Source organism: Pseudomonas sp. Larv2_ips (assembly GCF_963879675.1).
GTDB lineage: Bacteria > Pseudomonadota > Gammaproteobacteria > Pseudomonadales > Pseudomonadaceae > Aquipseudomonas.
The window spans coordinates 495,734-551,434 of sequence record NZ_CAWOAW010000027.1; the positions used below are offsets into that span (position 1 = coordinate 495,734).

The following is a 55,701-nucleotide window of genomic DNA, read 5'->3' on the forward strand; positions in this document are numbered from 1 at the left end:
CGAGCAGGTACGAAAGTAGGTCTTAGTGATCCGGTGGTTCTGTATGGAAGGGCCATCGCTCAACGGATAAAAGGTACTCCGGGGATAACAGGCTGATACCGCCCAAGAGTTCATATCGACGGCGGTGTTTGGCACCTCGATGTCGGCTCATCACATCCTGGGGCTGAAGCCGGTCCCAAGGGTATGGCTGTTCGCCATTTAAAGTGGTACGCGAGCTGGGTTTAGAACGTCGTGAGACAGTTCGGTCCCTATCTGCCGTGGACGTTTGAGATTTGAGAGGGGCTGCTCCTAGTACGAGAGGACCGGAGTGGACGAACCTCTGGTGTTCCGGTTGTCACGCCAGTGGCATTGCCGGGTAGCTATGTTCGGAATAGATAACCGCTGAAAGCATCTAAGCGGGAAACTAGCCTCAAGATGAGATCTCACTGGAACCTTGAGTTCCCTGAAGGGCCGTCGAAGACTACGACGTTGATAGGTTGGGTGTGTAAGCGCTGTGAGGCGTTGAGCTAACCAATACTAATTGCCCGTGAGGCTTGACCATATAACACCCAAGCAATTTGCATGCTCTGCGCTGAAAGGCAAAGAGACCAGATTGCGGTGTGTGAAGACGAAATGAACCGAAAGTTCGAATCTCACAAAACACCGAAAGCTGTCACATACCCAATTTGCTGAAGCGAGGCCATCAGGTCACGACTCAGTACCCGAATTTCTTGACGACCATAGAGCATTGGAACCACCTGATCCCATCCCGAACTCAGCAGTGAAACGATGCATCGCCGATGGTAGTGTGGGGTTTCCCCATGTGAGAGTAGGTCATCGTCAAGATTAAATTCCAGAGCCCCTGTTTGCTAACGCAAACAGGGGTTTTGTTTTGGGCGGTCGAAAAGTGCAGGTATGAAGGCATCGCGATGCGCCAACGATAATGTGTGCTTTCCTGATAGGCCCAGCTCCCAAACTTCCCGCTACCTCCGGGCCATGGGCGCTAAATCCCGGCCTTTCTATGCAATGGCCTTGCGCATGGCTATCATGCGTGCCTCATTGTGAGGCGATACTTGCATGCTGACGTTGTTAGAACTTCTGAAAGATGGCCGATTTCATTCCGGAGAAGCGCTGGGTGCCGCCCTGGGTGTCAGCCGCAGTGCTGTTTGGAAGCAGCTCCAGCACCTTGAGGCAGAGCTGAATTTGCCCATTCATAAAATTCGCGGCAAGGGGTACCAGTTGGCTTCGCCGCTGGTGTTTCTGAGCAAGGAAGAGATTGCGGTGAATGCCGCTTCTTTGGCATGGCCCGTCCACATCTCTGACTCTATCGACTCCACTAATGCTGAAGCCTTGCGTTTTGTCGACGCAGGTGTTGCTGCGCCATTTCTGGTGCTTGCTGAGCAGCAGACGGCCGGCAGGGGGAGGCGGGGCCGCACGTGGGTGAGTCCATTCGCTCAGAATGTCTACTACAGCCTTGTATTGCGCATCGAGGGTGGGCTGCGTCAGCTGGAGGGTCTTAGTCTTGTAGTGGGATTGGCGGTCATGCAAGCGCTGCGTGATTTGGGTGTGCAGGGCGCGGCCCTGAAGTGGCCAAACGACGTCCTCGTAGGACGCAAGAAAATTGCCGGCATCTTGCTTGAGTTGGTGGGTGACCCTGCAGACATCTGCCACGTGGTGCTCGGGATAGGCATTAATGTGAACATGCAGCAAGCTGCCGAGGTAGATCAGCAGTGGACCTCAGTGCAATTGGAAACGGGTGCGCCCGTCGATCGTAATTACTTGGTTGCGCAGCTAAGCCTGCAGCTGCAAAGCCACTTGGAGCGCCACAAGGCCTTTGGCTTTAGTGCGTTGCAGGAGGAGTGGGAGCGAAATCATTTGTGGCAGGGTAGGGCTGTGACTCTCATTGCAGGCGTCAATCAGATTGATGGGGTTGTGCTGGGGATTGATCACCAGGGCGCGCTGCGTCTGAATGTCGATGGTGTCGAGAAAATATATAGCGGTGGTGAGTTAAGCCTGAGGCTGCGCGATGATTCTTGAGCTCGACTGTGGAAATAGCTTTATCAAGTGGCGGGTGCTCGATGCGCAGAGTGTTGGCGCCTGCGCAGAGGGTGTTGTCGGTTCAGATCTCGCATTAATAGAAAGTCTGACCGCAATTCAGGGTCTGCTGCTGACGCGATGCCGTCTGGTAAGCGTTCGTGCTTCAGAGGAAACGGGAAAGTTGGTTGAGGCATTGCAGGAGGCATTTGGTGTCACAGTGGCTTGCGCTGCCTCAGCGAGAGAAATGGCGGGAGTGCGCAACGGTTATGAAGAGTACGAGCGCCTCGGGCTTGATCGCTGGTTAGCAATGCTTGGCGGTTTCAAGTTGGCGCCGGGTGCTTGCTTGGTGCTCGACTTCGGTACCGCCGCGACTGCGGACTTTATCGCTGCTGATGGTGAGCATCTAGGAGGCTTTATATGCCCTGGAATGCCCCTGATGCGCAGTCAGCTGCGAACACACACACGCAAGATTCGCTACGACGATGCCGCAGCAGAGCAGGCCATGGAGCATCTTTCCCCAGGTCGAACCACCGTTGAGGCCGTTGAGCGTGGCTGCACGCTCATGCTTCGGGGGTTTGTATTGACCCAGCTTGAGTTGGCTCGGCGCTATTGGGGGGAGGATTTCACCGTCTTCCTGACGGGCGGGGATGCTGACCTGGTCTCGGATGCCGTACCGCAGGCTCGCTTTGTTCCGGATCTGGTTTTTGTGGGACTGGCGATGGCGTGCCCTTTGTTCTGAGGTTTTTTATGCGTTGGCTGTTTTTGCTCTTGCTCGTTCTCAATGCCTTCTATTACATCTGGCATCAACAAGAGGCGCCGTTGCGCGCCAAGGACGTTACGCCTCTGAGCCTCTATCGCGGCTCTCAGCAGGACATCCGGCTGTTGAGTGAGTCTTCTGATTCGGTTGTCCGCCGTGACCGGGCAAACGCCCCTGAGCCGCAAAATACATGCTTATACATAGGTGGCTTTGCTGATCAGCGACAAGCGCAGTTGCTTGAGCAGCGTCTCATGAGCCTGGATATAAAGGTCAAGGTGCAACTGCTCAATGTACCTGGCACTACTGGCTATTGGCTGCGTGTGTCCCCTGAAAGCAGGCGACTGGCCGATGATCTGCCCTTTGAAAACCTTGCTAAGGAATTCAATGAGTTAAAACATAAAATAATGTTGTGCGAAGGCGTTGCAAGTGTCGAATAGTTTGCATAGAATGGCGCCCGCTTCGCAGTGAAGACCTTTACGGTCTACAGCGTGAAGCGAAGGTCAACGCAGCTAACCTCATATTTTTAATGAGAAAATGCTTGACAGAAGGTCGGCGTGATGTAGAATGCCGGCTCGCTTAGGAGGGGTTCCCGAGCGGCCAAAGGGATCAGACTGTAAATCTGACGTCTACGACTTCGAAGGTTCGAATCCTTCCCCCTCCACCATTTTTAGCGTGAGCTGCAAGCTCCGCGGGTATAGTTTAGTGGTAGAACCTCAGCCTTCCAAGCTGATGATGCGGGTTCGATTCCCGCTACCCGCTCCAAGTTTGCAGGTTGTGCAAGGTGTTTTGCTCTTGTAGCTCAGTTGGTAGAGCACACCCTTGGTAAGGGTGAGGTCAGCGGTTCAAATCCGCTCAAGAGCTCCATATAACAAGGCAGATATGAAAATATCTGCCTTTGTTTTAACAGCTAACTCGGCTTGATAGTGTTCTGCCTGGCGTGAATGTCGGGTGATTTCAAGTCTCTAGGGGTTGGTTGTTGTAAAGTCTTTTTCAGGCCTGCATAATGGTCGGCCTGATTTTGTTTTAGGTCAGTAGCTCAATTGGCAGAGCGACGGTCTCCAAAACCGTAGGTTGGGGGTTCGATTCCCTCCTGACCTGCCAGATTCACGTGGTGTGTCTGGCTTTCTTTTCACAGGATCTTCATAGATGACTCCTAAGGCTGAAGCTCAAAGCTCTCGTTTCGATCTGGTCAAGTGGCTTGCTGTAGTCGCATTGGTGGTCGTAGGCGTTGTTGGTAATCAGTACTATTCTGCTTCGCCGATCCTGTACCGCGTACTCGCTTTGCTCGCCCTTGCTGCTGTAGCTGCCTTTGTAGGCCTGCAGACTGCCAAAGGCAAGTCTTTCGCAGTCCTGGTAAAGGAAGCTCGCACAGAAATCCGTAAAGTCGTTTGGCCGACTCGCCAAGAAACCACGCAGACCACGTTGATTGTTGTGGCTGTTGTTCTGGTTATGGCGTTGCTGTTGTGGGGGCTTGATTCCCTGCTCGGCTGGCTTGTTTCCTTGATTGTTGGCTAAGGGTGTCCCGTGGCTAAGCGTTGGTACGTTGTGCATGCTTACTCGGGTTACGAGAAGCATGTCATGCGCTCTTTGCTAGAGCGCGTAAAGCTGGCAGGCATGGAAGATGGCTTCGGCGAAATTCTGGTTCCCACTGAAGAAGTGGTTGAAATGCGGAATGGCCAAAAGCGTAAAAGCGAACGTAAGTTCTTCCCTGGCTACGTGCTGGTTCAGATGGACATGAATGAAGGTACTTGGCACTTGGTCAAGGACACTCCTCGTGTCATGGGTTTCATCGGCGGTACTGCTGATAAGCCTGCTCCGATCACTGACAAAGAGGCAGAAGCGATTCTGCGTCGTGTTGCTGACGGTAGCGACAAGCCTAAGCCGAAGACGTTGTTCGAGCCGGGTGAGGTTGTTCGTGTCACAGATGGTCCGTTTGCTGATTTCAACGGCACTGTCGAAGAAGTTAACTACGAAAAGAGCCGGATCCAAGTGGCGGTGCTCATTTTCGGTCGCTCTACTCCGGTAGAGCTGGAGTTCAGCCAGGTCGAAAAGGTCTAGCTGAGCAAGCATCCCAACCCCGCAGCCCTAGGCTGTGGGGTTTTGTCGTCACTGGGATAAACGCGCAAGTAACCGGGGAGCCTTTCGAGGCGTTTGAACCCGTAATTGGAGTGCCTCATGGCCAAGAAGATTACCGCTTACATCAAGCTGCAAGTGAAGGCCGCTCAGGCCAACCCAAGTCCACCTGTCGGCCCAGCTCTGGGTCAGCACGGCGTGAACATCATGGAATTCTGCAAGGCCTTCAACGCCCGTACTCAGGGTCTTGAGCCAGGTCTGCCGACTCCAGTGATCATCACTGTATACAGCGACCGTAGCTTCACTTTCGAAACCAAGTCGACCCCGGCTTCGGTTTTGCTGAAGAAGGCTGCAGGTCTGACTAGCGGTTCCGCTCGTCCTAACACCGTTAAGGTTGGCACCGTAACTCGTGCTCAGCTGGAAGAAATCGCGAAAACCAAAAACGCGGATCTGACTGCAGCTGATATGGATGCAGCCGTGCGTACCATCGCCGGTTCTGCTCGTAGCATGGGCCTTAACGTGGAGGGTGTGTAATGGCTAAGCTGACCAAGCGCCAAAAGGCTATCGCCGGCAAAATCGAAGCAGGCAAGGCCTACAACTTTGTAGACGCTGCTGCCCTGCTGACCGAGCTGTCGACTGTCAAGTTCAGCGAGTCCGTTGACGTTGCTGTAAACCTGGGTGTTGACCCACGTAAATCCGACCAGGTCGTTCGTAGCGCTACTGTGCTGCCACACGGTACTGGCAAGACTGTACGTGTTGCTGTCTTCACCCAAGGCCCGGCAGCTGAAGCTGCTCTGGCCGCCGGCGCCGACCGCGTTGGCATGGACGACCTGGCTGCCGAAATGAAAGGCGGCGACCTGAACTACGACGTAGTTATTGCCTCCCCGGATGCAATGCGCGTTGTAGGTCAGTTAGGTCAGATCCTCGGTCCACGTGGTCTGATGCCTAACCCTAAAGTCGGCACCGTAACCCCAGACGTAGCTACCGCGGTTAAAAACGCCAAGGCTGGTCAGGTTCGTTATCGCACCGACAAAAACGGCATCATTCACACCTCCGTTGGCAAAGTCGGCTTTGATGCCGTCAAGCTGAAGGAAAACGTTGAAGCCCTGATCGCTGATCTGAAGCGTATCAAGCCAGCTTCCTCGAAAGGTATCTACGTTAAGCGCGTTACCCTGAGCACCACTATGGGCCCAGGTCTGGTCATCGACCAAGGCTCGCTGGACGTATAAGACACAAGTTGGCGCGAGCGATCGCGCTGATTGAAAAAATTGGGGTCCCTGCCTGGCGGGGGCTATCCAAGACCGTAGGCGGCGCAAGTCTTAAACCACAAGCCTACGCAGATGGTGCTCCCGGTTCCTTACCGAATCAGACACCAAAACGACATCCGGCTTCGGCCAGATGAAACGGTAACAAGCAGGAGTTAAACCCGTGGCAATTAATCTCGAAGACAAGAAGGCCATCGTCGCTGAAGTCAACGAGGCTGCCAAAGCTGCTCTGTCCGCTGTCGTGGCTGATGCCCGTGGTGTGACAGTAGGCGCTATGACCGGACTCCGTAAAGAGGCTCGTGAAGCTGGCGTATACGTACGTGTTGTACGTAACACCCTGCTCAAGCGCGCTGTTGCTGACACTGAATACAGTGTCCTCAACGACGTGTTCACCGGCCCGACTCTGATCGCGTTCTCCAAAGAACATCCAGGCGCTGCTGCCCGTTTGTTCAAGGAATTCGCCAAGAGTCAGGATAAGTTCGAGATCAAGGCAGCTGCGTTCGAGGGCAAGTTCCTCGCAGCTAACCAAATCGACGTACTGGCAACACTGCCGACCCGTAACGAAGCTATTTCGCAGCTGATGAGCGTGATTCAAGGCGCTACCAGCAAGCTGGCTCGTACTCTGGCTGCAGTTCGCGAGCAAAAAGAAGCTGCCGCAGCCTAAGGCTGAGCACCTCCTTTCGCGTATTTTTGTTTATTTCGATGGCCGCGTAGGCCGTCCCCCAATTCAGGAAATACAGTAATGTCTATCTCCCAAGAAGATATCCTCAACGCCGTAGCTGAAATGTCGGTTCTGCAGGTTGTTGAGCTGATCAAAGCTTTCGAAGAAAAATTCGGCGTTTCCGCTGCCGCTGCTTCCGCTGGCCCAGCTGTTGCTGCTGTTGCTGCTGAAGAGCAAACCGAATTCAACGTCATGCTGCTGGAAGCTGGCGAGAAGAAAGTAAACGTGATCAAGGCAGTTCGTGAACTGACCGGTCTGGGCCTGAAAGAAGCCAAGGCTGTAGTTGACGGCGCTCCTGCCCAGGTTCTGGAAGCAGTGTCCAAAGACGCAGCTGACAAAGCCAAAGCAGTGCTGGAAGAAGCAGGCGCTAAAGTCGAGCTGAAGTAAGCATCGACCTTGCGTCTCCAGCCCAAGCGTTAAGCTGAAGGCTGATGGCTGGTGGCTCTTGCCACCGGCCTTTTTCCGTTCTTGGCTGTCGACTCGGTCGCCGCCACTAACGCGCTGTAGCCACCCGATGCGGTGGTGCAAACCATGGGGTTTGCGAGATTTTCTGGCTGCTCCCGTCGGGAGGGGCCAAACAAGCAGGTGACCAAGCTGGGGAACGCTGATGGCTTACTCATATACTGAGAAAAAACGTATCCGCAAGGACTTTAGCAAGTTGCCGGACGTCATGGATGTCCCGTACCTTCTGGCTATCCAGCTGGATTCGTATCGTGAATTCTTGCAAGCGGGAGCGACTAAAGATCAGTTCCGCGACGTGGGCCTGCATGCGGCCTTCAAATCCGTTTTCCCGATCATCAGCTACTCCGGCAATGCTGCGCTGGAGTACGTCGGTTATCGCCTGGGCGAACCGGCATTTGATGTCAAAGAATGCGTGTTGCGCGGTGTTACGTACGCCGTACCTTTGCGGGTAAAAGTCCGTCTGATCATTTTCGACAAAGAATCGTCGAACAAAGCGATCAAGGACATCAAAGAGCAAGAAGTCTACATGGGCGAAATCCCATTGATGACTGAAAACGGTACCTTCGTTATTAACGGTACCGAGCGCGTTATCGTTTCCCAGCTGCACCGTTCCCCGGGCGTGTTCTTTGACCACGACCGCGGCAAGACGCACAGCTCCGGTAAGCTCCTGTACTCCGCGCGGATCATTCCGTACCGCGGTTCGTGGTTGGACTTCGAGTTCGACCCGAAAGACTGCGTGTTCGTGCGTATCGACCGTCGTCGCAAGCTGCCGGCCTCGGTACTGCTGCGCGCGCTCGGCTATACCACCGAGCAAGTGCTGGATGCCTTCTACACCACCAACGTGTTCAGCCTGAAGGATGAAACCCTCAGCCTGGAACTGATTGCTTCGCGTCTGCGTGGTGAAATTGCTGTCCTAGATATCCAGGATGAAAACGGCAAGGTCATCGTTGAAGCCGGCCGCCGTATTACTGCGCGCCACATCAACCAGATCGAAAAAGCCGGTATCAAGTCGCTGGATGTGCCTTTGGACTACGTCCTGGGTCGCACCACCGCCAAGGTCATCGTTCACCCGGCGACAGGTGAAATCCTGGCTGAGTGCAACACCGAGCTGAACACCGAGATCCTGGCAAAAATCGCCAAGGCCCAGGTTGTTCGCATCGAGACGCTGTACACCAACGACATCGACTGCGGTCCGTTCATCTCCGACACACTGAAGATCGACTCCACCAGCAACCAATTGGAAGCGCTGGTCGAGATCTATCGCATGATGCGTCCTGGTGAGCCACCAACCAAAGACGCTGCCGAGACCCTGTTCAACAACCTGTTCTTCAGCCCTGAGCGCTATGACCTGTCTGCGGTCGGCCGGATGAAGTTCAATCGTCGTATCGGTCGTACCGAGATCGAAGGTTCGGGCGTGTTGTGCAAGGAAGACATCGTCGCGGTACTGAAGACTCTTGTCGACATCCGTAACGGTAAAGGCATCGTCGATGACATCGACCACCTGGGTAACCGTCGTGTTCGCTGCGTAGGCGAAATGGCTGAGAACCAGTTCCGCGTTGGCCTGGTACGTGTAGAGCGTGCGGTCAAAGAGCGTCTGTCGATGGCTGAAAGCGAAGGCCTGATGCCGCAAGACCTGATCAACGCCAAGCCAGTGGCTGCGGCGGTGAAAGAGTTCTTCGGTTCCAGCCAGCTCTCGCAGTTCATGGACCAGAACAACCCGCTCTCCGAAATCACCCACAAGCGCCGTGTTTCCGCACTGGGCCCAGGCGGTTTGACGCGTGAGCGTGCAGGCTTTGAAGTTCGTGACGTTCACCCGACGCACTACGGTCGTGTTTGCCCGATCGAAACGCCGGAAGGTCCGAACATCGGTCTGATCAACTCCCTGGCCGCTTATGCGCGCACTAACCAGTACGGTTTCCTCGAGAGCCCGTACCGCGTAGTGAAAGACGCTCTGGTCACCGACGAGATCGTGTTCCTGTCCGCCATCGAAGAAGCTGATCACGTGATCGCTCAGGCTTCGGCCACGATGAACGACAAGAAAGTCCTGATCGACGAGCTGGTAGCTGTTCGTCACTTGAACGAGTTCACCGTTAAGGCGCCGGAAGACGTCACCTTGATGGACGTTTCGCCCAAGCAGGTAGTTTCTGTTGCAGCGTCGCTGATCCCGTTCCTGGAACACGATGACGCCAACCGTGCGTTGATGGGTTCCAACATGCAGCGTCAAGCTGTACCGACTCTGCGTGCTGACAAGCCGCTGGTAGGTACCGGCATGGAGCGTAACGTAGCGCGTGACTCCGGCGTTTGCGTCGTGGCTCGTCGTGGCGGCGTGATTGACTCTGTTGATGCCAGCCGTATCGTGGTTCGTGTTGCCGATGACGAAGTTGAAACTGGCGAAGCCGGTGTCGACATCTACAACCTGACCAAATACACCCGCTCGAACCAGAACACCTGCATCAACCAGCGTCCGTTGGTGAGCAAGGGTGATCGCGTTCAGCGTAGCGACATCATGGCCGACGGCCCGTCCACCGACATGGGTGAACTGGCTCTGGGTCAGAACATGCGCATCGCGTTCATGGCATGGAACGGCTTCAACTTCGAAGACTCCATCTGCCTGTCCGAGCGTGTTGTTCAAGAAGACCGTTTCACCACGATCCACATTCAGGAACTGACCTGTGTGGCACGTGACACCAAGCTTGGGCCAGAGGAAATCACTGCAGACATCCCGAACGTGGGTGAAGCTGCACTGAACAAACTGGACGAGGCCGGTATCGTTTACGTAGGTGCTGAAGTTGGCGCAGGCGACATCCTGGTCGGTAAGGTCACTCCGAAAGGCGAGACCCAACTGACGCCGGAAGAGAAGCTGTTGCGTGCCATCTTCGGTGAGAAAGCCAGCGACGTTAAAGACACCTCCCTGCGTGTACCTACCGGTACCAAGGGTACTGTCATCGACGTACAGGTCTTCACCCGTGACGGCGTCGAGCGTGATGCTCGTGCACTGTCCATCGAGAAGACTCAACTCGACGAGATCCGCAAGGACCTGAACGAAGAGTTCCGTATCGTTGAAGGCGCGACCTTCGAACGTCTGCGTTCCGCTCTGGTAGGCCACAAGGCCGAAGGCGGCGCAGGTCTGAAGAAAGGTCAGGACATCACCGACGAAATCCTCGACGGTCTTGAGCACGGCCAGTGGTTCAAACTGCGCATGGCTGAAGATGCTCTGAACGAGCAGCTCGAGAAGGCTCAGGCCTACATCGTTGATCGTCGCCGTCTGCTGGACGACAAGTTCGAAGACAAGAAGCGCAAACTGCAGCAGGGCGATGACCTGGCTCCAGGCGTGCTGAAAATCGTCAAGGTTTATCTGGCAATCCGTCGCCGCATCCAGCCGGGCGACAAGATGGCCGGTCGTCACGGTAACAAAGGTGTGGTCTCCGTGATCATGCCGGTTGAAGACATGCCGCACGATGCCAATGGCACCCCGGTCGACGTCGTCCTCAACCCGTTGGGCGTACCTTCGCGTATGAACGTTGGTCAGATCCTTGAAACCCACCTGGGCCTCGCGGCCAAAGGTCTGGGCGAGAAGATCAACCGTATGATCGAAGAGCAGCGCAAGGTCGCAGACCTGCGTAAGTTCCTGCACGAGATCTACAACGAGATCGGCGGTCGCAACGAAGAGCTGGACACCTTCTCCGACCAGGAAATCCTGGACCTGGCGAAGAACCTGCGCGGCGGCGTTCCAATGGCTACCCCGGTGTTCGACGGTGCCAAGGAAAGCGAAATCAAGGCCATGCTGAAACTGGCAGACCTGCCAGAAAGCGGCCAGATGCAGCTGTTCGACGGCCGTACCGGCAACAAGTTTGAGCGCCCGGTTACTGTTGGCTACATGTACATGCTGAAGCTGAACCACTTGGTAGACGACAAGATGCACGCTCGTTCTACCGGTTCGTACAGCCTGGTTACCCAGCAGCCGCTGGGTGGTAAGGCTCAGTTCGGTGGTCAGCGTTTCGGGGAGATGGAGGTCTGGGCACTGGAAGCATACGGTGCTGCTTACACTCTGCAAGAAATGCTCACAGTGAAGTCGGACGATGTGAACGGTCGGACCAAGATGTACAAAAACATCGTGGACGGCGATCACCGTATGGAGCCGGGCATGCCCGAGTCCTTCAACGTGTTGATCAAAGAAATTCGTTCCCTCGGCATCGATATCGATCTGGAAACCGAATAACACGTGACGCGAATCGAGAGCGGGGCTGTTTAGCCCGCTCTCTGCTCCGCCAGGAGGAAAGGCCTTGAAAGACCTACTGAATTTGCTGAAAAACCAGGGTCAAGTCGAAGAGTTCGACGCCATCCGTATTGGATTGGCATCGCCTGAGATGATCCGTTCGTGGTCGTTCGGTGAAGTTAAAAAGCCGGAAACCATTAACTACCGTACGTTCAAACCTGAGCGTGACGGCCTGTTCTGCGCCAAGATCTTTGGCCCGGTAAAGGATTACGAGTGCCTGTGCGGTAAGTACAAGCGCTTGAAGCACCGCGGTGTGATCTGCGAGAAGTGCGGCGTTGAAGTTGCGCTGGCTAAAGTTCGTCGTGAGCGCATGGCGCACATCGAGCTGGCGTCGCCGGTTGCCCACATCTGGTTCCTGAAATCGCTGCCGTCCCGTATCGGCTTGCTGATGGACATGACCCTGCGTGATATCGAACGCGTTCTCTATTTCGAGAGCTATGTCGTTATCGATCCAGGCATGACCACCCTTGAAAAAGGTCAGCTGCTGAACGACGAGCAGTACTTCGAAGCGTTGGAAGAGTTCGGTGACGATTTCGATGCCCGCATGGGTGCCGAAGCTGTCCGTGAACTGCTGCACGCGATCGACCTGGAACACGAGATTGGCCGTCTGCGTGAGGAAATTCCGCAAACCAACTCCGAAACCAAAATCAAGAAACTGTCCAAGCGTCTGAAGTTGATGGAAGCCTTCCAGGGTTCCGGCAACTTGCCAGAATGGATGGTGCTGACCGTTCTGCCGGTTCTGCCGCCAGACCTGCGTCCGCTGGTACCGTTGGATGGCGGTCGCTTCGCGACTTCCGACCTCAACGACCTGTACCGCCGTGTGATCAACCGTAACAACCGCTTGAAGCGTTTGCTCGATCTGTCCGCTCCGGACATCATCGTGCGCAACGAAAAGCGTATGTTGCAAGAAGCTGTCGATGCCTTGCTCGACAACGGTCGTCGTGGCCGCGCTATCACCGGTTCGAACAAGCGTCCTCTGAAATCCTTGGCTGACATGATCAAGGGTAAGCAAGGTCGTTTCCGTCAGAACTTGCTCGGTAAGCGTGTTGACTACTCCGGTCGTTCGGTAATTACCGTAGGCCCGACCCTGCGTCTGCACCAGTGCGGTCTGCCTAAGAAGATGGCACTTGAACTGTTCAAGCCATTCATCTTCGGCAAGCTGGAAATGCGCGGTCTCGCTACCACCATCAAAGCGGCCAAGAAAATGGTCGAGCGCGAACTGCCAGAGGTTTGGGACGTTCTCGCTGAAGTGATCCGCGAACACCCGGTTCTCCTCAACCGTGCACCGACCCTTCACCGTCTGGGTATCCAGGCGTTTGAACCGGTACTGATCGAAGGTAAGGCTATCCAGCTGCACCCTCTGGTCTGTGCTGCGTACAACGCCGACTTCGACGGCGACCAAATGGCCGTGCACGTACCGCTGACACTGGAAGCTCAGTTGGAAGCGCGTGCGTTGATGATGTCGACCAACAACATTCTGTCGCCAGCCAACGGTGAGCCAATCATCGTTCCGTCGCAGGACGTTGTATTGGGCCTGTACTACATGACCCGTGAAGCGATCAACGCCAAAGGCGAAGGTCGTGTGTTCGCTGACCTGCAGGAAGTTGACCGTGTGTTCCGTGCCGGCGAAGCCGCACTGCACGCCAAGGTCAAAGTGCGGATCAACGAAACCGTCAACGACCGTGACGGCGGCAGCGTGACCAACACCCGTATCGTCGACACCACTGTCGGCCGTGCGCTGTTGTATCAAGTTGTGCCAAAAGGTCTGTCGTACGACGTCGTCAACCTGCCAATGAAGAAAAAGGCGATCTCCAAGCTGATCAACCAGTGCTACCGCGTGGTTGGTTTGAAAGAGACCGTGATCTTCGCTGACCAGTTGATGTACACCGGTTTTGCTTACTCGACTATTTCCGGCGTTTCCATCGGTGTTAACGACTTCGTTATCCCGGATGAAAAAGCTCAGATCATCGGTGCTGCTACCGATGAAGTGAAAGAGATCGAGAGCCAGTACGCCTCCGGCCTGGTAACTCAGGGCGAGAAGTACAACAAAGTGATCGACCTTTGGTCCAAGGCCAACGACGAAGTGTCGAAGGCGATGATGGCAAACCTCTCGAAAGAGAAGGTTATCGACCGTCATGGCGTAGAAGTCGATCAAGAGTCGTTCAACTCGATGTACATGATGGCCGACTCGGGCGCACGGGGTTCTGCTGCGCAGATCCGTCAGCTCGCCGGTATGCGTGGCCTGATGGCCAAGCCGGACGGTTCCATCATCGAGACGCCGATTACTGCGAACTTCCGTGAAGGTTTGAGCGTACTTCAGTACTTCATCTCCACTCACGGTGCTCGTAAGGGTCTTGCGGATACCGCGTTGAAAACCGCTAACTCCGGTTACCTGACGCGTCGTCTGGTCGACGTTGCACAAGACTTGGTTGTGACTGAAGTTGACTGCGGCACCGAACACGGTCTGCTGATGACTCCGCACATCGAAGGCGGCGACGTTGTAGAGCCGTTGGGTGAGCGCGTACTGGGTCGAGTAATCGCCCGTGACGTATTCAAGCCAGGTACCGAGGAAATTATCGTTCCTGCCGGCACTCTGGTAGACGAGAAGTGGGTCGAGTTCATCGAACTCAACAGCATCGACGAAGTAATTGTTCGCTCGCCGATCAGCTGCGAAACCCGCTACGGCATTTGCGCCAAGTGCTACGGCCGTGATTTGGCTCGTGGCCACCAGGTGAACATCGGTGAAGCGGTCGGCGTTATCGCTGCCCAGTCCATCGGTGAGCCGGGTACCCAGCTGACCATGCGTACGTTCCACATCGGTGGTGCGGCAAGCCGGACCTCCGCAGCCGACAGCGTTCAGGTGAAAAATGGCGGTACCGTCCGTCTGCACAACCTGAAACACGTTGAGCGAGTGGATGGCCACCTGGTTGCTGTATCCCGTTCCGGTGAGCTGGCAATCGCTGATGACTACGGTCGTGAGCGTGAGCGTTACAAGCTGCCGTACGGTGCTGTGATCTCGGTTAAAGAAGGTGACAAGGTCGACGCTGGCGCAATCGTGGCCAAGTGGGATCCGCACACTCACCCAATCGTTACCGAAATGAAAGGTACCGTGACCTACGTGGGCATGGAAGAAGGCATCACGATCAAGCGTCAGACTGACGAATTGACCGGTATGACCAACATTGAAGTACTCGACGCGAAAGATCGTCCAGCTGCCGGTAAGGACATCCGTCCTGCCGTGAAGATGGTCGATGACAACGGCAAGGACTTGTTGCTGCCAGGCACTGACGTAATCGCTCAGTACTTCCTGCCAGCCAACGCCCTGGTCGGTGTAGCGGATGGTGCGAAGATCGCGATCGGTGATGTTATCGCGCGTATCCCGCAAGAAACTTCGAAGACCCGCGACATCACCGGTGGTCTGCCGCGTGTTGCCGACTTGTTCGAAGCTCGTCGTCCGAAAGAAGCGTCGATTCTGGCTGAAGTCAGCGGCACCATCGCGTTCGGTAAAGAGACCAAGGGCAAGCGCCGTCTGGTTATTACTCCGAACGACGGTAGCGATCCGTATGAAGAGCTGATTCCGAAGTGGCGTCACCTGAACGTCTTCGAAGGCGAACAGGTAAACCGCGGCGAAGTTATCTCCGACGGCCCGAGCGATCCACACGACATCCTGCGTTTGCTGGGTGTGAGTGCGCTGGCCAAGTACATCGTTAACGAGATCCAGGACGTTTACCGTCTGCAAGGCGTGAAGATCAACGATAAGCACATCGAGACCATCCTGCGTCAGATGCTGCGTAAAGTTGAAATCGCTGAATCCGGCGATTCCAGTTTCATCAAGGGCGACCAGATGGAACTGACTCACGTATTGGTAGAAAACGAACGTCTGGGCGCGGAAGACAAATTTGTCTCCAAGTTCACTCGTGTGTTGCTGGGTATCACCAAGGCGTCGTTGTCCACTGAGTCGTTCATCTCGGCGGCCTCCTTCCAGGAGACCACTCGCGTACTGACCGAAGCAGCGGTAACCGGCAAGCGCGATTACCTGCGCGGCCTGAAAGAGAACGTGGTCGTGGGTCGTTTGATCCCGGCAGGTACCGGTTTGGCTTACCACAGCGAGCGCAAGCGTCGCCGTGATGCTGACAAACCGCTGCGCGTAAGCGCCAGTGAAGTGGAAGCTGCACTGACCGAAGCGCTGAACTCAAGCGGTAACTGAGTTCTGCGGTAAATAAGTCTGGGCCCTGGCAGCCCCCATTCGTCGGATCGAGGCAATTTTGCCCCGGTTCGATGAGAGGGGAGGTCGGGGCCTTGCCTTGACTGGGGGCAAGATCCTCTTTAGACTCTTGTACCCCTAAATTTGGCGGGAATTCGTTCCTGCCATTTTGCTTTTCTTGCAAGACAATAGCGTCGCAAGACAACAGTGGAGCTAGTAGATGGCAACTATCAACCAGCTGGTACGTCAGCCGCGTAAGCGTATCGTCGAGAAATCCGACGTACCTGCGCTGCAGAACTGCCCGCAACGTCGTGGCGTATGCACTCGCGTGTATACCACTACGCCGAAAAAACCTAACTCGGCACTGCGTAAAGTATGCCGTGTGCGCCTGACCAACGGTTTCGAGGTTTCCTCGTACATCGGCGGTGAAGGCCACAACCTGCAAGAGCACAGCGTGGTACTGATCCGCGGCGGTCGTGTAAAAGACTTGCCAGGTGTTCGTTACCACACCGTACGCGGCTCCTTGGATACTTCCGGCGTTAAAGGTCGTAACCAGGGTCGTTCGAAGTACGGTACCAAGAAGCCTAAGTAGTAGCGGCTTTTTGTAAAACTGAATCATCTTATTTTCTGAGTCGATAAGAGTAAGGTCGGAGGCGTCCCGAAAGGGCACTGATTCCGAGCGAACCTGAAGACCGTTTGAGGGCTTATCCATGCCAAGAAGACGCGTAGCAGCCAAGCGCGAAGTGCTTGACGATCCAAAATACGGAAGCCAAATTCTGGCCAAGTTCATGAACCACGTGATGGAAAGCGGCAAGAAAGCCGTTGCCGAGCGTATCGTTTATGGCGCGCTGGAAAAGGTTAAAGAACGCAAGAACAGCGACCCCCTGGAAATCTTCGAGAAAGCTCTCGACGCCATCGCTCCGCTGGTCGAAGTGAAGTCGCGCCGTGTAGGCGGTGCTACTTACCAGGTTCCGGTCGAAGTTCGTCCGTCCCGTCGTAACGCTCTGGCAATGCGCTGGTTGGTAGACTTCGCCCGTAAGCGCGGCGAGAAGTCTATGGCTCTGCGTTTGGCTGGCGAACTGTTGGACGCTGCTGAAGGTAAAGGTGCTGCTGTTAAGAAGCGTGAAGACGTGCACCGTATGGCTGAAGCTAACAAAGCTTTCTCGCACTACCGCTTCTAATCTTAGCTTCACTAATTTTGCGAGGGCTTTATGGCTCGTACTACTCCGATTAGCCGCTACCGTAACATCGGTATCGTTGCTCACGTGGATGCTGGTAAAACCACCACCACCGAGCGCGTACTGTTTTACACCGGCAAAAGTCACAAAATGGGCGAGGTGCATGACGGCGCCGCGACCACAGACTGGATGGTTCAGGAGCAGGAGCGTGGTATTACCATTACTTCTGCTGCTATTACCGCCTTCTGGAAAGGTTCCGAGAAGCAGTACAAAGACGAGCACCGCTTCAACGTAATCGATACCCCGGGCCACGTAGACTTCACCATTGAAGTTGAGCGTTCCCTGCGTGTACTCGACGGCGCTGTCGTTGTGTTCTGCGGTACCTCGGGTGTTGAGCCTCAGTCGGAAACCGTATGGCGTCAAGCCAACAAATACGGCGTTCCACGTCTTGTTTACGTAAACAAGATGGACCGTGCTGGCGCTAACTTCCTGCGCGTGATCGGTCAGATCAAGCAGCGTCTGGGTCATACTCCGGTGCCAATCCAATTGGCTATCGGTTCCGAAGACAACTTCCAAGGTCAGATCGACCTGATCAACATGGAAGCTGTTTACTGGAATGATTCCGACAAAGGTATGGTTCCTGTTCGTAAGCCTATCCCTGCAGAACTGCAGGAGCTGGCTGACGAGTGGCGCAACAACATGGTTGAGGCTGCTGCCGAAGCCAGCGAAGAGCTGATGAACAAGTACCTCGAAGGTGAAGAACTCACCAACGCGGAAATCAAGGCCGCTCTGCGTCAGCGTACTATCGCTGGTGAAATCGTCCTGGCTGTTTGCGGTTCCTCGTTCAAGAACAAGGGTGTTCCCCTGGTTCTCGATGCTGTGATCGACTACCTGCCTGCTCCAACCGACATTCCTGCTATCAAGGGTACCAACCCTGATAACGAGGAAGAAGAAATGGAGCGTCATGCAGACGACAGCGAGCCGTTCTCGGCCCTGGCGTTCAAGATCGCTACCGACCCATTCGTGGGTACCTTGACCTTCGTCCGCGTTTACTCGGGCGTGTTGGCATCCGGCGACGGCGTGATCAACTCGGTTAAAGGTAAGAAAGAGCGCGTGGGTCGTATGGTGCAAATGCACGCAAACGCCCGTGAAGAGATCAAGGAAGTACGCGCTGGTGACATCGCGGCCCTGATCGGCATGAAGGACGTCACCACGGGTGAGACTTTGTGCGACGCTGCTAAGCCAATCATCCTGGTTCGCATGGACTTCCCGGAGCCGGTTATTTCGGTTGCCGTAGAGCCTAAGACCAAGGATGACCAGGAAAAAATGGGTATCGCTCTGGGCAAACTTGCTCAGGAAGATCCATCTTTCCGCGTCAAGACTGATGAAGAGACTGGTCAAACGATCATCTCCGGCATGGGCGAGCTGCACCTGGACATCCTGGTTGACCGGATGCGCCGTGAGTTCAACGTCGAAGCCAACATCGGTAAGCCTCAGGTTTCCTATCGTGAGCGCATCACGAAGAACTGTGAAATCGAAGGCAAGTTCGTTCGTCAGTCCGGCGGTCGTGGTCAGTTCGGTCACTGCTGGATCCGTTTTGCTCCTGCTGACGAAGGTCAGGAAGGTCTGCAATTCGTGAACGAAGTAGTTGGTGGTGTTGTTCCTAAGGAATACATCCCGGCTATCCAGAAGGGTATCGAAGAGCAGATGAAGAACGGTGTTGTTGCCGGCTATCCGCTGATCGGCCTGAAAGCAACCGTTTTTGACGGTTCTTACCACGACGTCGACTCCAACGAGATGGCGTTTAAGGTGGCTGCTTCCATGGCAACCAAGCAACTGGCCCAGAAGGGCGGTGGTGAGTTGCTTGAGCCAATCATGGCGGTAGAAGTTGTTACACCTGAAGACTATATGGGTGATGTCATGGGCGACCTTAACCGTCGTCGCGGCATGATCTTGGGTATGGAAGACACGGTTTCCGGCAAAGTGATTCGCGCCGAGGTTCCGTTGGGTGAGATGTTCGGTTATGCGACCGACGTTCGCTCCATGTCTCAGGGTCGCGCAAGCTACTCTATGGAATTCAAAAAATACAACACAGCTCCGGCGCACATCGCTGAAACTGTATCCAAAAAACAAGGCTGATTCAGTCCTTTAGGCAAGGAGTTAATTGTCGTGGCTAAAGAAAAATTTGATCGTTCCCTACCGCACGTCAACGTTGGCACCATCGGTCACGTTGACCACGGTAAAACCACTCTGACTGCTGCTCTGACTCGCGTTTGCTCCGAAGTATTCGGTTCCGCAATCGTTGATTTCGATAAAATCGACAGCGCACCAGAAGAGAAAGCTCGTGGTATCACCATCAACACCGCGCACGTTGAATACAACTCGCTGATCCGTCACTACGCTCACGTTGACTGCCCAGGTCACGCCGACTATGTGAAGAACATGATCACCGGTGCTGCCCAGATGGACGGCGCAATCCTGGTTTGCTCTGCCGCTGATGGTCCGATGCCACAAACCCGTGAGCACATCCTGCTGTCCCGTCAGGTAGGCGTTCCGTACATCGTGGTTTACCTGAACAAGGCTGACCTGGTAGACGACGCTGAGCTGCTGGAACTGGTTGAGATGGAAGTGCGCGATCTGCTGAGCACTTACGACTTCCCAGGCGACGACACTCCGATCATCATCGGTTCTGCTCGTATGGCTCTGGAAGGCAAAGACGATAACGAAATGGGCACCACGTCCGTTCGTAAACTGGTTGAAACTCTGGACAGCTACATCCCAGACCCAGTTCGTGTTATCGACAAGCCGTTCCTGATGCCAATCGAAGACGTATTCTCGATCTCCGGTCGCGGTACTGTCGTAACTGGTCGTATCGAGCGCGGTATCGTTAAGGTTCAAGATCCACTGGAAATCGTTGGTCTGCGTGACACTACCGTCACCACCTGCACCGGTGTTGAAATGTTCCGTAAGCTGCTCGACGAAGGTCGTGCTGGCGAGAACTGCGGCGTTCTGCTGCGTGGTACCAAGCGTGACGACGTTGAGCGTGGCCAGGTTCTGGTTAAGCCAGGTTCGGTTAAGCCGCACACCAAGTTCGAAGCTGAAGTGTACGTGCTGAGCAAAGAAGAAGGCGGTCGTCACACTCCGTTCTTCAAAGGCTACCGTCCACAGTTCTACTTCCGTACTACTGACGTGACTGGTAACTGCGAACTGCCGGAAGGCGTTGAAATGGTTATGCCAGGCGACAACATCAAAATGGTTGTTACCCTGATCAAAACCATCGCAATGGAAGACGGTCTGCGCTTCGCTATCCGTGAAGGCGGCCGTACCGTTGGTGCTGGCGTTGTAGCTAAAATCATCGAGTAATTATCTCTTCCGAGATAGCCTTGATGTTTTGAAGAGGCCCCCGCTCAGCGGGGGCCTTTTTTATTGGGTTGACACCTATCTGGGCCGTCTATAGAATTGCGCCTCCTTTTAACGGGCGTATTGCGCTCGCTGGGAATAGCAGCCGGAGTCTGAAATCCAATGCAAAATCAGCAAATCCGTATCAGGTTGAAGGCTTTTGACCATCGCCTGATCGACCAATCCACCCAGGAAATCGTGGAAACCGCGAAACGTACTGGTGCTCAAGTGCGTGGTCCAATTCCACTGCCTACCCGTAAAGAGCGGTTCACCGTTCTGGTCTCCCCGCACGTCAACAAAGACGCGCGTGACCAGTACGAGATCCGTACTCATAAGCGCGTACTGGACATCGTCCAGCCAACGGATAAAACCGTTGATGCACTTATGAAGCTCGATCTGGCGGCCGGTGTGGAAGTACAGATCAGCCTCGGCTAAGACTTGGGTCTTAGTCGTGTAACGCTCTGAAATGGGCGGCCATAGCGGGTGAAAGCCCCGTACACTCATGAGGTTTACAACATGACTATTGGTGTAGTCGGTCGTAAATGCGGTATGACCCGTATTTTCACCGAAGAAGGTGTCTCCATTCCGGTCACGGTCATTGAGATCGAACCGAATCGCGTCACCCAGTTCAAAACTGAAGAAACCGATGGCTATCGTGCAGTGCAAGTCACTGTCGGCGAGCGTCGTGCTTCGCGCGTGACTGCTGCTCAAGCAGGTCACTTCGCTAAAGCAAACGTTGCAGCTGGTCGCACTGTTATGGAGTTCCGTCTCGAAGACGGCGACTACCAGGCTGGCGATCTGATCAACGCTGAAATCTTCGCCGCTGGTCAACTGGTTGATGTAACCGGTCAGTCCAAAGGTAAAGGCTTCCAGGGTACGATCAAGCGTTGGAATTTCCGTGGTCAAGACAACACTCACGGTAACTCCGTTTCCCACCGCGTCCCGGGCTCTATTGGCCAGTGCCAGACTCCTGGTCGTGTATTCAAGGGCAAAAAAATGTCCGGTCATATGGGCGCTGAGCGCGTGACCGTGCAGTCCCTCGAAGTAGTGCGCGTCGACGCTGAACGCAATCTGTTGTTGGTCAAGGGTGCTGTTCCTGGCGCTACTGGCGGCAACCTGGTTGTACGTCCAGCGGCCAAGGCTCGCGGTTAAGGGGAAGCTGACATGCAATTAAATGTAAATGACGCTCAAGCGATCGAAGTTTCCGAACTGACATTTGGCGGCGAATTCAACGAGACGCTGGTTCACCAAGCAGTCGTGGCCTACATGGCCGGCGGCCGTCAAGGTAGCAAGCAGCAAAAGACCCGTTCCGACGTACGTGGTGGCGGTAAGCGCCCTTGGCGTCAGAAAGGTACTGGCCGTGCTCGTGCCGGTACTATCCGTAGCCCAATCTGGCGTGGCGGCGGTACCACTTTCGCAGCTCGTCCTCAGGATCACACTCAGAAGCTCAACAAGAAGATGTATCGCGCAGCACTGCGCTCCATCCTTGCTGAACTCGTGCGTACTGATCGTCTGGTCGTGGTTCAGGACTTCGCTGTTGAAAGTCCAAAAACCAAAGATCTGCTGGGCAAACTGAACAACATGAGCCTGACCGACGTTTTGATCGTGTCCGAAGCTGTTGATCAGAACCTGTACCTGGCTGCTCGTAACCTGCCACACGTTGATGTACGTGACGTGCAAGGTTCCGATCCAGTTAGTCTGATCGCATACGACAAGGTGTTGATCACCGTGTCGGCCGTGAAGAAATTCGAGGAGCTGCTGGGATGAACCAGGAACGCGTATTTAAAGTTCTGCTTGGCCCGCACGTTTCCGAAAAGGCTACGGTTCTGGCTGACAAGAAAGGCCAGTTCGTTTTCAAGGTTGCAACTGACGCAACCAAGCTGGAAATCAAGAAGGCCGTCGAAAGCCTGTTCAGCGTGAAAGTTGAGCGTGTTACTACCCTGAATGTTCTGGGTAAGAGCAAGCGCACTGCTCGCGGTCTGGGCAAGCGTAATGACTGGAAGAAGGCAGTTATCTCCCTTCAGCCAGGCCAAGATCTCGATTTCAGCAGCAGTGCTGAGTAAGGAAGGGGTGCATCATGGCAATCGTTAAATGCAAACCGACTTCCCCTGGCCGCCGTTTTGTGGTCAAGGTGGTCAACCAGGAGCTGCATAAAGGCGCTCCTCACGCACCGCTGCTCGAGAAGAAATCGAAGACTGGTGGTCGTAACAACAATGGTCGTATTACCACTCGTCACATCGGTGGTGGCCATAAGCAGCATTATCGTCTGGTCGACTTCCGTCGCAACGACAAAGATGGCATCGCTGCCACTGTCGAGCGTATCGAATACGATCCAAACCGTACTGCTCACATCGCTCTGCTGCTGTACGCAGATGGCGAGCGTCGCTACATCATCGCCCCTAAAGGCGTGAGCGCTGGCGACCAGCTGATCGCAGGTGCTCTGGCACCGATCAAGCCGGGCAACGCTCTGCAACTGCGCAACATTCCAGTTGGTAGCACCGTACACGGCATCGAATTGAAGCCAGGTAAAGGCGCGCAAATCGCTCGTTCCGCTGGTGCTTCGGCTCAGCTGATCGCTCGTGAAGGTGTCTACGTGACCCTGCGTCTGCGTTCTGGTGAGATGCGTAAAGTGCTGGCTGAATGCCGCGCGACCCTGGGTGAAGTCTCGAACTCCGAGCACAGCCTGCGTTCGCTGGGTAAAGCTGGTGCCAAACGCTGGCGTGGCGTTCGCCCAACCGTTCGTGGTGTTGCCATGAACCCGGTTGACCACCCACACGGTGGTGGTGAAGGTCGTACCTCTGGTGGTCGTCATCCGGTATCGCCATGGGGCTTCCCGACTAAGGGCGCGAAGACTCGTGGTAATAAGCGTACCGACAAAATGATCGTCCGTCGTCGCAAGTAAATAGAGGGATACGACAGTGCCACGTTCTCTGAAAAAAGGTCCTTTTATTGATCTTCACCTACTGAAGAAGATCGAAGTGGCGGCGGAAAAGAACGATCGCAAACCAGTTAAAACCTGGTCGCGTCGTTCGATGATCCTGCCACAAATGGTCGGTCTGACCATCGCAGTACACAACGGTCGCCAACACGTCCCAGTTCTCGTTAACGAAGACATGGTCGGCCACAAACTAGGCGAGTTTGCCGGTACCCGCACTTATCGTGGGCACGTGGCAGACAAGAAAGCCAAGCGTTAAGGGGTAAGGAAATGGAAGTAGCCGCTAAGTTGTCGGGCGCTCGAATCTCCGCCCAGAAAGCCCGCTTGGTCGCCGACCAGATCCGCGGGAAGAAGGTGGGCGAAGCGCTCAACCTGTTGGCTTTCAGCAGTAAGAAAGCCGCCGAGATCATGAAGAAAGTGCTGGAGTCGGCCGTAGCCAACGCCGAGCATAACGAAGGCGCAGACGTTGATGACCTGAAGGTCAGCACCGTTTTCGTCAACGAAGGGCGTTCGCTGAAGCGCATCATGCCACGTGCCAAAGGCCGTGCTGATCGCATCGTCAAGCGGTCTTGCCATATCACTGTCAAGGTTGCTGACAAGTAACGGAGTCGAAGAGATGGGTCAGAAAGTACATCCCATTGGCATTCGCCTGGGAATCGTCAAGGAGCACACCTCCGTCTGGTACGCAGACGGTCGGACTTATGCGGACTATTTGTTCGCTGATCTGAAGGTGCGTGAGTATCTCCAAGACAAACTAAAAAGCGCGTCCGTAAGCCGTATCGATATCCATCGTCCGGCACAAACTGCACGTATCACCATCCACACCGCTCGTCCAGGTATCGTTATCGGGAAGAAAGGTGAAGATGTTGAGAAACTGCGTCAGGACCTGACCAAGCAAATGGGTGTGCCTGTGCACATCAATATCGAAGAGATCCGCAAGCCGGAGCTCGACGGTATGCTGGTTGCGCAGAGCGTAGCTCAGCAGCTGGAGCGTCGCGTAATGTTCCGTCGCGCTATGAAGCGCGCCGTGCAGAACGCCATGCGCATTGGTGCCAAAGGCATCAAAATCCAAGTGAGCGGTCGTCTCGGCGGTGCTGAAATCGCACGTACTGAATGGTATCGCGAAGGTCGTGTGCCACTGCACACCCTGCGTGCCGACATCGACTATGCCAACTACGAAGCTCACACCACTTACGGTGTGATCGGTGTAAAGGTTTGGATCTTCAAAGGCGAAGTAATTGGTGGTCGCCAAGAAGAACTGAAACCACAAGCACCAGCGCCTCGTAAAAAAGCTGCTAAGTAAGGGGTACGCCAAATGTTGCAACCTAAGCGTACGAAGTTCCGCAAGCAGATGACAGGCCACAACCGTGGTCTGGCACAGCGCGGTAGCAAAGTCAGCTTCGGCGAGTTCGCGCTGAAGTCTGTAGCTCGTGGTCGTCTCACCGCTCGTCAGATCGAGTCAGCGCGTCGTGCTCTGACCCGTCACGTAAAACGTGGCGGCAAGATCTGGATCCGTGTATTCCCGGACAAGCCGATCTCCAAAAAGCCTCTCGAGGTTCGGATGGGTAAAGGTAAGGGTAACGTGGAATACTGGGTAGCCCAGATTCAGCCAGGCAAAGTCCTGTATGAAATCGAGGGTGTAACTGAAGAGCTGGCGCGTGAGGCTTTTGCCCTGGCTGCTGCAAAGCTGCCGCTCGCCACCGCCTTTGTTAAACGGACGGTGATGTGATGAAAGCGAATGAACTTCGTGAAAAATCCGCACAGCAGCTGAACGAGCAACTGCTCGGCTTGCTGCGCGACCAGTTCAATCTGCGTATGCAGAAAGCAACTGGCCAGTTGGGGCAGTCTCATCTGCTCTCGCAAGTTAAGCGTGACATCGCTCGCGTGAAGACTGTGCTCAACCAGCAGGCAGGTAAGTGATCATGGCTGAAGCCGAAAAGACTGTCCGTACGCTGACTGGCCGTGTTGTCAGCGACAAGATGGACAAAACCATCACCGTTTTGATCGAGCGTCGCGTTAAGCACCCGATCTACGGTAAATATGTTAAGCGTTCGACTAAGCTGCACGCGCACGACGAAACCAATCAGTGCCACATCGGCGACAAAGTCACTATTCGTGAAACTCGTCCGCTGGCCAAGACCAAGTCTTGGGCACTGGTTGATGTTCTCGAACGCGCTGTGGAAGTCTAAGGACTAGGGGTCGGAGAAATTATATGATTCAGACTCAATCCATGCTCGATGTGGCCGATAACAGCGGCGCTCGCCGTGTTATGTGCATCAAGGTGCTGGGTGGCTCCCATCGTCGTTACGCTGGTATCGGTGACATCATCAAGGTTACCGTCAAGGAAGCAATTCCTCGCGGTAAAGTGAAAAAAGGCCAAGTGATGACTGCTGTTGTAGTCCGCACTCGTCACGGCGTACGCCGTGCAGATGGCTCCATTATCCGCTTTGATGGCAACGCTGCTGTTCTTCTGAACAACAAGCAAGAGCCGATCGGCACCCGTATCTTTGGGCCAGTGACCCGTGAACTTCGTACTGAGAAGTTCATGAAGATCGTCTCGCTCGCCCCAGAAGTGCTGTAAGGAGATCCGACATGCAAAAGATTCGTCGTGACGACGAGATCATCGTGATCGCCGGCAAAGACAAAGGTAAGCGCGGTAAGGTGCTGAAGGTTCTTGCTGATGACCGTCTGGTCGTTGGTGGTCTGAACCTGGTCAAGCGTCATACCAAGCCTAACCCGATGTCGGGCGTACAAGGCGGTATCGTCGAGAAAGAAGCGCCACTGCACGCTTCTAACGTCGCCATCTTCAACGGCGAAACCAACAAGGCTGATCGTGTTGGTTTCAAAGTAGAAGACGGTAAGAAAATTCGTGTCTTCAAGTCGACCCAAAAAGCGGTTGATGCTTGAACACTGCTAGGTAGATAAGACCATGGCACGACTACAAGAGATTTACCGGAAGGAAATCGCCCCCAAGCTTAAGGAAGAACTTAAGCTCGGGAACGTGATGGAAGTTCCGCGCGTTACCAAAATCACCCTGAACATGGGTCTGGGCGAAGCGATCGGCGACAAAAAAGTCATCGAGCACGCTGTTGCTGACCTGGAAAAGATCACCGGTCAAAAAGTCGTTGTGACTTACGCTCGGAAATCCATCGCTGGCTTTAAAGTCCGTGAAGGTTGGCCGATCGGCGTCAAAGTGACTCTGCGCCGTGAGCGTATGTACGAATTCCTGGATCGTCTGCTGTCGATCTCCCTGCCTCGGGTCCGCGACTTCCGCGGCCTGAATGCCAAGTCCTTCGATGGTCGTGGTAACTACAGCATGGGCGTGAAAGAGCAGATCATCTTCCCGGAAATCGACTACGACAAGATCGATGCTCTCCGCGGTCTGGACATCACCCTGACCACCACTGCCAAGAACGATGATGAAGGTCGCGCCCTGTTGCGTGCTTTCAAATTCCCGTTCCGCAACTGATTGGAGTAGGACCATGGCCAAGATGAGCATGAAAAACCGCGAGCTGAAGCGTCAGCTCACGGTTGCCAAGTACGCCAAGAAGCGTGCAGCACTGAAAGCAATCATCGTTGATCTGAACGCAAGTCCAGAAGCACGTTGGGAAGCTACAGTTGCTCTGCAGAAGCAGCCACGTGACGCAAGCGCTTCGCGCATGCGTAACCGCTGCCGCCTGACCGGTCGTCCACACGGCGTTTACCGCAAGTTCGGCCTCGGCCGTAACAAACTGCGTGAAGCGGCAATGCGTGGTGACGTACCAGGTCTGGTTAAAGCCAGCTGGTAAGTACTTTCGAAGTCCAGGTGGCCTATATCGCAAGATACTGACCACCGGTGACCTTGAATCTGGAACAAGCCCCTTTTGGGGCTTGTTTCATTTCCGGAGTGTGTCTAGAATACCCGGCTCGCCTGAGCCCGTGTTTTCTATGCTCGGAGATTCTCGGCGACATATGTAGCCGCAAGGCTAATTTTTTTGTATTAGGAGCGTCTAGCCCATGAGTATGCAGGACCCGTTAGCGGACATGCTAACTCGTATCCGTAATGCCCAGATGGCTGAAAAGTCCGTCGTAAGCATGCCATCTTCCAAGTTGAAGGTAGCTGTTGCCAAAGTCCTGAAAGACGAAGGCTACATTGCGGGTTATCAGATCAGCAGCGAAACAAAACCACTGCTGTCCATCGAGCTGAAGTACTTCGAAGGCCGTTCGGTCATCGAGGAAGTGAAGCGCGTTAGCCGTCCAGGCCTGCGTCAGTACAAGTCCGCTGAAGATCTGCCGAAAGTTCGTGGCGGTCTGGGCGTGTCTATCGTCTCCACCAACAAAGGTGTGATGACGGATCGTGCTGCGCGCGCTGCCGGTGTCGGCGGCGAAGTTCTTTGCACTGTGTTCTAAGGGGGGATAAGCATGTCTCGCGTCGCTAAGAACCCCGTTAAGCTGCCAGCCGGTGTCGAAGTAAAATTCGCAGGCCAACAGCTTTCGGTGAAGGGTGCCAAGGGCACTCTTGAACTGAACATCCATTCGTCCGTTGAGATCGTTGAAGAAGCTGGTGAGCTGCGTTTCGCTGCTCGCAATGGCGATCAACAAACTCGCGCAATGGCCGGTACCACGCGTGCGTTGGTAAACAACATGGTCCAAGGCGTAAGCCAAGGCTTCGAGCGCAAGCTCCAGCTGGTCGGTGTTGGTTACAAAGCGCAAGCAAAAGGCACGGTTTTGAACCTGGCCCTTGGCTTCTCGCACCCAGTGGATTACGAACTGCCGGAAGGCATCACCGCTGAGACCCCTAGCCAGACCGATATCCTGATCAAGGGTATTGATAAGCAGCTGGTAGGTCAGGTGGCCGCTGAGATCCGCGACTTCCGTCCACCAGAGCCGTACAAAGGCAAAGGTGTGCGCTACGCGGACGAAGTCGTCCGTCGTAAAGAAGCCAAGAAGAAGTAGGGCATAGCAAATGACCGACAAAAAAGTTACTCGACTGCGTCGCGCTCGCAAAGCACGCCTGAAAATGCACGAACTCGAAGTCGTGCGTCTCTGCGTGTTCCGCTCGTCGCAGCACATCTACGCCCAGGTCATCTCGGCCGACGGCAACAAAGTCCTGGCAAGCGCCTCGACTTTGGATAAAGAACTGCGTGATGGTGCCACTGGCAACATCGACGCGGCCACAAAGGTTGGCCAACTGGTCGCTACGCGTGCTAAGGCCGCTGGCGTCTCGCAAGTGGCTTTCGACCGCTCTGGCTTCAAGTACCACGGTCGCGTGAAAGCGCTGGCTGATGCTGCTCGTGAAGCTGGGCTGGAGTTCTAAGTTATGTCAAATAACGACCAAAAGCGCGACGAAGGCTACATTGAGAAGCTGGTTCAAGTTAACCGCGTAGCCAAAACCGTTAAAGGCGGCCGTATCTTCACTTTCACCGCGTTGACCGTGGTTGGTGATGGTAAAGGGCGCGTTGGCTTCGGCCGTGGCAAGTCACGTGAAGTGCCTGCTGCGATCCAGAAGGCAATGGAAGCTGCTCGTCGCAACATGATCCAAGTTGATCTGAACGGCACCACTCTGCAGTACGCAATGAAGTCCGCTCACGGCGCTTCGAAGGTGTACATGCAGCCTGCTTCTGAAGGTACCGGTATCATCGCTGGCGGCGCTATGCGTGCTGTCCTCGAAGTTGCTGGCGTTCAGAACGTTCTGGCCAAGTGCTACGGCTCGACTAACCCGGTAAACGTGGTTCACGCCACTTTCAAAGGTTTGAAAGCTATGCAATCTCCTGAGTCCATCGCTGCCAAGCGTGGTCTGACTGTCAAGGAGATCTTCTGATCATGGCTACCGTTAAAGTAACGCTGATCAAAAGCATGACCGGCCGCATTCCTAACCACAAACTGTGCGTTAAGGGTTTGGGTCTGCGTCGCATCGGTCACACTGTAGAAGTCCAGGATACTCCCGAGAATCGCGGGATGATCAACAAGGCTTACTACATGCTGCGTGTAGAGGGTTAATCGATGAAACTCAATGATCTGAGTCCAGCGCCGGGTTCCCGTCGCGAAAAGCATCGTCCGGGCCGTGGTATCGGTAGCGGTTTGGGTAAGACTGGTGGCCGTGGCCACAAAGGTCAAACCTCCCGCTCCGGTGGCACCATCGCTCCAGGCTTTGAAGGCGGCCAACAGCCGCTGCATCGTCGCCTGCCTAAGTTCGGTTTCGTTTCCCTGAAGGCCATGGACCGCGCAGAAGTGCGTCTGTCCGAGCTGGCTAAAGTGGAAGGCGACATCGTTACTGTGCAGACCCTGAAAGATGCCAACGTGATCAACGTCAACGTACAGCGTGTGAAAATCATGCTGTCCGGTGAAGTGACTCGCGCTGTCACTATCGGCAAGGGAATCGGCGCCACCAAAGGTGCGCGTTCGGCTATCGAAGCAGCTGGCGGCAAGTTCGAGGAATAAATGGCTAAGCAAGGTGCTCTCTCAGCGCTCGGCAAAGGCGGTATGTCTGAACTCTGGGCTCGTCTGCGTTTTCTGTTCCTGGCGATTATCGTCTACCGAATAGGCGCACACATCCCGGTTCCAGGTATCAACCCGGACCGACTCGCAGACCTGTTTCGACAGAATGAGGGGACCATTCTTAGCTTGTTCAACATGTTTTCCGGCGGCGCGCTGGAACGGATGAGCATCTTTGCACTGGGGATCATGCCGTACATTTCGGCATCGATCATCATGCAACTGATGACCGCCGTCAGCCCGCAGTTGGAGCAGTTGAAGAAGGAAGGTGAAGCTGGCCGTCGCAAGATTAGCCAGTACACCCGCTACGGCACTGTCGTCCTTGCCCTGGTTCAAGCTATCGGCATGTCCGTTGGCCTGGCAGGGCAGGGCGTTGCGTTCACTGGTGACTTTGGCTTCTATTTCGTCGCGGTATCCACTTTTGTGGCTGGTGCGATGTTCATGATGTGGCTGGGTGAGCAGATTACTGAGCGTGGTGTTGGTAACGGTATCTCGATGTTGATTTTCGCAGGTATCGTCGCCGGTCTTCCGAGAGCAATTGGGCAGTCTTTCGAGTCTGCACGTCAGGGTGATATCAATATCTTCGCTCTGGTTGCTATCGGTTTGCTGGCAGTAGCGATTATCGGTTTTGTGGTGTTCATTGAGCGTGGTCAGCGTCGTATTGCTGTTCACTACGCCAAGCGTCAGCAGGGCCGTAAGGTCTTCGCTGCGCAGACCAGCCACTTGCCGCTGAAAGTGAATATGGCCGGTGTTATTCCGGCAATTTTCGCGAGCAGCATTTTGCTGTTTCCGGCTTCGTTGGGTACCTGGTTTGGTCAGTCTGAAAACATGGGCTGGCTGCAGGACCTCTCTCAGTCGATCGCTCCTGGTCAGCCGTTGAATATTCTGCTGTTTAGTGCAGGGATTATTTTCTTCTGCTTCTTCTATACGGCGTTGATGTTCAATCCGAAAGACGTAGCGGAAAACCTGAAGAAGTCCGGTGCCTTTATTCCGGGTATTCGTCCAGGTGAGCAGTCTGCGCGCTACATTGATGGCGTTCTGACTCGTTTGACCCTGTTCGGTGCTCTATATATGACGGCCGTGTGCTTGTTGCCCCAGTTTCTGGTGGTTGCAGCAAACGTTCCGTTCTACCTTGGCGGGACCTCGTTGCTGATCGTGGTCGTGGTTGTGATGGACTTCATGTCCCAAGTACAATCGCACCTCGTTTCGCACCAGTACGAATCCCTGATGAAGAAAGCCAACCTGAAGGGTTACGGCAGCGGCATGTTGCGCTGAGTACCCATAAGGTTCGAGGAGTTGGTGATGAAAGTTCGTGCATCGGTGAAAAAGCTGTGCCGTAACTGCAAGATTATTCGCCGCGAAGGTGTTGTTCGAGTAATTTGCAGCGCGGAACCGCGTCACAAACAGCGCCAAGGCTGAGTGTGATCCGCTTGAAGCCCGGCAGCTAGTGCGCTGCCGGGTTGATTATTTGTTATTACAGCGATATTATCTCGCGCCCTATTTCTTGGCTTCCGGGGCGTAGGTAGCTGTCAATTGGAGTCCCACTGAATGGCCCGTATTGCAGGCGTTAACATTCCAGATAACAAGCACACTGTTATCTCGCTGACCTACATCTATGGTGTTGGTCGCACTACTGCGCAGAAAATTTGCGCAGTTGCTGGGGTAAACCCAGCCGCTAAGATCAAGGATCTGAGCGACGAGCAGATTGAATTGCTGCGTGGCGAAGTGGCGAAGTTCACCACTGAAGGTGACCTGCGTCGCGAAATCAACATGAAAATCAAGCGTTTGATGGACCTCGGTTGCTATCGCGGTCTGCGTCATCGTCGTGGTCTTCCAGTACGCGGTCAGCGTACCAAGACTAACGCGCGTACCCGTAAAGGTCCGCGTAAGCCGATCCGCAAGTAATCGCCCCAGCGAATCGACAGGAAAATTATCATGGCAAAACCTGCTGCTCGTCCTCGTAAAAAAGTTAAAAAGACAGTGGTTGATGGCATCGCCCACATCCATGCATCTTTTAACAACACCATCGTGACCATCACCGACCGTCAAGGTAACGCGCTGTCTTGGGCTACCTCTGGTGGTTCGGGTTTCCGCGGTTCCCGCAAGTCCACCCCGTTTGCTGCTCAAGTAGCTGCTGAACGTGCTGGTCAAGCTGCGCTGGAATACGGCCTGAAAAACCTCGACGTCAACGTCAAAGGTCCAGGTCCAGGTCGTGAGTCTGCTGTCCGTGCTTTGAACGGCTGTGGCTATAAGATCGCCAGCATCACCGACGTGACGCCAATCCCGCACAACGGGTGCCGTCCGCCGAAGAAGCGCCGCGTGTAATCCAGGAGATTGTAAAGAATGGCTCGTTACATTGGTCCAAAATGCAAACTCGCTCGTCGCGAAGGCACCGATCTCTTCCTGAAGAGCGGCGTGCGCGCGATCGAATCGAAGTGCAACATTGAAGCAGCACCTGGTATCCACGGCCAACGCCGCGGTCGCCAGTCCGATTACGGCACCCAACTGCGTGAAAAGCAGAAGGTCCGTCGTATTTATGGCGTTCTCGAGCGTCAGTTCAGCGGCTACTACAAAGAAGCTGCTGGCAAGAAAGGTGCAACCGGTGAAAACCTGCTGCAACTGCTCGAATGCCGTCTGGACAACGTTGTATACCGTATGGGCTTTGGTTCGACTCGTGCCGAATCCCGTCAGCTGGTATCGCACAAATCCGTCAGCGTAAACGGCCAAACCGTTAACGTCCCGTCTTACCAGGTTCGTGCTGGTGACGTGGTCGCGATTCGCGAGAAAGCAAAAAACCAACTTCGCATTGTCCAAGCTCTCGATCTGTGTGCCCAACGTGGCCGCGTAGAATGGGTAGAAGTAGACACTGAGAAGAAGTCGGGCGTTTTCAAGAACGTTCCTGCTCGCAGTGATCTGTCCGCCGACATCAACGAAAGCCTGATTGTCGAGCTCTACTCCAAGTAAGGGCTAGAAAATAGGTGCATCCATGCAGATTTCGGTAAATGAGTTCCTGACACCCCGCCACATTGATGTGCAGGTTGTCAGTCCAACCCGCGCCAAGATCACTCTCGAGCCTCTCGAGCGTGGTTTTGGCCACACCCTGGGCAACGCGCTGCGCCGCATCCTGTTGTCCTCAATGCCCGGCTGTGCAGTAGTCGAGGCCGAGATTGACGGTGTGCTCCACGAGTACAGCGCCATCGAAGGTGTACAGGAAGACGTAATTGAAATCCTGTTGAACCTTAAAGGTCTGGCTATCAAGCTGCACGGCCGTGACGAAGTTACGCTGACCTTGTCGAAGAAGGGTTCGGGGGTGGTTACCGCTGCCGATATTCAGCTGGATCATGATGTCGAGATCGTTAACCCCGATCACGTAATCGCTAACCTGGCGTCTAACGGCGCCCTGAACATGAAGCTCACCGTAGCTCGTGGTCGTGGTTATGAACCGGCCGACTCGCGTCAGAGCGATGAAGACGAAAGCCGCAGCATTGGTCGCTTGCAGCTTGACTCTTCGTTCAGCCCGGTTCGCCGTATCGCATACGTGGTGGAAAACGCCCGTGTCGAACAGCGTACTAACCTGGACAAGCTGGTTATTGATCTGGAAACCAACGGTACTCTGGATCCTGAAGAGGCTATCCGCCGCGCTGCAACCATTCTGCAACAGCAGTTGGCTGCGTTCGTCGACCTCAAAGGTGACAGCGAACCAGTGGTAATCGAGCAGGAAGACGAGATCGATCCGATCCTGCTTCGCCCGGTTGACGATCTGGAACTGACTGTACGTTCGGCTAACTGCCTTAAGGCGGAAAACATTTACTACATCGGTGACCTGATTCAGCGTACCGAAGTAGAACTGTTGAAGACTCCGAACCTGGGCAAGAAATCCTTGACTGAAATCAAGGACGTTCTGGCCTCCCGCGGTCTGTCCCTCGGCATGCGCCTCGACAACTGGCCGCCTGCAAGTCTTAAGAAGGACGACAAGGCGACTGCCTGATCGTCGTAATCACCGAACGTGAGTTTGGTAAGGAATGAACCATGCGTCATCGTAAAAGTGGTCGTCACCTGAGCCGTACCAGCTCGCACCGCAAGGCCATGTTCCAAAACATGGCGGTGTCGCTGTTCGAGCACGAGCTGATCAAAACTACACTGCCGAAAGCTAAAGAACTGCGTCGCGTTGCTGAGCCGCTGATCACTTTGGCCAAGACAGACAGCCTGGCTAACCGCCGTCTGGCTTTCGACCGTACTCGTTCGAAAGCTATCGTTGGTAAGCTCTTCAACGACCTGGGCAAGCGTTACGCTACCCGTGAGGGTGGCTACCTGCGCATCCTCAAGTGCGGTTTCCGCGCTGGCGACAACGCGCCTATGGCGTACGTCGAGTTGGTTGATCGTGCTACTGCCGGCGAAGCTGTATCCGCCGAGTAAGACGACAGTCTGCAACGAAGAACCGGGCCTAGTGCCCGGTTTTTTGTGTGCGTCTAAAAACCTGCTTGTATTTCCTACGTCGCAGCCCGCGCTGCTATCAAGCCATCGCCATTTGCGCGGCTGGCTTATTAGTTATTCTCTATCAAAGACCATGATTTAATGCATTTGATGGTGTCATCTTGATAGTCAATACTTCCTCCAAGCCGATTAGCCGGCAGTTCCGAGTCTGACCTGAGGAAGATTGAGCATGAGTAAAGTCCTTACGACCGCCAGCGGTGCGCCCGTTGCCGATAACCAGAATTCCCGTACCGCCGGCCCGCGCGGTCCTTTGCTGCTCGACGATTTCCACCTGATCGAGAAGCTTGCACACTTCAACCGTGAAAACATTCCTGAGCGCCGCGTGCACGCCAAAGGCTCGGGTGCTTACGGTACCTTCACCGTTACTCAAGACATCACTCAGTACACCAGTGCGAAGCTGTTCGAGTCCGTCGGAAAACAAACACCGACCTTCCTGCGGTTCTCCACTGTCGGCGGCGAGCGCGGTTCGGCCGACACTGAGCGCGATCCCCGTGGTTTCGCCCTGAAGTTCTACACCGAAGAAGGTAACTGGGACATCGTGGGCAACAACACGCCCGTATTCTTCATCCGTGACCCGCTGAAATTCCCAGACTTTATCCACACCCAAAAACGCTTGCCGCAAAGCAATTTGAAAAGTGCGCAAATGATGTGGGATTTCTGGTCGCACTCTCCAGAAGCGTTGCACCAAGTTACCATCCTCTTCTCGGATCGCGGCATTCCTGACGGCTACCGTCACATGCACGGCTTCGGCAGTCACACTTATAGCCTGATCAATGCTCGTGGTGAGCGTCACTGGGTCAAGTGGCACTACAAGACCAAGCAAGGGATCAAGAACCTGGCGCCAGCTGAAGCCGCGCGCCTGGCCGGTACAGACCCTGATTACGCACAGCGTGATTTGTTCGGTGCGATTGAGCGCGGTGACTTCCCGAAATGGCGTGTCTGCATTCAGATCATGACTGAAGCCCAAGCTAACGCTCACTACGAGAACCCCTTCGATGTGACTAAGACCTGGTCGCAGAAAGAGTTTCCCCTTATCGAAGTCGGCGAGTTGGAGCTCAACCGTAACCCGCAGAACTACTTTGCTGAAGTAGAGCAGGCCGCGTTTGGCCCAAGCAACATGGTGCCGGGTGTGGGCCTGTCGCCAGACCGTATGCTGCAAGGCCGTGTATTCGCTTACGCCGATGCTCACCGCTACCGCGTGGGTACCAATCACCAGCAATTGCCGGTGAACGCCCCACGCAGCCCGGTAAACAGCTACCAGCGTGATGGTTCGATGGCCTTCGGCAGCAATGGTGGCGCAGCGCCTAACTATGAGCCAAACAGCTACGCTGATGCGCCCAAACAAGCGCCACAGTATGCAGAACCCGCCTTGGCCTTGAGCGGTGCCGCTGATCGCTACGATCACCGTGAGGACACTGACTACTACAGTCATGCCGGCGCACTGTTTCGTTTGATGGACGATAGTCAGAAAGCCCTGCTGGTCAGCAACATTGCCGGTGCAATGGCCGGCGTCACCAGCGATGTGGTGCAGCGCCAGCTGCAGCACTTCTTCAAAGCTGACCCGGCTTATGGAGACGCAATCGCAAAGGCATTGGGTGTAACGCTTAGTTAAGTCTAAACGATAAGCAGAACCGCCCTCATTTGGGCGGTTTTTGCGTTATTTCAGCTACTTTTCTCCGGAAATCTTCACTTTTCTGCCGTTGGTCCCGTGACCTTCGGGTCATCATGGTTCAAACTACAGACTTTCAAGCAGGGAGATGTAGGGCGATGCAAGGTCACCCCGACGTAATCGATTACCTCAACACGTTGCTGACGGGCGAACTGGCAGCTCGTGACCAATATTTCATCCATTCGCGCATGTATGAAGACTGGGGCTTTACCGAGCTCTACGAACGTATCAACCACGAAATGGAAGAAGAAGCACAGCACGCTGACGCGCTGATGCGCCGCATCCTGATGCTCGAAGGCACGCCACGTATGCGCCCCGACGATCTGGATGTGGGTACCACAGTGCCTGACATGCTCGCAGCCGATCTTCGCCTTGAGTACAAGGTGCGAGCCGCACTCTGCAAGGGCATCGAGCTCTGTGAGCAGCACAACGACTACGTGACCCGCGAAATTCTCCGTGTGCAGCTTAACGACACCGAAGAAGATCACACCTACTGGCTGGAAAAGCAGTTGGGCCTGATCAAGCTGGTTGGCCTGGAGAATTACCTGCAATCGCAGTTCTGATTCCCGGCTACAAAAAAGCCCCTGTCACCGCAAAGTGACAGGGGCTTTTTAATGCGCCCGAAAAATCAGGCTTTATCGCGTGCCAGCAACGGCTTCAAGTAGTAACCGGTATGTGACTGCGGCATCTCGGAAACCTGCTCCGGTGTGCCCACCGCAATGATCTGGCCGCCCTTGGAGCCGCCTTCCGGCCCCAGGTCCACCAGCCAGTCGGCAGTCTTGATCACATCCAGGTTGTGCTCAATAACCACCACTGTGTTGCCGTGGTCACGCAAGCGGTGCAGTACGTCCAGCAATTGCTGGATATCGGCGAAGTGCAGACCCGTGGTTGGCTCATCGAGGATATACAGAGTCTTGCCAGTATCCCGCTTGGACAGCTCACGAGACAGCTTCACCCGCTGCGCCTCGCCGCCGGACAAGGTAGTCGCCGATTGACCCAGCTTGATGTACGACAGGCCCACATCCATCAACGTTTGCAGCTTGCGCGCCAACGCTGGAACCGCGTCGAAGAACACCCGAGCTTCCTCGATGGTCATCTCCAGGGTTTCGTGGATGCTTTTGCCCTTGTACTTGATCTCCAGGGTTTCGCGGTTATAACGCTTGCTCTTGCACACGTCACACGGCACGTAGATGTCCGGCAGAAAGTGCATCTCTACCTTGATCAGGCCATCGCCCTGGCATGCCTCGCAGCGCCCGCCCTTGACGTTGAACGAGAACCGGCCTGGCCCATAACCCCGCGAGCGGGATTCCGGTACGCCAGCAAACAGCTCGCGGATTGGGGTGAACAAGCCGGTATAGGTCGCCGGGTTGGAGCGTGGTGTACGGCCGATCGGGCTTTGGTCGATGTCGACGACTTTGTCCAGATGCTCCAGGCCCTTGATGCTGTCGTGCGCGGCTGCTTCCAGCGTGGTCGCGCCGTTCAAGGCGGTGGCACTCAGCGGGAACAGCGTGTTGTTGATCAGTGTCGACTTGCCCGAGCCGGATACACCGGTCACGCAGGTCAAAAGACCCAGCGGAATTTCCAGGTCGACGTTGCGCAAGTTGTTACCGCGTGCGCCCTTCAGGTGCAGCGCCATTTTCTTGTTGCGTGGCGTACGTTTGGCCGGTACTTCAATCTTCACGCGGCCCGACAGGTACTTGCCGGTCAAAGAGTCCGGGTGGGCCATCACCTCGGCAGGCGTGCCCTCGGCAACAATATGGCCGCCGTGCACACCCGCGCCCGGGCCGATGTCGACCACGTAGTCCGCGAGGCGAATCGCATCTTCATCGTGCTCGACCACGATCACGGTGTTGCCGATATCCCGCAGGTGCTTCAGGGTTCCCAGCAGGCGGTCATTGTCCCGTTGGTGCAAGCCAATCGACGGTTCATCGAGGATGTACAACACGCCCACCAGGCCAGCACCAATCTGGCTGGCCAAGCGAATCCGCTGAGCTTCACCGCCAGACAATGTATCTGCACTGCGATCCAGCGACAGGTAGTCCAGGCCAACGTTAACCAGGAACTGCAGGCGCTCACGGATTTCCTTGAGGATCTTGTCCGCAATTTCCCCACGGCGGCCGGTCAGCTTGAGTACACCAAAATATTCACAGGCATCGCCAATCGGCAGGTTGGTCACGGCCGGCAGTGTCTTCTCGCCCACCCACACATGCCGCGCCTCGCGACGCAGACGCGTGCCGCGGCAATCCGGGCAAGGCTGAGTGCTGAGGAATTTGGCCAGCTCTTCACGCACGCTCGCCGACTCAGTCTCGCGGTAACGACGCTCCAGGTTCGGCACGATGCCTTCGAATGGGTGCGAGCGTTTGACGATATCGCCACGGTCGTTCAGGTACTTGAAGTCGACATTCTGCGAGCCGCTGCCGTGCAGGATGACCTTCTGCTGCTCGGCCGGCAGCTGGTTGAACGGCACTTCCAGGCTGAATTTATAGTGCGAGGCCAATGACCCCAGCATCTGGAAGTAGTAGACGTTGCGCCTGTCCCAGCCGCGAATCGCGCCCTCCGCCAAAGTCAGTTCACCGTTGACCAGGCGCTTGATGTCGAAGAACTGTTTAACGCCCAGGCCATCGCAGGTCGGGCACGCGCCGGCCGGGTTGTTGAAGGAAAACAGCTTGGGCTCCAGCTCGCTGATGGCATGGCCGCAGATCGGGCAGGCAAAGCGCGCGGAGAAGATAACCTCTTCACCCGGTTCGTCGTCCATCGGCGCGACCAGCGCAATACCATCCGCCAGCTTCAGCGCGGTCTCGAACGATTCGGCCAGGCGCTGCTGCAAGTCGGCGCGCACTTTGAAGCGGTCGACCACCACATCAATGGAATGCTTCTTCTGCTTGTCGAGCTTCGGCGCTTCATCCAGCTCATACAGCTTGCCGTTGATGCGCGCGCGCACAAAACCTTGCGCACGCAGCTCTTCGAAGACCGAAAGGTGTTCGCCTTTGCGCTCGCGAATCACCGGCGCCAGCAACATCAGCTTGGCGCCTTCCGGCTGGGCCAGCACCAGGTCGACCATCTGGCTGACGGTCTGGGCTTCCAGGGGAATATCGTGGTCCGGGCAGCGCGGAATACCCACACGCGCATACAGCAGACGCAGGTAGTCGTAGATTTCGGTGATGGTGCCCACGGTAGAGCGCGGGTTATGGGAGGTCGACTTCTGCTCGATGGAAATTGCCGGCGACAGGCCTTCAATAGTGTCGACGTCAGGCTTTTCCATCATCGACAGGAATTGCCGGGCATAGGCCGACAGCGATTCCACGTAGCGACGCTGACCTTCGGCATACAGCGTGTCGAACGCCAGGGACGATTTGCCGGAGCCGGACAGGCCGGTGATGACGATCAGTTTGTCCCGGGGCAGGGTCAGGTCGATGTTCTTCAGGTTGTGGGTTCTAGCCCCACGAATCAGGATCTTGTCCAAGATGGCCTCGCACGGCGGGCGTAAATAATGCAGGAGTATACGGCTAAAGACTGGATGAATATACACTGTCAAAGTGCCGGTTGCAGCCTTACATGAAAGCTGCGCGGCAAAGCGCCGCATATACCCTCTCAATCGATGGGACTGGTAGAATCGCCGCCGGTTCACACGAGGTTTTTCCATGCACGATCCCCACAGCGAACGCATGAGTAGCGGCGAGACCCGAGCAGCAAGCGGTCTGGCCCTGGTGTTCGCCTTCCGTATGCTTGGCATGTTTATGGTGTTGCCGGTGCTGGCGACCTATGGAATGGATCTCGCAGGCGCGACCCCCGCCCTGATCGGCCTGGCGATTGGCGCCTATGGCCTGACCCAGGCGCTTTTCCAGATTCCGTTCGGGATTATTTCCGACCGCATCGGCCGTCGCCCGGTGATTTACCTGGGTCTCATCGTGTTCGCGCTCGGCAGCGTGCTTGCCGCGCAGTCGGATTCGATCTGGGGCGTGATCGCCGGGCGCGTGCTGCAGGGCGCCGGCGCAATTTCCGCAGCCGTCATGGCGCTGCTCTCGGACTTGACCCGCGAACAACATCGCACCAAGGCCATGGCCATGATCGGCATGACCATCGGCCTGTCGTTCGCGGTGGCCATGGTGGTGGGTCCATTGCTGACGCGCGCCTTTGGTTTGCACGGGCTGTTCCTGGCCACGGGCGGCATGGCGTTGTTCGGGATCGTGATTGTGGCCTTCATGGTGCCGCGCTCCACCGGCACCTTGCAGCACCGTGAGTCCGGCGTCGCACGCAAGGCATTGTTGCCGACGCTCAAGCACCCGGACCTGCTCCGTCTGGATTTAGGTATCTTCGTGTTGCACGCGATGCTGATGTGCAGCTTCGTCGCACTGCCCCTGGCCCTGGTCGAAAAAGCCGGCCTGCCCAAGGAGCAGCACTGGTGGGTCTACCTGACCGCCTTGCTGATCTCGTTCTTCGCCATGATCCCGTTCATCATCTACGGCGAGAAGAAACGCAAAATGAAACGAGTTCTCCTGGGCGCCGTCGCGACATTGATGCTCACTGAGCTATTCTTCTGGGAGTTCGGCGACAGCCTGCGGGCGCTGGTAATCGGTACGGTGGTGTTCTTCACCGCGTTCAACCTGCTGGAGGCTTCGCTGCCTTCGCTGATCAGTAAAGTTTCACCGGCCGGTGGCAAGGGCACGGCGATGGGGGTTTATTCCACCAGCCAGTTCCTCGGCTCTGCGCTTGGCGGCATCATGGGCGGCTGGATGTTCCAGCATGGCGGTTTGTCGGTTGTGTTCCTGGGATGCGCAGGTCTGGCTGCCCTCTGGCTAGCCTTTGCTGTTACCATGCGCGAACCTCCCTATGTGACGAGCCTGCGTTTGCCGTTATCGCCAGAAGCGATCCGCGAAGCCGGTCTGGTTGAGCGCCTTAAGGCCGTCGCTGGGGTTACGGATGCTGTGGTTATTGCTGAAGAAGCCGCCATCTACATCAAATTGGACACCGAATTATTGGATCGCGCGACGCTCGAGCAACTGGTCAACCCAGTGCCGACAGCGCGCCCAGCTTAGGAGAACGTTATGGCCCGTGGGGTTAACAAAGTCATATTGGTCGGTACATGCGGCCAGGATCCCGAAGTTCGCTACTTGCCTAACGGTAACGCCGTGACCAACCTGAGTCTGGCGACCAGCGAACAGTGGACTGACAAGCAGACCGGCCAGAAGGTCGAGAAAACCGAATGGCACCGCGTGTCGATGTTCGGCAAGGTTGCAGAGATCGCCGGCGAGTACCTGCGTAAAGGTTCGCAGGTTTACATCGAAGGCAAACTGCAAACCCGCGAGTGGGAAAAAGACGGCATCAAGCGTTACACCACTGAAATCGTGGTCGACATGCAAGGCACCATGCAACTGCTCGGCGGCCGTCCACAGCAGGGCGACCAACAAGGCGGGGGCAACAACTACCAGCAGTCCGCTCCGGCCCCACGCCAGCAGGCTCCGCGTCCGCAGCAGTCGGCACCGCAGCAGTCGCGTCAGGCGCCACCTCCACAACAGGCCGCTCCACAGCCTGCTCCGGATTTCGACAGCTTTGATGACGATATCCCTTTCTAATCGGTAGCGTCTTCGCTCAAAGCCCCGCGAGCCATGCTCTCGGGGCTTTTTCTTTGCCTACAGAAACTGCGGTGCCTCTCGGAAATGGGCGCGGGACGCTCAAATGCCACTAGCACCCGATCGGCTGTCATACCGCGTTAGATGACTGACGTGCGCGCCAGAGCCCGGTTCGTACTCAGGCCTGTCGATCACACAACCATGGATGAACACTGTGTCGAACACGCTTCTTGCTTCGCCTGCCCAAGCACAAATGGCTGACCCCAACCGTGCTGACGCCCATGCCCAATGGCAGCCTGGGCGAAGAACTCCCCTCAACGGCGAACCGTACATAAGTACGTGGCCGCGCGTGAAACCCGCGGCCCTCAACAACTGATCCCAAGCTGCCTGGCGGCAAAGGTTCTGCCGCCGACGCTCAGGCGTCCTTCGCGGCGGCGCTGACCACCATTTGCTTGAAGCGCTGCAACACCGCCGAGCCGTCACCGACCCGCGTCGCCAAATGCAATGGCGCCACCAGGCTTTGGCAGTCCGTCAGTTCGCGATAAACAATTCCATCCCCCCGTAACCGCTGCATGGACGCTGGCACGATGGAGACGCCAAGGCCCGCCGCCACCAGGCTCAATGTCGCGGTCATGCGCGGCGCTTCCTGGACCACCTGCGGGCTGAAACCCGCTTCACGGCAGGCCACCAGAATCGCGTCATACAAACCCAGACCGACGCGACGCCGATAAAGCACGAAGGCTTCGGTGGCCAGTGCCGCCAGGGGCAGGGGAGTTGCCGCGTCATTTGCCAGCGGGTGATCGGTAGGCAGCGCCAGCAGCATCGGCTCCACCAGAATGGGCTGGTCCTGCAACGTTTGACTGCCGCTGAGCGGCGAGCGGATAAACGCTGCGTCGAGTCTTTCATGGGCCAGCGCGTCCAGCAGCTCGCCGGTACCCGCTTCTTCCAGGGCCACTGAGACACCGACAAACGTTTCGCGAAACACGCGCAAAACGCTGGGCACGAACGGGTGCAATGCCGCCGAACTGGTAAAACCGATAGCCAGCCGGCCACGCTCACCGCGGGCGGCGCGCCGCACGATATCGGCGATACCATCGGCCCGCGCCAAGACTTCTCGTGCTTCATCCAGCAACGCCAAGCCGGCAGTCGTGGGGCGCACGCCGCGCGGCAGGCGCTCCATCAATGTCACGCCTAGCTCGGCCTCAAGGCTTTGCAGCATTCGGGTCAGCGGCGGTTGTTGCATGCCCAGGCGTTGCGCCGCGCGAGTGATATAGCCTTCCTCGGCAATCGCCACGAAGGCTCTGAGTTGGCGAAGTTCCAGCATAGGGATACTTTCAAGGTATGGAAGGCCGCCAATCCTGGCATTTGTTCTCATGCCTCACAAGATTTAGGCTGTGGCCACTCTCGAAAAAGAAGGAAAGCCGTGATGACCTGGTCAGCCAAGCAGTACACGATGTTTGAACAGCAGCGCACCCGTCCGGTTCGTGACCTGGTCGCGGCCATTCCAGATAGCCCGGTAAACACCGCGGTGGACCTTGGTTGTGGCCCCGGTAACTCCACCGAAGTGCTGGCCGAGCGTTTCCCGCAGGCGCATGTCACCGGCATGGACAGTTCCGGCGACATGCTGATCGACGCACGCAAACGCCTGCCTGCGCTGAATTTCGAATTGGCCGACATCGGCACCTGGGCACCGGCACAGCCATGTGATGTGATTCTGGCCAACGCTTCGCTGCAATGGTTGCCGGACCACGCCACGCTGTATCCGCACCTGGTCAGCCAACTGACGCCTGGCGGTACGCTGGCGGTGCAGACACCGGATAACCTCGACGAACCAGCCCACCGGCTGGCGCGCGAAGTCGCTGCCCAGGGCCCATGGGCGGCGAAGATCGGTTCGGTCAAACACAATGAACGGCACACGGCGAGCTATTACTACGAGCTGTTGAGCAAGGACTGCAGCGCTGTCGATGTGTGGCGCACCACCTACCTGCACCCGCTGTCGGATCACGGCGCCGTGGTGGAATGGTTCAAGGGGTCGGCATTACGGCCCTTCCTCGCACCATTGACCGAGCGCGAAAAAGTCGCCTTCCTGCATGAATATCAGACGCGGATTACCCAGGCGTATCCAGCACTAGGCGATGGCACTGTGTTGCTGCCGTTCCCTCGCCTTTTCATCATCGCGACCCGTTGACGCTCGGTACACAAGTGGCGGTCATGCCGCCGCCGCTTGTGCCTTCAAGTACTGCGCCGTCGACACCACGTCCGCGTAGGCAAAAGCCAGTGAAGCCATATAAGCCCCATGCACTTGGGCTGCCGGAATCACTTGCCCGTTAAATTCCAGGTCCCGTGTCGCACACGCGTCATGCAACAGCGTGACCTTGTAGCCCAGGTCCGCCGCAGCCCGCACCACGGCGTCGATGCACATGTGGCTCATGTTGCCCACCACAACCACTTCGGTGATGGCCCGTTGCTCCAGCAACGCCCGCAGATCCGTCCCGCGAAATGCATTCACAACGTGCTTGAGCACCACCGGTTCATTCGCCTCGTTCACGGCCTTGGCATGCAAGTGCGCGCCCTCGGAACCCGGTGTAAAGAAGGGTGCATCCTCGGAGGTGAACTCATGGCGAACGTGAATCACCGCGTCGCCCGCCTGGCGAAAGGCCTGCAGCACCTGCGCGGCCTTGTCGGCCGCCGCGTCCACGCCGTCGAGCGGCCACTTGCCCCCAGGGAAGTAGTCGTTCTGAATGTCGATCAGGATGAGCGCTTGCTTGGCCATGGGTGATGTCTCGTTGCAGAGTGAAGGGCCCCGTATCTTAGCTGGCGCCAGCCGCGGCGGCTGAGGGAATCGTGCAGAACGCCGCCTGTTCAACCGCCTGTCGTGCAGAATAAGACAGGCCAACTGCCATCGCTTTTCAAGCAACTGATTGATTTAAAGACGCTCTTTCCTGAAATCGTCTTGGCCTGATCCCTGCAACCATTGGTGTACACACATGGCGGGATAGCCAAGGGGGACGTATGACCCCGACTCAACGCAAGAAGCTGGTGGTTGCTCATTCCACGCGAGCGGGCGCGCCGCAGCACGAGGTTGAAACCAACCGGGCGCTGGCGCGGTGGCTGGCACAGATTCTGGGGCTGAAATTCGGCGGCAGTTACGACCCGCAGCAACATGCCGGGCGTGACGTGTATGTGCTGCCAACGCAAACCCTGGTGGGCGCCGCCCAGGCGCTGGCGCTGAAGGTTAAGGGCCCAGAGGATGTGTGGGGCGGTTACGTCGACTACGATTTCATCTGCACCAAAGCCATCACCCATGGCCTGCTGAGCCCCGAAGCGACGGCGCCGCAAGGCTGGTCGTCGGCGTTTGCCGAGCGGGTGCGCCCGGTCGTCCTCGATGGCCTTAGCGTCTTTGCCCTTAAAGACGCATTGCCCGCCGCCACGCGCTTGCTCTACAGCGGGCCGATCCGCCTGAAGCCTGTGCATGCCTGCGCCGGTCGGGGACAGGAAGTTATCCACAGCCTCGATGAGTTCGAAGCGCTGCTGGCGCGACCCGACGTGGCGACGCTGTTTACGGAAGGCGTGGTGCTTGAGCAGGACTTGCACGAGGTGATCACCCACAGCGTGGGCCAGAGTTTTATCGGCGAACACGTCATCAGCTATTGCGGCCAGCAGTACCTCACTGAGGACGGGCAGGGCGAAGCGGTCTACGGCGGCTCCGACTTACTCGTCGTGCCTGGCCACTACGCCGACCTGTTGAAGCTCGACTTGCCCGAAGACGTGCGTGAGGCCATCGAACAAGCCCAGGTTTTCGACACGGCCGCCGATGAGGCCTACCCTGGTTTCTACGCTTCGCGCCGCAACTACGACATTGCCCAAGGCCTGGACAGTGACGGCCAACGCCGCAGCGGCGTGCTCGAACAATCCTGGCGCATGGGTGGCGCCAGCAGCGCGGAAGTCGCGGCGCTGCAAAGCTTCATCAATAACCCGAGCCTGCGTGCCATCCACGTTTCATCGGTGGAAACCTACGTGGACCAACCGCTGCCGGCCGACGCCATCGAGGTGTACCGCGGCCCTGCAGACAACAGCGACTTTCTTCTCAAGTACGTGACGGTTAAATCTTATGACGGCTAGAAGTGAAAGCATTGCGATCGACATCGACGACGAGCAAATGAGCGGGACATTCCTGAGCCCCAAATCCAAAGTGCCAGGCGTGTTGTTTGTGCACGGTTGGGGCGGTAGCCAAGAGCGCGACCTTGAGCGCGCCAAAGGCATTGCCGGCCTGGGCTGTGTATGCCTGACTTTTGATTTGCGCGGCCACGCCGGCACCGGAATTCCGTTGTCGCGCGTTACCCGCGAAGACAATCTGCGCGACCTGCTGGCGGCCTACGACCGCTTGCTGTCGCACCCGGCCATCGACACCTCGGCCGTGGCGGTGGTGGGCACCAGCTACGGCGGTTACCTGGCGGCGATCCTCACCTCATTGCGCCCGGTGCGCTGGCTGGCGCTGCGCGTGCCGGCGCTGTACCGCGACCAGGAATGGCTCAAGCCCAAACGCGATCTGGATAAGGTCGACCTGATGGATTACCGCAGCACCCTGGTGCACGCCGAAACCAACCGCGCCCTGCATGCCTGCGCGAAATTCACCGGCGATGTGCTGATTGTCGAATCGGAAACCGACGACCATGTGCCCCACGCCACCATCATGAGTTACCGCGCGGCGTGCCAGCAGACTCACTCCTTGACCCACCGCATCATCGACGGCGCCGACCACTCGTTGAGCGACCCGGTGTCGCAGCAGGCCTACACTTCAATCCTGGTGGACTGGATTACCGAGATGGTGGTGGGCGAACGGCTGAGCATCATCCAGGCCCGATAAAGCGTTGCCCTCTCAAGCGCCATCACGGGCAAGTCCGGCTCCCACAGTGAAATGCATTCCAACTGTGGGAGCGGGCTTGCCCGCGATGGCGCAGGTCCTGCCAACCTGCATCAAGCCGGTGTCTTCTTAACCCGTAACGCCTTGGCCTTGGCCTCCACCGCGAGGTACATCACCAACGCAATCACCAGCGGCAAAATAAAGTACACCGCCCGATAGGCAATCAACCCGGCCAGCAAACTCCCGCGCGACGCCTCATGCTGCAGCAAGCCAATAAACACCGCCTCCAACACCCCAAGCCCCGCTGGAATATGCGTAACCACACCGGCAATCGCGCTGATCAGCAACACCCCCAGCACCAGTGGATAGTCCAACTTGGCCGGCAACAAGGTAAAAATCACCGCTGCCATCAACGACCAGTTCAACGCGCCCAGGGCCAACTGCAAACACGCCATGCGCAACGACGGCAGATTGATCTCGATGCCCTTGATCGACCACGCACGCTTCTTCGAGAACCGGCACGCCGCCAAGTAGCCGAGGCTGGCCAACACCAGCACCACGCCAATGCCCTGCAACGCCAGGGTGCTGACTTTCCACCCGGGCGGCATCGTCACCAAACCGCTGCTGAACACCACGCCGGCCAGCGCCATGTAACCAAACCAATTGGTGGCCAGGCTCAGCCCAAGGATCTTGGCGATATTGCCGGTGCTCACCCCAAGCCGCGAATACAGCCGGTAACGCATGGCAATCCCGCCGACCCACGCGCTCAGGTTGAGGTTGAACGCGTAGCTGATGATCCCCACCGGCAGGATTTGCTTCCAACCCAGCGGTTGGCGAATGTAAGTGCGGCCGATGAGGTCGAAACTGGCATAGACGAGAAAACTGCACAGGGTCAGCGCGCTGGCGATCAGCAACGTGCGCAGCTTGAAGTCGCCGAGCGTCTGCAGCACTTCGCTCCAGTCGATGCGCCGTGCCAGCAGGGTGAACAGCGCGATCAACACCAGGAAGAAGACAACGGTCAGCGGCTTCTTCCAGCGTTTGAGTCGTGAACCACCGGCTTCAGAGGTCATGGGCCTGGCTCTCGAAGGGTTTCAAACGCGGTTTATGCGCGGGCAGCCAGCCCGTCAGCACGGGGAAGTGGCGCATCACATGAAACACCAAAAACCCTACGGTCAACCGCCATAACCACAGCCGGGGCTTGCGGTTTTCCGGCATGGTCCGGCAGTGCTCGTGGGCGAGCAGTTCCAGGCGTTCGTACAGCTGCTGGTTGAACGCGCGGTCGCGAATCAACACATTGGCTTCCAGGTTCAGGGACAGGCTCAATGGGTCCAGGTTGCTTGAGCCTACGGTGCTCCACTCGTCATCCACCAACGCGACTTTGCCGTGTAGCGGGCGCTGGCAATACTCATGGATCACCACGCCGTCCTTGAGCAAATAGTCATAGAGCATGCGCGCCGCCAGCTTGGCCAACAGCACGTCGGGCTGGCCTTGCATGATCAGTTGCACGTGCACGCCACGGCGCGCGGCATTGCGAATCTCGCGCAGCAGGCGGTAGCCGGGGAAGAAGTAGGCGTTGGCTATCACCACGCGTTTTTGCGCCTTGCTCAAGGCGTGGATATAGGCCTCTTCGATATCGTCGCGGTGCTGCACGTTGTCGCGGTAAATCAGGCGAACCAGACCCTCCTCATTGGCCGTTGTCCACAGGGACGGCCGTTGCTGGCGTCGTCGCCAGCCACGCCGCGTGCGCACCTGGCGGCCGCTTTGGGCGAGGGCAAAATGATGCAGGTCGGCGACCGCAGGGCCGGTCACTCGCACGGCGTAATCCTGCTTGGCTTCGGGGCCGAAATCGCCCAGATGGTCGGCAGAAAAATTGATCCCGCCAATAAATCCCACGGTGGCGTCCACCACCACGATCTTGCGGTGCAGGCGACGGAACCAGTTGGTGCGAATCCCCAGCATTTTCGACGCCGGGTCAAACATCTGCACCAGCACGCCAGCCTCGGCCAGCTCACCCAGAAACGCCGGGCTCAGCTCGCCGCAGCCAAACCCGTCGAGGCTGGCCACCACCTTGACGCCGCGCTGCGCCGCCTCAATCAGGATGCCTTTGAGCTCATGGCCGACCTTGTCTTCGAACAGAATAAAGGTCTCCAGCAAAATCTCCCGCTGGGCCTCGCGCATCGCTTCAAACACCCTGGGGAAGTAAGCCTCGCCGTTCTCCAGCAACTCAAGACGGTTGCCGCTTTGCCAGCCGTAATCAACATCACGCGCCTTGGCGTCATCTGGCGGCTGGTCGGTGGCAATGTGCTCTACCGCGACGGTCATAACTCGATCTCCACCGACAACGGCACATGGTCTGACAGATGCGACCACGGCCGGGTAGTCAGTACCTTGGGGTTGTGAATTTTCAGGTTGCGCACATAGATGCGGTCCAGCGGTAACAGCGGCAGGCGCGCCGGAAACGTGCGCGCAGGCTTACCAGTGGCTTCAACAAACACTTCGCTGAGACCGCTCTGGCTCAGGTCGGCCTTTTGGCGCCAGTCGTTGAAATCACCGGCCACCACCAGCGGCGCGTCGGCCGGGATTTCGCTGATGCGCTGTTCCAGCAAACGCAATTGCTGCTGACGATGCACCTCGCGCAGGCCCAAGTGCATGCAGATCGCATGCACCTCTTGGCCGGTGCCTGGCAGGCGCAATACGCAATGCAGCAGCCCGCGGCTTTCATGGCCGCTTTGCGAGATGTCGAGGTTGTCGTAGCGCACGATCTGGAATTTGGACAGCAACGCGTTGCCGTGGTCGCCGTGCGGGTAGACCGCGTTGCGCCCGTAAGCGAACTGCGGCCAGATGCTGTCGGCCAGGAACTCGTATTGCGGCATCTTCGGCCAGTCCTGGTAGCGCTGGGGATGGCGTTCGTGAGTGCCGTGGATTTCCTGCAAGAACACCATGTCGGCGCCCACGCTGCGCACCGCTTCACGCAGTTCGGGCAGGATGAAGCGTCGATTCAGCGCGGTGAAACCCTTGTGGATATTCACCGTCAGCACTTTGAAGCGCGTGATGGCGGTAGTGGGCGTGGCGGGGATCAATTCCGGATGGGTCATGACAGGACCCCGGGTTCTGGCAACGTGCCGGGCTCGGTGGCCAAGTGTCTATCCAGCTCGAAGCGCTGCAACAGTTGGCGCGCATCGAAGGGCGCGCGCACTTTGATGTCGTTGTCGAAATAGCAAAAAATATCGCGTTGCTTGCGCGCGCGTGGCGTGTGTTTCGGGTCGACCAAATGCGCATCCTCCGGCTGTTTGCCATGGCGCCAGCGATCGATGCGGTCACCCCAACGCTTGATCGCCTCGGCGGTGTAGCCGCTGGCGTAGAGCTTTTTGTCACCGTGCAGGCGCAGGTACAGGAAGTTGGCGGTGACGTCTTCAACATACGGCCACTTGCCGGCGGTATCGGCGACCACCAGTGCCACGCCGTGCTTGTCCAGCATCTGCACAAACTCCGGCACTGCAAAACTCTTGTGGCGAATTTCCACCGCATGACGCAGCGGCTTTTTGCCATGGGCTTGCATGCTCGCCTTGCCGTTCAGGCGCGGCTCGTGCTCGCGGGCGAGGGCGGCGGCCTGTTGAGTGTCGGTGGGGAGTTGTTGAAGAAAGGCTTCAAACAGCGGCGGGTCGAATGTGAAGCTGGGCGGGAATTGCCAGAGGATCGGCCCGAGCTTTTCTTTCAGTTCCAGCACCCCGGAAGCAAAGAAATTGGCCATCGGCTTGTGCACATCGCGCAAGCGCAGAATGTGGGTGATGTAGCGCGGTGCCTTCACACTGAACACGAAATGCTCAGGCGTGTCGGCGTACCACTCGGCATAACGCTTGGGTGTTTGCAGGGCGTAGAACGAGCCGTTGATTTCGATGCTGTTGACGGCGCGTGACGCAAATTGCAATTCGCGTTTCTGGGTCAGGCCCTCGGGGTAGAAATCCCCCCGCCAGGGCGTGTAGCGCCAGCCGGAAATGCCGATGTGAATCGCCGCCATGATTACTCCCGTGGATGTAGGGTCAAGTGACCTCCGTTTTGGGATGACTGCGGTTTTTGTCGGAAAGTTTCGCCGTTCCTACAGACGGTACAAGGTAAGGAATGTGGGAGCGGGCTGCCTGCGATAGCGATGGGGCCGGCGCTGAATGCGACGCTGGCGTACCACAATCGCAGGCAAGCCAGCGCCCACATTGGATGTGCGTCGTGGCTGAATCAGTGTCCGACTGCCGTGCGCGTCGAGCTGTCGGCATACACCGGCCCCAACCGGTCCAATCGGCCACTCCACGCCGTCAGCGCCAGGGCCACCAACACCACTGAGCCGCCGATCCACGCGGTATGGATCAAGCCCATGTGCGCCACGATCAAGCCCCCGGCCCAGGCGCCGCCGGCGATTCCGAGGTTGAACGCCGCAATGTTCAAGCCCGACGCCACATCCACCGCCTGCGGGGTGTGATGTTCAGCCTGGCGCACCACGTACACCTGCAGGCCCGGCACATTGCCGAAGGCAACCGCGCCCCACACCAGCACGGTGGCCAGCGCCAGCCAGGGGTTGCTGGCGGTCAGGGTAAGGATGAACAGCACCGCCGCGAGCAGGGCGAAGATGATTTTCAACGCGCTGATCGGGCCGCGTTTATCGGCCAGCTTGCCGCCCCAGATATTCCCCGCCGCCACCGAGATGCCGTACACCAACAGCACCAGGCTGACGGTGCCGGCGCTGAAGCCGGAAATGTCCTGAAGGATCGGCGCCAGAAAGGTAAACGCGATGAACGAGCCGCCGTAGCCGATGGCGGTCATGGCGTACACAAGCAGCAAGCGCGGCTGCTTGAGCACTTGCAGTTGTTGCAGCAACGAGGCGGGTTTGCTGTGGGCGATGCTGTTCGGCACATAGATCAGGCTGCCGATAAACGCGATCACCCCCAGGGCCGAGACGGCGAGGAACGTTTCCCGCCAGCCGAAGTGCTGGCCGATAAACGTGCCCAGCGGCACGCCGGTGACCAGTGCAACGGTCAAGCCGGTAAACATGATCGCAATCGCGCTGGCGGCTTTTTCCTTGGGCACCAGGCTGGTGGCGATGGTCGAGCCAATCGAGAAAAACACCCCGTGGGCCAGGCCGGTGACGATCCGCGCCAGCACCAGCGATTCATAACTCGGTGCCTGCCAGGCCAACAGGTTGCCGAGGGTGAACAGCACCATCAGCGACAACAACAGCAGTTTGCGCGGCACTTTGCCGGTGAGCGCGGTGAGCACCGGCGCGCCAATGGCCACGCCCAAGGCGTACAGGCTGACCAGCAAGCCGGCGGACGGCAGGTCGACGCCCAAGTCGGCGCCGATGGTGGGTAACAGGCCAACGATGACGAACTCGGTCGTCCCGATGGCAAAAGCGCTGAGGGTCAGCGCGAGCAGGGCAATGGGCATGGCTGCAACTCCGATGGGTGTGATTCAGGAGCGCAGTGTCGGGATTTGGCTTGTGCGGAAAAAGACAGTGATCGGCATTTGATATTTGACCGGGAGGCAAAGATGCCCAATGGCGGGGAACGATCAAGGCTCAAACCCGTCAGTTCCTTACAGACCCTGCTGATGGAGCCCGGTGTTTTGCTGAATTTAAAGACTGCATTACTGCTTGGTGCGCTGCTGTTGTGTGGCAATGGCGCATTGCAAGCTGCTACGCCGGCGGCCGCCGCAGCGCCGGCCGCGCCTGCCGCGCCTGCCGCAGCGGCGGCGCCCGCTAAACCGGAGTTGCTGGTCGAGGGCGGCCTGCTGGGCGCCATCAGTTCCAGCATTGACGATGTACAAGACAAGCTCGACCTTAACCAGAACCTCATCGACGCCTGGCGCTTGCGTGCCGATCGCGCGGCGGACGAGGTGGGGCGCCTGGTCGACCAGACGGCCGAACGGTCGCCGTGGAGCGTGGCCGGCGACTTCCTGTTGCTGTCCGGCGTCTGGGTTGGCGCCTTTGTGGTGTTGACCCTGCTGGGGCGCTTTGTTGTGCAGCGCTTGAGTCGTCGGTCGTTCGTCGAACGGCGCGAACGCTTGCTGGCAGTCTTGGGGTACGTGGTGCCCTACACAATCCCCGCGCTCATCTGTCTGCCGCTGACCCTCTACGTCAGCCACTTCCTGGCCTCGTCGGTGGGCCGCGCGCTGGCGCTGTGTTTTGCCTACGCCACCAGCAGCGGCATCTTTTCTACGTCGATGTTGTTGTGCGTGATCGTCATGTTCAATCTGGGCCACAAGCGCCCGGCCGTGCAGATCATTCGCTACTACTGCCCCAAGCCGCTGTTCCTGATCGGCTTCCTGGCCGCCCTCAGCGACGCGCTGACCAGCCCGCAGATCGCCCGGCAGTTGGGTGGCAATATCACCAGCAGCATCGCGGTTTTCACCGGCCTGTTCGCGGCGGTGATTTTCGGGGTGTTGGTGGTGCGCCTGCGCCGTCCGGTGGCGCACTTGATCCGCAATCGGCCACTGGCCCAGCGCCTCAAACACCCTGCGCTGCAGCAATCGCTGCGGGTGTTTTCCGGGCTGTGGTACTGGCCGATTCTGTTGATGGTGCTGGTCTCGGCAATCAACCTGATCGGCGCGGGCGACGATAACCAGAAGGCGCTGCGCTGCGCGCTGTTCACCACGATTTTGCTGATCGGCACAGTGTTTCTCAGCACCGTACTGCAACACCTGTTCAAGTCCCGCAGCCAGGTGGCGATCCAGCGCAGCAGCGCCTACAAGGAGCGCTTCCTCAGTCTGTTGCACGCGATCTTGCGCATCGCCATGGCCATCGCGTTTATCGAAATCCTGGGGCGTATCTGGGGCGTCTCGCTGTTCGAATTTGCCCAGCGCAACTCGGTGGGCCGCGCGATCAGCGACTCCCTGAGCAGCATCGGCCTGATCCTGCTGGTGACCTGGCTGTTCTGGGTGGTGCTCGACACCGCGATTCAGGAAGCGCTGAAACCACCGGTCAATAAGCGCTCCAGCCGTCAGCCGAGTACGCGGGTCAAAACCATTCTGCCGCTGCTGCGTAACGCGGTGAAAATCATCCTGGTGGTGATCTGCGCGATCACCACCATGGCCAACCTTGGCATCAATGTCGCGCCGCTGCTGGCCGGTGCCGGTGTGGTTGGTTTGGCCATCGGTTTTGGCTCGCAGCAATTGGTGCAGGATGTGATCACTGGCCTGTTCATCATCATCGAGGACACGCTGTCCATCGGTGACTGGGTCGTGCTCGACTCCGGCCACGCCGGTACCGTAGAGGGCCTGACCATCCGGACGTTGCGCCTGCGCGACGGCAAGGGTTTTGTTCACTCCGTGCCGTTCGGGCAGATCAAGGCGGTCACCAACCAGTCGCGGCAATTTGCCTATGCGTTCTTCTCGGTGCAGTTCACCTACGACACCGATGTGGACAAGGCCGTGGACCTGATCCGCGAGGCCGGGCAATCGATTCGCGACGATGTGTTCCTCAAGTACAACCTGCAAGGGCCGCTGGAGGTGTTTGGCGTCGACAAGATGGACCTCAACGGCGTGGTGCTGACCGCGCAATTCCGCACAGTGTCAGGCGGGCAATACGCGGTGAGCCGCGCATTCAACCAGCGCTTGAAAAAGCTTGTGGATAACTGTGATGAGGTGCACTTCGCGCAAACTTATCCACAGCAGATCTGGCTGCCCAAACGCACGGCGCATGTGGATGAGCCGGATGAGGAAGTGCCGGCGTCGGTGGTGTTGACGGAACAGCCCAGGCCTCAATGATTTGGGTGGCTCGCGGGCCTCATCGCGGGCAAGCCCGCTCCCACATGGGAACGCATTCCCACCGTGGGAGCGGGCTTGCCCGCGATGAGGCCGGTGAGGTCAATCCAGGTGTCAATGCCTGATCAACTTCTCCTGCACCGCCAACTGATCCACCTCCAGCAATACCTGTTGCTTGCCAGCGACCCTCACCGCCGCCGGCAACCCATCGCGGTACACAACCCGATTGCCACTCACCGCCGGCACTTTGCTGCCCGGCAGCAGCGTGCCCACCAGGTTCAGCGGATCAGCCCCGCACACCGCAATCAAACTGCCGTCATGCGGCCGGCGGCGGACTTCGCGCAATAACCCAATTGCCTCCGGCAACGCAAACTGCTCGCCCGCCAGCCCACTGACGAACCGCCCGCCGCGGATCTCCCCGCGCGCTTCGAGCCGATGGAAGGTGCGCAGCAACTCGCGCCAGCTCGGCAACCAATCCGCCTCACGCTCCAGCAACCGCCAGAACACCACGCCATAGCGGCGCAGCAAGGTCATCGCCACATGCTCCAGCGTCTCGGCCGAATGTGGCCCGGCGGCGCTCGGTGAACGGCGCAGCAAAGCCCAGCGCCCGGCGTCGTCCATGCCGCCGACAAACGCCCCGCGTCCGCGTCGGCTGCTGCGCGCCTGGCGTTTGCTGGCGGGTGTGGTCAGCGCGCGCAGGCCGGCGAAGCTGTCGGCATTCACCAGCCCTGCGCCCACCAGTTCCTGCAGCGCCGTCTCCAGTTCGCTGCGCAGCAGATGGGATTCGTGCACCAGTTCGTCGAAAAACAGCGCGCCATGTTCACGCAGCGCCACGTGGACTTTCTGCGCCCTGGGCGACAGCGTGGTGCTGTCGGTCATCTCGGTCAGCCCGCTCCACAGCGGCACTTGGCTGCGCGGCAGCAACACCACCGGTGTGCTGCGCAGGGCCATCGCGCCGGCCTTGTTGCTCAGCCGCGTCCACACCAGCTTGCCGCTGCGGCACAGGTCGTCAAGCCAGGTGGATGAGTAATCCTTCAGGCGCGCGCTGAGCAAGTCACTGTCCCAGGCCGAGGTGGCGGCGGCGTAGCCCTCAAACTGCGCGACAATCTGCGGCAACATGGCGCTGCCCTGGCCGCGTGTGCCGTCGGACAGGTGCTGCCAATCGAACAGGAAGCGCATGAAATCCTGCAGCGCCACGGGCTCGATTTCGCGGCGCAGGCGCTTGACCGTGTAGCGATGAATGCGCGCGAGCAAATGCCGTTCGCACCACTGTTCTTCGCTGGCGCCAGGGCTGAAACGGCCGCGCAGCACGTAGCCTTCCTGCTCCAGGCGAGCGAGTGCCTGGGTTACGTCTGCCACCGGCAGGGCCAACGGCGCGGCGATCTCGATCAGGCTCAGCGGGCCGAACCCGCCGAGGCGGGCGCGCAGCACTTCCACCAGCGCATCATCAACGGTCCAGGGTTCATCGAAGCCCGGCAGCAACGGCAAGTCGTTGGGATAGATAGCCTGCAAACAGCTCAAGCGTTCCACCGCCACCCACAGGCCATTGCTCAATGCATAGGCGCGCCCGCCCTTGGCCAAGGCCTGCAGCCAGTCGG

Annotated in this window: 60 protein-coding genes, 4 tRNA genes and 2 rRNA genes (2 of these 66 only partly in view); 57 read left to right on the forward strand and 9 right to left on the reverse strand. The window is 57.2% G+C overall.

All coding sequences use genetic code 11. The annotated features are described in order from the left end of the window. The 51 genes from AACV02_RS19205 to bfr form a co-directional block, all read left to right on the forward strand. Positions 1–541 (forward strand): 23S ribosomal RNA (locus AACV02_RS19205) (it extends 2,351 nt beyond the left edge of the window). Between the two features lie 168 nt (positions 542–709). Further along, positions 710–825 (forward strand): 5S ribosomal RNA (gene rrf / locus AACV02_RS19210). Between the two features lie 231 nt (positions 826–1,056). Then, a complete protein-coding gene (gene birA / locus AACV02_RS19215) occupies positions 1,057–2,016 on the forward strand; it encodes a bifunctional biotin--[acetyl-CoA-carboxylase] ligase/biotin operon repressor BirA (RefSeq protein ID WP_119741364.1) in 960 nt (319 codons plus the stop codon). Next, positions 2,006–2,755 carry a pantothenate kinase gene (locus AACV02_RS19220; RefSeq protein WP_119741366.1) on the forward strand — a complete coding sequence of 250 codons (750 nt, stop codon included), beginning with the start codon at positions 2,006–2,008 and terminating at the stop codon, positions 2,753–2,755. Before birA ends, AACV02_RS19220 begins: the two co-directional genes overlap by 11 nt. An 8-nt stretch (positions 2,756–2,763) precedes the next feature. Then, positions 2,764–3,210, forward strand: coding sequence for a hypothetical protein (locus tag AACV02_RS19225; protein ID WP_106580213.1), 447 nt, complete (start codon positions 2,764–2,766; stop codon positions 3,208–3,210). Positions 3,211–3,352: 142 nt separating this feature from the next. Continuing rightward, positions 3,353–3,437 (forward strand) — tRNA-Tyr (locus AACV02_RS19230). A 24-nt stretch (positions 3,438–3,461) separates the two neighbouring features. Then, positions 3,462–3,535, forward strand: a tRNA-Gly gene (locus AACV02_RS19235). Positions 3,536–3,561: 26 nt separating this feature from the next. Next, a tRNA-Thr gene (locus AACV02_RS19240) sits at positions 3,562–3,637 on the forward strand. Positions 3,638–3,798: 161 nt separating this feature from the next. Beyond that, positions 3,799–3,874 (forward strand) — tRNA-Trp (locus AACV02_RS19245). Between the two features lie 45 nt (positions 3,875–3,919). Then, positions 3,920–4,288: a preprotein translocase subunit SecE gene (gene secE, locus AACV02_RS19250; RefSeq protein WP_003194658.1), complete on the forward strand. Its 369-nt coding sequence runs from the start codon at positions 3,920–3,922 to the stop codon at positions 4,286–4,288. Positions 4,289–4,297: 9 nt separating this feature from the next. Continuing rightward, on the forward strand, positions 4,298–4,831 hold the full coding sequence (gene nusG, locus AACV02_RS19255; protein ID WP_003176436.1) for a transcription termination/antitermination protein NusG: 534 nt from the start codon (positions 4,298–4,300) through the stop codon (positions 4,829–4,831). 117 nt (positions 4,832–4,948) lie between these two features. After that, the gene (rplK, locus tag AACV02_RS19260) at positions 4,949–5,380 is read left to right on the forward strand and encodes a 50S ribosomal protein L11 (RefSeq protein WP_003176435.1); all 432 of its coding nucleotides are present in this window, start codon (positions 4,949–4,951) and stop codon (positions 5,378–5,380) included. Then, complete coding sequence (gene rplA / locus AACV02_RS19265) at positions 5,380–6,075, forward strand: 50S ribosomal protein L1 (RefSeq protein WP_003232403.1); 696 nt, start codon at positions 5,380–5,382, stop codon at positions 6,073–6,075. The genes rplK and rplA overlap by 1 nt, the downstream gene beginning before the upstream one ends. 199 nt (positions 6,076–6,274) lie before the next feature. Beyond that, complete coding sequence (gene rplJ, locus AACV02_RS19270) at positions 6,275–6,775, forward strand: 50S ribosomal protein L10 (RefSeq protein WP_010174464.1); 501 nt, start codon at positions 6,275–6,277, stop codon at positions 6,773–6,775. 78 nt (positions 6,776–6,853) lie between these two features. Continuing rightward, a complete protein-coding gene (gene rplL, locus AACV02_RS19275) occupies positions 6,854–7,219 on the forward strand; it encodes a 50S ribosomal protein L7/L12 (RefSeq protein WP_010566858.1) in 366 nt (121 codons plus the stop codon). A gap of 220 nt (positions 7,220–7,439) precedes the next feature. Beyond that, positions 7,440–11,513: a DNA-directed RNA polymerase subunit beta gene (rpoB, locus tag AACV02_RS19280; protein WP_053258275.1), complete on the forward strand. Its 4,074-nt coding sequence runs from the start codon at positions 7,440–7,442 to the stop codon at positions 11,511–11,513. Between the two features lie 64 nt (positions 11,514–11,577). Then, on the forward strand, positions 11,578–15,777 hold the full coding sequence (gene rpoC / locus AACV02_RS19285) for a DNA-directed RNA polymerase subunit beta' (protein ID WP_015886137.1): 4,200 nt from the start codon (positions 11,578–11,580) through the stop codon (positions 15,775–15,777). A 217-nt stretch (positions 15,778–15,994) separates the two neighbouring features. After that, entirely contained in the window at positions 15,995–16,366 is a 372-nt protein-coding gene (gene rpsL / locus AACV02_RS19290; RefSeq protein ID WP_002555494.1) for a 30S ribosomal protein S12, read from the forward strand. A gap of 118 nt (positions 16,367–16,484) precedes the next feature. Further along, positions 16,485–16,955, forward strand: a complete 471-nt coding sequence (rpsG, locus tag AACV02_RS19295; protein ID WP_002555493.1) for a 30S ribosomal protein S7 — start codon at positions 16,485–16,487, stop codon at positions 16,953–16,955. A gap of 30 nt (positions 16,956–16,985) precedes the next feature. After that, positions 16,986–19,091, forward strand: coding sequence for an elongation factor G (fusA, locus tag AACV02_RS19300; RefSeq protein ID WP_106580215.1), 2,106 nt, complete (start codon positions 16,986–16,988; stop codon positions 19,089–19,091). A 30-nt stretch (positions 19,092–19,121) separates the two neighbouring features. Further along, entirely contained in the window at positions 19,122–20,315 is a 1,194-nt protein-coding gene (gene tuf, locus AACV02_RS19305) for an elongation factor Tu (protein WP_003176426.1), read from the forward strand. Between the two features lie 159 nt (positions 20,316–20,474). Then, positions 20,475–20,786: a 30S ribosomal protein S10 gene (gene rpsJ / locus AACV02_RS19310; protein ID WP_003186070.1), complete on the forward strand. Its 312-nt coding sequence runs from the start codon at positions 20,475–20,477 to the stop codon at positions 20,784–20,786. An 81-nt stretch (positions 20,787–20,867) separates the two neighbouring features. Next, positions 20,868–21,503: a 50S ribosomal protein L3 gene (rplC, locus tag AACV02_RS19315; RefSeq protein WP_003194649.1), complete on the forward strand. Its 636-nt coding sequence runs from the start codon at positions 20,868–20,870 to the stop codon at positions 21,501–21,503. A gap of 12 nt (positions 21,504–21,515) precedes the next feature. Beyond that, entirely contained in the window at positions 21,516–22,118 is a 603-nt protein-coding gene (gene rplD, locus AACV02_RS19320; protein ID WP_017135963.1) for a 50S ribosomal protein L4, read from the forward strand. After that, complete coding sequence (gene rplW, locus AACV02_RS19325) at positions 22,115–22,414, forward strand: 50S ribosomal protein L23 (protein ID WP_002555488.1); 300 nt, start codon at positions 22,115–22,117, stop codon at positions 22,412–22,414. The genes rplD and rplW overlap by 4 nt, the downstream gene beginning before the upstream one ends. 14 nt (positions 22,415–22,428) lie before the next feature. Further along, on the forward strand, positions 22,429–23,253 hold the full coding sequence (gene rplB / locus AACV02_RS19330; protein ID WP_003210080.1) for a 50S ribosomal protein L2: 825 nt from the start codon (positions 22,429–22,431) through the stop codon (positions 23,251–23,253). Positions 23,254–23,269: 16 nt separating this feature from the next. Then, on the forward strand, positions 23,270–23,545 hold the full coding sequence (gene rpsS, locus AACV02_RS19335) for a 30S ribosomal protein S19 (RefSeq protein WP_002555486.1): 276 nt from the start codon (positions 23,270–23,272) through the stop codon (positions 23,543–23,545). 11 nt (positions 23,546–23,556) lie between these two features. Beyond that, a complete protein-coding gene (rplV, locus tag AACV02_RS19340) occupies positions 23,557–23,889 on the forward strand; it encodes a 50S ribosomal protein L22 (RefSeq protein WP_003103908.1) in 333 nt (110 codons plus the stop codon). Positions 23,890–23,902: 13 nt separating this feature from the next. Then, the gene (rpsC, locus tag AACV02_RS19345) at positions 23,903–24,589 is read left to right on the forward strand and encodes a 30S ribosomal protein S3 (RefSeq protein WP_003176422.1); all 687 of its coding nucleotides are present in this window, start codon (positions 23,903–23,905) and stop codon (positions 24,587–24,589) included. Positions 24,590–24,601: 12 nt separating this feature from the next. Further along, entirely contained in the window at positions 24,602–25,015 is a 414-nt protein-coding gene (gene rplP, locus AACV02_RS19350) for a 50S ribosomal protein L16 (protein ID WP_003232424.1), read from the forward strand. Continuing rightward, a complete protein-coding gene (gene rpmC / locus AACV02_RS19355) occupies positions 25,015–25,206 on the forward strand; it encodes a 50S ribosomal protein L29 (protein ID WP_002555481.1) in 192 nt (63 codons plus the stop codon). Before rplP ends, rpmC begins: the two co-directional genes overlap by 1 nt. Before the next feature lie 2 nt (positions 25,207–25,208). After that, positions 25,209–25,475, forward strand: coding sequence for a 30S ribosomal protein S17 (gene rpsQ, locus AACV02_RS19360; RefSeq protein WP_003176419.1), 267 nt, complete (start codon positions 25,209–25,211; stop codon positions 25,473–25,475). Between the two features lie 23 nt (positions 25,476–25,498). Beyond that, a complete protein-coding gene (rplN, locus tag AACV02_RS19365) occupies positions 25,499–25,867 on the forward strand; it encodes a 50S ribosomal protein L14 (protein WP_002555479.1) in 369 nt (122 codons plus the stop codon). Positions 25,868–25,878: 11 nt separating this feature from the next. Further along, positions 25,879–26,193 carry a 50S ribosomal protein L24 gene (rplX, locus tag AACV02_RS19370; RefSeq protein WP_007896770.1) on the forward strand — a complete coding sequence of 105 codons (315 nt, stop codon included), beginning with the start codon at positions 25,879–25,881 and terminating at the stop codon, positions 26,191–26,193. Positions 26,194–26,215: 22 nt separating this feature from the next. Then, complete coding sequence (gene rplE, locus AACV02_RS19375) at positions 26,216–26,755, forward strand: 50S ribosomal protein L5 (RefSeq protein WP_003194642.1); 540 nt, start codon at positions 26,216–26,218, stop codon at positions 26,753–26,755. A gap of 13 nt (positions 26,756–26,768) precedes the next feature. After that, on the forward strand, positions 26,769–27,074 hold the full coding sequence (gene rpsN, locus AACV02_RS19380) for a 30S ribosomal protein S14 (RefSeq protein ID WP_003176414.1): 306 nt from the start codon (positions 26,769–26,771) through the stop codon (positions 27,072–27,074). Positions 27,075–27,282: 208 nt separating this feature from the next. Beyond that, positions 27,283–27,675: a 30S ribosomal protein S8 gene (rpsH, locus tag AACV02_RS19385; protein WP_010566853.1), complete on the forward strand. Its 393-nt coding sequence runs from the start codon at positions 27,283–27,285 to the stop codon at positions 27,673–27,675. Between the two features lie 12 nt (positions 27,676–27,687). Then, positions 27,688–28,221: a 50S ribosomal protein L6 gene (gene rplF, locus AACV02_RS19390; RefSeq protein ID WP_003176412.1), complete on the forward strand. Its 534-nt coding sequence runs from the start codon at positions 27,688–27,690 to the stop codon at positions 28,219–28,221. 10 nt (positions 28,222–28,231) lie between these two features. After that, on the forward strand, positions 28,232–28,582 hold the full coding sequence (rplR, locus tag AACV02_RS19395) for a 50S ribosomal protein L18 (protein ID WP_003186037.1): 351 nt from the start codon (positions 28,232–28,234) through the stop codon (positions 28,580–28,582). A gap of 3 nt (positions 28,583–28,585) precedes the next feature. Further along, positions 28,586–29,086 carry a 30S ribosomal protein S5 gene (gene rpsE, locus AACV02_RS19400; protein ID WP_003176409.1) on the forward strand — a complete coding sequence of 167 codons (501 nt, stop codon included), beginning with the start codon at positions 28,586–28,588 and terminating at the stop codon, positions 29,084–29,086. A gap of 2 nt (positions 29,087–29,088) precedes the next feature. Next, the gene (gene rpmD / locus AACV02_RS19405; protein WP_003176408.1) at positions 29,089–29,265 is read left to right on the forward strand and encodes a 50S ribosomal protein L30; all 177 of its coding nucleotides are present in this window, start codon (positions 29,089–29,091) and stop codon (positions 29,263–29,265) included. A 3-nt stretch (positions 29,266–29,268) separates the two neighbouring features. Next, positions 29,269–29,706: a 50S ribosomal protein L15 gene (gene rplO / locus AACV02_RS19410; RefSeq protein WP_003176407.1), complete on the forward strand. Its 438-nt coding sequence runs from the start codon at positions 29,269–29,271 to the stop codon at positions 29,704–29,706. Continuing rightward, positions 29,707–31,035, forward strand: coding sequence for a preprotein translocase subunit SecY (gene secY, locus AACV02_RS19415; protein ID WP_016969470.1), 1,329 nt, complete (start codon positions 29,707–29,709; stop codon positions 31,033–31,035). A gap of 27 nt (positions 31,036–31,062) precedes the next feature. Continuing rightward, the gene (gene rpmJ / locus AACV02_RS19420; RefSeq protein WP_002555468.1) at positions 31,063–31,179 is read left to right on the forward strand and encodes a 50S ribosomal protein L36; all 117 of its coding nucleotides are present in this window, start codon (positions 31,063–31,065) and stop codon (positions 31,177–31,179) included. A gap of 129 nt (positions 31,180–31,308) precedes the next feature. After that, complete coding sequence (gene rpsM, locus AACV02_RS19425) at positions 31,309–31,665, forward strand: 30S ribosomal protein S13 (RefSeq protein ID WP_024077676.1); 357 nt, start codon at positions 31,309–31,311, stop codon at positions 31,663–31,665. A 30-nt stretch (positions 31,666–31,695) separates the two neighbouring features. Continuing rightward, positions 31,696–32,085 (forward strand): 30S ribosomal protein S11, encoded by a 390-nt coding sequence (gene rpsK / locus AACV02_RS19430; protein WP_002555466.1) that lies wholly within the window; start codon positions 31,696–31,698, stop codon positions 32,083–32,085. An 18-nt stretch (positions 32,086–32,103) separates the two neighbouring features. Beyond that, positions 32,104–32,724: a 30S ribosomal protein S4 gene (rpsD, locus tag AACV02_RS19435; protein ID WP_003210056.1), complete on the forward strand. Its 621-nt coding sequence runs from the start codon at positions 32,104–32,106 to the stop codon at positions 32,722–32,724. Between the two features lie 22 nt (positions 32,725–32,746). Then, positions 32,747–33,748 (forward strand): DNA-directed RNA polymerase subunit alpha, encoded by a 1,002-nt coding sequence (locus AACV02_RS19440; protein WP_003176403.1) that lies wholly within the window; start codon positions 32,747–32,749, stop codon positions 33,746–33,748. 41 nt (positions 33,749–33,789) lie between these two features. After that, positions 33,790–34,176, forward strand: a complete 387-nt coding sequence (rplQ, locus tag AACV02_RS19445; protein ID WP_003176402.1) for a 50S ribosomal protein L17 — start codon at positions 33,790–33,792, stop codon at positions 34,174–34,176. Between the two features lie 241 nt (positions 34,177–34,417). Continuing rightward, on the forward strand, positions 34,418–35,866 hold the full coding sequence (locus AACV02_RS19450; RefSeq protein ID WP_119741368.1) for a catalase: 1,449 nt from the start codon (positions 34,418–34,420) through the stop codon (positions 35,864–35,866). 155 nt (positions 35,867–36,021) lie between these two features. Then, entirely contained in the window at positions 36,022–36,486 is a 465-nt protein-coding gene (gene bfr, locus AACV02_RS19455; protein ID WP_015886133.1) for a bacterioferritin, read from the forward strand. 65 nt (positions 36,487–36,551) lie between these two features. Here the strand turns inward: bfr and uvrA are convergent, their stop codons facing one another. Then, positions 36,552–39,386 (reverse strand): excinuclease ABC subunit UvrA, encoded by a 2,835-nt coding sequence (gene uvrA / locus AACV02_RS19460; RefSeq protein WP_119742783.1) that lies wholly within the window; start codon positions 39,384–39,386, stop codon positions 36,552–36,554. 178 nt (positions 39,387–39,564) lie between these two features. Here uvrA and AACV02_RS19465 point away from each other — a divergent pair, with 178 nt between their 5' ends. Next, a complete protein-coding gene (locus AACV02_RS19465; protein WP_106580217.1) occupies positions 39,565–40,959 on the forward strand; it encodes an MFS transporter in 1,395 nt (464 codons plus the stop codon). A 9-nt stretch (positions 40,960–40,968) separates the two neighbouring features. Beyond that, a complete protein-coding gene (locus AACV02_RS19470) occupies positions 40,969–41,496 on the forward strand; it encodes a single-stranded DNA-binding protein (protein WP_010467282.1) in 528 nt (175 codons plus the stop codon). A 412-nt stretch (positions 41,497–41,908) separates the two neighbouring features. Here the strand turns inward: AACV02_RS19470 and AACV02_RS19475 are convergent, their stop codons facing one another. Further along, positions 41,909–42,817, reverse strand: a complete 909-nt coding sequence (locus tag AACV02_RS19475) for a LysR family transcriptional regulator (RefSeq protein WP_106580218.1) — start codon at positions 42,815–42,817, stop codon at positions 41,909–41,911. Positions 42,818–42,919: 102 nt separating this feature from the next. Here AACV02_RS19475 and tam point away from each other — a divergent pair, with 102 nt between their 5' ends. Continuing rightward, positions 42,920–43,681: a trans-aconitate 2-methyltransferase gene (tam, locus tag AACV02_RS19480; RefSeq protein ID WP_119741370.1), complete on the forward strand. Its 762-nt coding sequence runs from the start codon at positions 42,920–42,922 to the stop codon at positions 43,679–43,681. A gap of 21 nt (positions 43,682–43,702) precedes the next feature. Here the strand turns inward: tam and AACV02_RS19485 are convergent, their stop codons facing one another. Next, a complete protein-coding gene (locus tag AACV02_RS19485) occupies positions 43,703–44,266 on the reverse strand; it encodes a cysteine hydrolase family protein (RefSeq protein WP_119741372.1) in 564 nt (187 codons plus the stop codon). 239 nt (positions 44,267–44,505) lie between these two features. Between AACV02_RS19485 and AACV02_RS19490 the strand changes: the two genes are divergently transcribed. Further along, positions 44,506–45,615 carry a DUF3182 family protein gene (locus AACV02_RS19490; RefSeq protein ID WP_119741374.1) on the forward strand — a complete coding sequence of 370 codons (1,110 nt, stop codon included), beginning with the start codon at positions 44,506–44,508 and terminating at the stop codon, positions 45,613–45,615. Then, positions 45,605–46,360 carry an alpha/beta hydrolase family protein gene (locus tag AACV02_RS19495; RefSeq protein WP_106580222.1) on the forward strand — a complete coding sequence of 252 codons (756 nt, stop codon included), beginning with the start codon at positions 45,605–45,607 and terminating at the stop codon, positions 46,358–46,360. Before AACV02_RS19490 ends, AACV02_RS19495 begins: the two co-directional genes overlap by 11 nt. Positions 46,361–46,470: 110 nt before the next feature. On the opposite strand, the gene AACV02_RS19500 is transcribed toward AACV02_RS19495, so the two are convergent. From AACV02_RS19500 to AACV02_RS19520, 5 genes are all read right to left on the reverse strand, one after another. Continuing rightward, positions 46,471–47,427, reverse strand: a complete 957-nt coding sequence (locus AACV02_RS19500) for a lysylphosphatidylglycerol synthase domain-containing protein (RefSeq protein ID WP_106580223.1) — start codon at positions 47,425–47,427, stop codon at positions 46,471–46,473. After that, positions 47,417–48,679, reverse strand: a complete 1,263-nt coding sequence (gene clsB / locus AACV02_RS19505) for a cardiolipin synthase ClsB (RefSeq protein WP_119741376.1) — start codon at positions 48,677–48,679, stop codon at positions 47,417–47,419. The genes AACV02_RS19500 and clsB overlap by 11 nt, the downstream gene beginning before the upstream one ends. Further along, entirely contained in the window at positions 48,676–49,452 is a 777-nt protein-coding gene (locus AACV02_RS19510; protein WP_119741378.1) for an endonuclease/exonuclease/phosphatase family protein, read from the reverse strand. The genes clsB and AACV02_RS19510 overlap by 4 nt, the downstream gene beginning before the upstream one ends. Beyond that, a complete protein-coding gene (locus AACV02_RS19515; RefSeq protein ID WP_119741380.1) occupies positions 49,449–50,375 on the reverse strand; it encodes a DUF72 domain-containing protein in 927 nt (308 codons plus the stop codon). The genes AACV02_RS19510 and AACV02_RS19515 overlap by 4 nt, the downstream gene beginning before the upstream one ends. 212 nt (positions 50,376–50,587) lie before the next feature. Then, a complete protein-coding gene (locus AACV02_RS19520; RefSeq protein WP_119741382.1) occupies positions 50,588–51,790 on the reverse strand; it encodes an MFS transporter in 1,203 nt (400 codons plus the stop codon). A 177-nt stretch (positions 51,791–51,967) separates the two neighbouring features. On the opposite strand from AACV02_RS19520, the gene AACV02_RS19525 reads away from it, so the two are divergent. Continuing rightward, the gene (locus tag AACV02_RS19525) at positions 51,968–54,106 is read left to right on the forward strand and encodes a mechanosensitive ion channel family protein (RefSeq protein WP_119741384.1); all 2,139 of its coding nucleotides are present in this window, start codon (positions 51,968–51,970) and stop codon (positions 54,104–54,106) included. 111 nt (positions 54,107–54,217) lie between these two features. Here the strand turns inward: AACV02_RS19525 and AACV02_RS19530 are convergent, their stop codons facing one another. Further along, positions 54,218–55,701, reverse strand: partial view of a DEAD/DEAH box helicase gene (locus tag AACV02_RS19530; RefSeq protein WP_119741386.1) — the 3' end only. Its footprint extends 2,764 nt past the window's final position; 1,484 of the gene's 4,248 nt are visible here — the last part of the coding sequence; the start codon falls outside the window, past its right edge — the gene reads right to left on this strand; the stop codon is at positions 54,218–54,220.

What these genes read in the sequence shown, in the direction of transcription:
- rpsE (WP_003176409.1), top strand. Translation starts at nt 28,586, where the DNA reads ATGTCAAATAACGACCAAAAGCGCGACGAAGGCTACATTGAGAAGCTG.
- AACV02_RS19440 (WP_003176403.1), top strand. Translation starts at nt 32,747, where the DNA reads ATGCAGATTTCGGTAAATGAGTTCCTGACACCCCGCCACATTGATGTG.
- rpsD (WP_003210056.1), top strand. Translation starts at nt 32,104, where the DNA reads ATGGCTCGTTACATTGGTCCAAAATGCAAACTCGCTCGTCGCGAAGGC.
- AACV02_RS19520 (WP_119741382.1), bottom strand. Translation starts at nt 51,790, where the DNA reads ATGCCCATTGCCCTGCTCGCGCTGACCCTCAGCGCTTTTGCCATCGGG.
- tam (WP_119741370.1), top strand. Translation starts at nt 42,920, where the DNA reads ATGACCTGGTCAGCCAAGCAGTACACGATGTTTGAACAGCAGCGCACC.
- rplB (WP_003210080.1), top strand. Translation starts at nt 22,429, where the DNA reads ATGGCAATCGTTAAATGCAAACCGACTTCCCCTGGCCGCCGTTTTGTG.
- AACV02_RS19220 (WP_119741366.1), top strand. Translation starts at nt 2,006, where the DNA reads ATGATTCTTGAGCTCGACTGTGGAAATAGCTTTATCAAGTGGCGGGTG.
- AACV02_RS19475 (WP_106580218.1), bottom strand. Translation starts at nt 42,817, where the DNA reads ATGCTGGAACTTCGCCAACTCAGAGCCTTCGTGGCGATTGCCGAGGAA.
- AACV02_RS19490 (WP_119741374.1), top strand. Translation starts at nt 44,506, where the DNA reads ATGACCCCGACTCAACGCAAGAAGCTGGTGGTTGCTCATTCCACGCGA.
- AACV02_RS19470 (WP_010467282.1), top strand. Translation starts at nt 40,969, where the DNA reads ATGGCCCGTGGGGTTAACAAAGTCATATTGGTCGGTACATGCGGCCAG.
- rplK (WP_003176435.1), top strand. Translation starts at nt 4,949, where the DNA reads ATGGCCAAGAAGATTACCGCTTACATCAAGCTGCAAGTGAAGGCCGCT.
- rpsN (WP_003176414.1), top strand. Translation starts at nt 26,769, where the DNA reads ATGGCCAAGATGAGCATGAAAAACCGCGAGCTGAAGCGTCAGCTCACG.
- AACV02_RS19225 (WP_106580213.1), top strand. Translation starts at nt 2,764, where the DNA reads ATGCGTTGGCTGTTTTTGCTCTTGCTCGTTCTCAATGCCTTCTATTAC.
- rplX (WP_007896770.1), top strand. Translation starts at nt 25,879, where the DNA reads ATGCAAAAGATTCGTCGTGACGACGAGATCATCGTGATCGCCGGCAAA.
- rpsK (WP_002555466.1), top strand. Translation starts at nt 31,696, where the DNA reads ATGGCAAAACCTGCTGCTCGTCCTCGTAAAAAAGTTAAAAAGACAGTG.
- rplE (WP_003194642.1), top strand. Translation starts at nt 26,216, where the DNA reads ATGGCACGACTACAAGAGATTTACCGGAAGGAAATCGCCCCCAAGCTT.
- rpsG (WP_002555493.1), top strand. Translation starts at nt 16,485, where the DNA reads ATGCCAAGAAGACGCGTAGCAGCCAAGCGCGAAGTGCTTGACGATCCA.
- clsB (WP_119741376.1), bottom strand. Translation starts at nt 48,679, where the DNA reads ATGACCGTCGCGGTAGAGCACATTGCCACCGACCAGCCGCCAGATGAC.
- rplQ (WP_003176402.1), top strand. Translation starts at nt 33,790, where the DNA reads ATGCGTCATCGTAAAAGTGGTCGTCACCTGAGCCGTACCAGCTCGCAC.
- rplR (WP_003186037.1), top strand. Translation starts at nt 28,232, where the DNA reads ATGACCGACAAAAAAGTTACTCGACTGCGTCGCGCTCGCAAAGCACGC.
- rplO (WP_003176407.1), top strand. Translation starts at nt 29,269, where the DNA reads ATGAAACTCAATGATCTGAGTCCAGCGCCGGGTTCCCGTCGCGAAAAG.
- rplA (WP_003232403.1), top strand. Translation starts at nt 5,380, where the DNA reads ATGGCTAAGCTGACCAAGCGCCAAAAGGCTATCGCCGGCAAAATCGAA.
- rpsM (WP_024077676.1), top strand. Translation starts at nt 31,309, where the DNA reads ATGGCCCGTATTGCAGGCGTTAACATTCCAGATAACAAGCACACTGTT.
- AACV02_RS19485 (WP_119741372.1), bottom strand. Translation starts at nt 44,266, where the DNA reads ATGGCCAAGCAAGCGCTCATCCTGATCGACATTCAGAACGACTACTTC.
- fusA (WP_106580215.1), top strand. Translation starts at nt 16,986, where the DNA reads ATGGCTCGTACTACTCCGATTAGCCGCTACCGTAACATCGGTATCGTT.
- AACV02_RS19500 (WP_106580223.1), bottom strand. Translation starts at nt 47,427, where the DNA reads ATGACCTCTGAAGCCGGTGGTTCACGACTCAAACGCTGGAAGAAGCCG.
- rpsH (WP_010566853.1), top strand. Translation starts at nt 27,283, where the DNA reads ATGAGTATGCAGGACCCGTTAGCGGACATGCTAACTCGTATCCGTAAT.
- AACV02_RS19515 (WP_119741380.1), bottom strand. Translation starts at nt 50,375, where the DNA reads ATGGCGGCGATTCACATCGGCATTTCCGGCTGGCGCTACACGCCCTGG.
- rplD (WP_017135963.1), top strand. Translation starts at nt 21,516, where the DNA reads ATGCAATTAAATGTAAATGACGCTCAAGCGATCGAAGTTTCCGAACTG.
- rplF (WP_003176412.1), top strand. Translation starts at nt 27,688, where the DNA reads ATGTCTCGCGTCGCTAAGAACCCCGTTAAGCTGCCAGCCGGTGTCGAA.
- secE (WP_003194658.1), top strand. Translation starts at nt 3,920, where the DNA reads ATGACTCCTAAGGCTGAAGCTCAAAGCTCTCGTTTCGATCTGGTCAAG.
- birA (WP_119741364.1), top strand. Translation starts at nt 1,057, where the DNA reads ATGCTGACGTTGTTAGAACTTCTGAAAGATGGCCGATTTCATTCCGGA.
- rpmC (WP_002555481.1), top strand. Translation starts at nt 25,015, where the DNA reads ATGAAAGCGAATGAACTTCGTGAAAAATCCGCACAGCAGCTGAACGAG.
- secY (WP_016969470.1), top strand. Translation starts at nt 29,707, where the DNA reads ATGGCTAAGCAAGGTGCTCTCTCAGCGCTCGGCAAAGGCGGTATGTCT.
- rplP (WP_003232424.1), top strand. Translation starts at nt 24,602, where the DNA reads ATGTTGCAACCTAAGCGTACGAAGTTCCGCAAGCAGATGACAGGCCAC.
- rplL (WP_010566858.1), top strand. Translation starts at nt 6,854, where the DNA reads ATGTCTATCTCCCAAGAAGATATCCTCAACGCCGTAGCTGAAATGTCG.
- bfr (WP_015886133.1), top strand. Translation starts at nt 36,022, where the DNA reads ATGCAAGGTCACCCCGACGTAATCGATTACCTCAACACGTTGCTGACG.
- rpsL (WP_002555494.1), top strand. Translation starts at nt 15,995, where the DNA reads ATGGCAACTATCAACCAGCTGGTACGTCAGCCGCGTAAGCGTATCGTC.
- rplN (WP_002555479.1), top strand. Translation starts at nt 25,499, where the DNA reads ATGATTCAGACTCAATCCATGCTCGATGTGGCCGATAACAGCGGCGCT.
- rpoB (WP_053258275.1), top strand. Translation starts at nt 7,440, where the DNA reads ATGGCTTACTCATATACTGAGAAAAAACGTATCCGCAAGGACTTTAGC.
- rplW (WP_002555488.1), top strand. Translation starts at nt 22,115, where the DNA reads ATGAACCAGGAACGCGTATTTAAAGTTCTGCTTGGCCCGCACGTTTCC.
- rplV (WP_003103908.1), top strand. Translation starts at nt 23,557, where the DNA reads ATGGAAGTAGCCGCTAAGTTGTCGGGCGCTCGAATCTCCGCCCAGAAA.
- rplC (WP_003194649.1), top strand. Translation starts at nt 20,868, where the DNA reads ATGACTATTGGTGTAGTCGGTCGTAAATGCGGTATGACCCGTATTTTC.
- AACV02_RS19495 (WP_106580222.1), top strand. Translation starts at nt 45,605, where the DNA reads ATGACGGCTAGAAGTGAAAGCATTGCGATCGACATCGACGACGAGCAA.
- AACV02_RS19465 (WP_106580217.1), top strand. Translation starts at nt 39,565, where the DNA reads ATGCACGATCCCCACAGCGAACGCATGAGTAGCGGCGAGACCCGAGCA.
- AACV02_RS19510 (WP_119741378.1), bottom strand. Translation starts at nt 49,452, where the DNA reads ATGACCCATCCGGAATTGATCCCCGCCACGCCCACTACCGCCATCACG.
- rpmD (WP_003176408.1), top strand. Translation starts at nt 29,089, where the DNA reads ATGGCTACCGTTAAAGTAACGCTGATCAAAAGCATGACCGGCCGCATT.
- rpsQ (WP_003176419.1), top strand. Translation starts at nt 25,209, where the DNA reads ATGGCTGAAGCCGAAAAGACTGTCCGTACGCTGACTGGCCGTGTTGTC.
- rpsC (WP_003176422.1), top strand. Translation starts at nt 23,903, where the DNA reads ATGGGTCAGAAAGTACATCCCATTGGCATTCGCCTGGGAATCGTCAAG.
- rpmJ (WP_002555468.1), top strand. Translation starts at nt 31,063, where the DNA reads ATGAAAGTTCGTGCATCGGTGAAAAAGCTGTGCCGTAACTGCAAGATT.
- rpsJ (WP_003186070.1), top strand. Translation starts at nt 20,475, where the DNA reads ATGCAAAATCAGCAAATCCGTATCAGGTTGAAGGCTTTTGACCATCGC.